The organism is Morganella psychrotolerans, from assembly GCF_001676155.1.
GTDB lineage: Bacteria > Pseudomonadota > Gammaproteobacteria > Enterobacterales > Enterobacteriaceae > Morganella > Morganella psychrotolerans.
Map to the genome: position 1 here is coordinate 859,035 of NZ_LZEW01000001.1, position 57,671 is coordinate 916,705.

Consider the following 57,671-nt stretch of genomic DNA (forward strand, 5'->3'; position numbering starts at 1 on the left):
CATGATGTTCACCGTGTTCGTGGTGATCACCATGACAGCAGCCTTTACTTTGTCCGTGATGTTCGTCGTGACAACTGCCATGCCCGCCGTGACGTTGACGCCCTTCCTGCGCATCGCAGGCGCGATGACGTAATGCATGTAAAAACATAGGGTAATTCCTTTTGTGATAAATAGTTTTAATTCGCGACCGATATTATACCCAACGTCATTCAAGTTGCAGGAAGGCGGCAAGGGAAGATAGATGGGGAGCATAGATAAACTATGTGACCCGGCTAGCTGAGCGAAGCCAACGAACCTGCAGTTTGAATGAATAAGAGTATAGATATATCTGTTTCGCTTTATGGATAACTATAGTCACTCCGCAGGTAAAGGTCAATTTAGATATATCTAAAGTAGCACAATTTGCGCTTAACGGGAATGATAACCACTCTCATATTGTAGCGTACAGGCAGGATGCTCTATCAACAAATAATGCTGATATGCCCGTCATGCTTCAGAATGCCCGGCGGGCGGAGTTTGCCGGGCATCCTGAATGACGTTAGGTATAGTGCAAAAAAGAAGGATCAGAAGTCAGGATTGGTCAGAATGATTTTACCGGTTAAATCCCCTGACTCCATCAGTTGATGGGCTTTTACCACATCCGCCAGATCAAAAGTATGGCTTATCAGCGGTTTTATTTTCCCCGCCCGTAATAATGGCCAGACTTTTTGTGCAAGGTCACGGGCAATAACGGCTTTTTCTTCCGGCGTCCGCGCCCGCAGGGTTGATCCTGTGTGGGTCAGGCGTTTTACCATCAGCGGCATCATGTTCAGATTTTGCGGATTGCCGCGCATCAGCCCTATCTGGATTATCCGCCCCGCTTTTGCGGCAACTTCATAGTTTTTCTGAATATAATCGCCACCGATAATATCCACAACCATATTGACACCCTGCCCGCCGGTCAGGTCAGGAATGACCTGCGCAAAGTCGGCTTCCCGGTAATTAATCACATGATCAGCACCCAGTTGCCGGGCAACATCTGCTTTTTCTGCCGAGCCGACGGTGGTGTACACCGTTGCACCAAATGCTTTCGCCAGCATGATTGCCACACTGCCGATACCGGATGTGCCGCCGTGAATCAGCACACTCTCTTCACTCTGCAACTTACCAATCTGAAAGACATTCGCCCAGACCGTAAAGAAATTTTCAGGAATACCGGCTGCATCCGTATAACTCAGGTTTTCCAGAGGCAGAGCGATACTGTCATGGACGAGGCAGTATTGTGCGTATCCGCCGCCCGCCACAAGTGCGCAAATTTTATCACCCACCTGCCAGCGTTTACAATCTTCACCGACGGCGACCACCTCACCCGCAATTTCAAGCCCCGGCACAGGAGAGGCATCCGGCGGCGGCGGGTAACTGCCCATCCGCTGAAACACATCAGGCCGGTTAACTCCGGCAGCCGCGACTTTAACCAGCAGGTATTCTCCCTGTACCTTAGGCAATGGCGTTTCAATTACCTGTAATACCTCCGGGCCACCGGGCCTGGTAATATCTATTGCCATCATTGATTCGGGTAATGTATGTGAAATCATTACGTTTCCTTAAACAGTCCTGGGATACCCTGATTCATTCAAACTGCAGGTTCGTTGGCTGCATCCTGAATGACGTGAGGTATATAGTAACAAGTCTTTTTATGACTAATTCCGGGCTTCAGATAAATTTACAGCGGTATCATCATACCGCCACTTATAAAAGATAGCATAGCAAGATGACGAAAATGTAATATCGGCGATGTCTTCTTTTATATTCCCATAACAAAAATAAGGGCTATTTTTACGCTCCTGCTAAACGTCATTTCATTGCAAAGCTCCGTTGCAAATATGTGATTGAATTTAATGTATCACACTGTTTTACAACGAATGGTGAACGTCTTATTTACATTTTGGTATATTATTAACATGTTGATCTGTAATAAATTGACCTGAAATTGACTTATTCGTTGTTTCCGGTCGGATTAATGAGACTTTAATCAAAAAAAATCACATTACGACATCACGAAAAAAAGCATATTATGTCAATATTATGCGCCTGTTTTTAGCCGGGTATAATTATATTTAAACTCAGACCACTTACCACTTTTGGTAGTCTGTGATAAAATTGATTCAAATCAATATTATTTCAAGAGCAAGCCTATGATCCCGGAAAAACGTGTTGTACGTAGAATTCAATCAGGCGGCTGTGCGATCCATTGCCAGGATTGCAGCATCAGCCAGCTGTGTATCCCTTTTACGCTTAATGAGCATGAGCTGGATCAGCTTGATAATATCATTGAGCGCAAGAAACCTATCCAGAAAGGCCAGGCGCTGTTCAAAGCCGGAGATGAACTGAAATCTCTGTATGCTATCCGCTCCGGAACCATCAAGAGTTATACCATTACAGAAGAAGGTGATGAGCAAATCACCGGTTTCCATCTGGCCGGTGACCTGGTGGGTTTTGATGCCATTATCAATACTGAACACCCAAGCTTCGCACAGGCACTGGAAACATCCATGGTCTGCGAAATTCCGTATGAAACCTTAGATGACCTCTCAGGAAAAATGCCGAATTTACGCCAGCAGATGATGCGCCTGATGAGCGGCGAAATTAAAGGCGACCAGGAAATGATCCTGTTGTTGTCTAAAAAGAATGCAGAAGAACGCTTAGCGGCATTTATCTATAATTTATCACGCCGTTTTGCGCAGCGTGGTTTTTCTCCGCGTGAATTCCGCCTGACCATGACCCGTGGTGATATCGGTAACTACCTCGGCCTGACTGTCGAAACAATCAGTCGTTTACTGGGGCGTTTCCAGAAAAGCGGCATGCTGGCAGTAAAAGGCAAGTATATTACGATTGAAGATATGGATCAGCTGGCAGCCCTCGCCGGTAAAGTACCTGCTCTGCCGCAGGACTGATTAATAAAGACTCCGGGACTGCATTTCTCTGCGCTTTAATCTGCACCAGACCGAATTATTTCGGTTTGGTGCTAATATTTCCTACATTCCTGCTCCGGTTTGGTTTATCTTTACAGATACGAATCCCGTTCCGCGAGGAGAGATGAATGTCTGACTATCAGAACCTCTTAGTTGCAATAGACCCCAATCAGGATGATCAGCCGGCATTACGGCGTGCGGTATATATCGTGCAACGCAATGGCGGACGAATCAAAGCTTTCTTACCCATCTATGACCTCTCTTATGACATGACAACCCTGCTCTCCCCTGAAGAGCGGGATGCGATGCGCAAAGGTGTTATTGCTCAGCGCAGTGCATGGATTAAACAGCAGGCGCGTTATTATCTGGAAGCCGGCATCGACATTGAAGTAAAAGTCGTGTGGCATAACCGCCCTTATGAAGCCATTATCAAAGAAGTGATCAGCGGCGGGCATGACCTGATGCTGAAAATGGCACATCAGAATGATAAGTTTGAGTCACTGATATTCACCCCGCTTGACTGGCATCTGCTGCGCAAATGTCCGTGTCCGGTCTGGATGGTGAAAGATAAAGTCTGGCCGGAACAAGGTTCTGTGGTGGTCGGCGTGAATCTGTCAAATGAAGAGTCTTATCACGATGCACTGAATCTGAAGCTGGTGGCGCTCACACAAGAACTTGCCAAACGGGTAGTCAAAGATCCCGCTATTCATCTGGTCAGTGCGTATCCGGTTGCCCCTATTAATATCGCAATTGAATTGCCGGACTTTGACCCGAATACCTATAACAACGCTCTGCGCGGACAGCACCTTATCGCGATGAAAGAGCTGCGTCAGAAATTCGCCATCGGCGAGGAATACACGCATGTTTATGAGGGATTGCCGGAGAAAGTCATTCCTGAAGTGACCGCAGAACTGAATGCCGGTGTGGTTGTGTTGGGGATTATCGGGCGGACCGGGATTTCGGCGGCATTCCTCGGTAACACAGCCGAGCACGTCGTTGATCATCTCAAGTGTGACCTTCTGGCAGTAAAACCGGATGGTTTTGTATGCCCGATTGATACTGACGATGATGATTAATCACTGATTGATTTTTCAGCTATATAAAAGCCGCATAAAAAAAGCGGGTGATTATGATTAATCACCCGCTTTTCGCTTTAACAGCTTTAACATCAATTGTTAACAGTTAATGTTAACAACCGGTTTTACAGTGAACGCAAAATTGCTTCACAACTGGCTTTGGCATCGCCAAATAACATCTGGGTATTTTCTTTAAAGAACAGCGGATTCTGAACCCCGGCATAACCGGTATTCATCGAACGTTTGAATACAATCACGTTCTGCGCTTTCCATACTTCCAGAACCGGCATTCCCGCAATCGGACTGTTCGGGTCATCCAGCGCCGCCGGGTTAACCGTATCATTTGCACCGATCACCAGAACCACATCGGTATCTTTGAAATCATCATTGATTTCATCCATTTCCAGCACGATGTCATACGGTACTTTTGCTTCAGCCAGCAACACATTCATGTGACCAGGCAGACGCCCTGCCACCGGATGAATACCAAAACGTACCTTGATGCCTTTATCACGCAGCTTCTGCGTAATATCGTGCACCGGATACTGTGCCTGGGCAACCGCCATACCATAGCCCGGAGTGATGATAACGGATGTGGCATTTTTCAGCATATCCGCTACTTCTTCCGCGTTGACTTCACGGTGCTCGCCGACTTCTTCATCACCGGAGCTTGCCGTTCCGTCTGTTCCGAAGCCGCCTGCAATGACACTGAAGAAGGAGCGGTTCATTGCCTTACACATAATATAAGACAGAATCGCACCGGACGAACCAACCAGCGCACCTGTGACAATCAGCAGGTCGTTGCTCAGCATGAAACCGGCTGCTGCTGCTGCCCATCCTGAATAGGAGTTGAGCATAGACACCACGACCGGCATATCCGCACCGCCGATAGAGGCGACAAGGTGCCAGCCGAATGCCAGGGCAATTACTGCCATCACGATTAAGGTGAGAACCTGTAACCCTGCGCTGTCTGTCTTAACAAAGGTCCATAACAACAGGAAAGAGACAACCAGTGCCGCCAGGTTCAGTTTATGGCGGTTAGGCAGCATCAGCGGTTTTGAGGATAACTTACCGCATAATTTGCCGTACGCAACAATTGAGCCGGTGAATGTTATCGCACCAATGAATATGCCGAGGAACACTTCAGTCAGGTGAATGTTGTTCATCACCGATGACGTCAGCGCCTGGTTGTGATCCATATAACTGTTGAAACCGACCAGAACGGCGGCCAGCCCCACAAAGCTGTGTAAAATAGCAACCAGCTCCGGCATTTCAGTCATTTCGACTTTACGCGCCAGACGAATACCAATCACAGCACCAATCACCATCGCCACAATTATCCAGCCGATATTGGATGAATACGGTCCGAAAATGGTAGCAGCCAGTGCGATAGCCATCCCGATCACACCCAGCAGATTGCCGCGCTGAGAGGTTTCGTGGCGGGATAACCCGGCCAGGCTGAAAATAAACAAGATTGCGGCAACAATATATGCCGCTGTAACGACTCCGCCAGACATATTCATTACCCCTTACGAAACATTTTAAGCATACGCTGAGTGACGGTAAAACCGCCGAAGATATTGATACTGGCAATCAGCACCGCAATAAAGGAGAAAAATGTTACCCAGCCGCCGCTGCCTATTTGCAGAAGTGCGCCGACAACAATAATGCCCGAAATCGCATTGGTTACCGCCATTAATGGCGTGTGCAGTGCATGGCTGACATTCCAGACCACGTAGTAACCAACCACACAGGAGAGCGCAAAAACAGTAAAGTGGGATAAAAACTCCGCCGGAGCGACATTTGCGAGCCAGGCAAACAGAACAAACGCCAGTGCCATCAGTCCGTATTTCAGCCACGGAGACATTGGTTTTGCCGGTTTTTTCTCAGCTTTCACCGCAGCAGGTTTTGCTTGTGGCTGAGCGGAAACCTGAATCGGCGGTGCCGGCCAGGTGATTTCACCGGCTTTTACCACGGTCAGACCACGGATAACCACATCATCAAAATCAATCGTGATTTCGCCGTTTTTCTCTTTGCACATCAGCTTCATCAGGTTCACCAGGTTGGTGCCGTAAAGCTGAGAGGACTGTGTTGCCAGACGCGCGGCGAGATCGGTATAACCGATGATTTTCACCCCGTTTTCGGTGGTGTGAATCTCACCCGGTACTGTCAGTTCACAGTTACCGCCGTTTTGCGCGGCTAAATCGACAATCACACTGCCCGCTTTCATCGACTCAACCATGTCTTTTGTGATGAGTTTTGGTGCAGGACGTCCCGGAATCAGTGCGGTGGTCACAATGATATCAACGTCTTTTGCCTGTTCAGCAAACAGTGCCATTTCTGCCTTAATAAAGGCTTCTGACATTACTTTTGCGTAACCGTCACCGCTGCCTGCATCTTCCTCAAAATGCAGCTCGAGGAAATCAGCGCCCATACTGTTGACCTGTTCTTTTACTTCAGGACGGGTATCGAACGCGCGGACTATCGCCCCCAGGCTGCCTGCGGCACCAATCGCGGCAAGACCGGCAACACCGGCACCGATAACCAGCACTTTCGCAGGCGGAATTTTACCGGCGGCAGTGATTTGCCCGGTGAAAAAACGACCGAATGCATTGGCGGCTTCAACTATCGCGCGGTAACCGGCGATATTGGCCATCGAACTTAGCGCATCCAGTGACTGAGCACGGGAAATACGCGGAACGGAGTCCATTGCAAAGACGTTAACACCCTGTGCAGACAACTTTTCAAGCAGTTGCGGGTTTTGGGCGGGCCAGATAAAGCTGACCAGAGAGCTGCCTGCTTTCATCAGCGGAATTTCGCTGTCCAGCGGCGCATTCACTTTAAAAATAATGTCAGATTGCCAGACATCCTGTGTGCCGGCGATATCTGCACCGGCGTCACGGTAAGCGTTGTCATCAAAACTGGCAAGATGACCGGCTCCTGTTTCAACAACCACATCAAACCCGAGTTTTTTCAGTTGTACAATGGTAGCCGGCGTGGCGGCGACCCGGGTTTCACTGGACTGTCGCTCTTTTGGTACACCAATACGCATAATGTTCCCTTATCTGTACCCTTATTCATTCAACCCGCAGGTTCGTTGACCGCAGTCAGCCAGCCCGCACCTTGAATGACGTTGGGTAATAAGCTCAAGTGTTTACAGGCATGCTGGTCAGACTTGTGCATAAAAAAACAGCCATCTGCACGAAATCAGATCAAACACACCCTTTTATCTGAAATGTCCTAATAACCTACTGAAAAATGTGATATCGATCCATCTAATTCATTCGTAAATTCATACTAAACAGTATTTCCCCGGACAGAAAATTATTTTGCCGATAAATGACTATGATTGCATAAATTTGTGGTAAAAATAGCTGTATGATTAACAGTCTTAAATTCGCACCATAAATTAAAGCGACAACAAGCACAAATACATGTCATAATCGGGCGGCCAGGATATAAAATTACAGGTTCAGCACGTTATGAATATTAATTGCGCAAGGCGGAAGGATTTTGTATGAAGCTGAAAACAACGGTCATCGCATCTGCGATGTTTTTTTTCATTTACGAGTCTGCTGCCGGTTCACGCAGCACAGGAATTAACGCCGGAGCAAGCGGCTCAATACCAACCTTTTGAGCGCATTGCCGTTACAGGCCGTTTCAATGCAATTTACGAAGCTGCTGCCGCCGTTTCCCGTAAAGCAGACAAAATGGGTGCCGATGCTTTCTATATCCAGAGCCTCGATGATCTTAACAGCAACGGAAATATGCGTGTAGTTGCTGATGTCTACCACAAAGATGCTGCACCGGCTGAAAAGAAAAGCTACCGGTCATTCCGCGGTATTAATGAACTACCTGAAAAAGATGCCATTGGTCTCCAGCCTTTCGACACAGTGACAGTAAACGGGTATTTCGCCAACAGTCCTGATCTGAATGATGCTATTGCCAAAGAAGCCATCAAAAAAGGCGCAGCCTCTTTCTTTATCGTCCGTAATATTTTTACCAATGACGGCGGTAATCAGCTGGCAACGGCGTATGTTTATAAAGCCGATGCACCTAAACGTATTCTTCAGACCGATGAAGCCCTGATCCCTGCTGATTCAGATGCCGGACGTGCCGCACTGGCAGCCGGTGGTGAAGCCGCTAAACAGGTTGAAATCCCGGGCGTTGCCTCTTCAACAGATACTGCCGGTAACAGCGTAGGCCGTTTCTTTGAAACCCAGGCATCACGCGGCGGGCGTTACACTGTTACCCTGCCGGACGGTACGAAAGTAGAAGAGCTGAATAAAGCCTCTGCCGCTGTTATGGCTCCGTTTGACAGCGTAACCTTCACCGGTTATTACACGACCTCTCCGGAAGTGTCTTATCAGGTTGCTAAACGTGCAGCAGCCAAAGGTGCTAAATTTTACCACATTACCCGCCAGTGGCAGGCAAGTGGTGGTAACGTGACCATCAGCGCGGATTTATACAAGTAATTCCCTGCCGGTCAGCAAAAAAAAGCGTATCGTCTGATACGCTTTTTTTATACCATTAAATCAGCCCGTTAACCTTAATCCTCATAATCTGCTGCAAATGAATTAATTAACAGCGAATATGCATAATATAATGCAATTAATGCATGATTAAACATTGCATATCCCCCCGAGTCTCCGTACAATCAGCGCCAATTTTTGCGTATTCAGTCAAATTGATTGCATGAATACCCTGTACATATATTACCGTTGCAAACTTACCGGGATGGTACTTTGGATAAAAAACTCAGTTTAACCGCGCTTACGGCATTAGTGCTCAGTTCAATGGTCGGCGCCGGTGTTTTCAGTCTGCCGCAGAATATGGCGGAAGTCGCCAGCCCGGCGGCGCTGATCATCGGTTGGTCAATTACCGGCGTCGGCATTCTCTTTCTCGCTTTTGCATTACTGCTTCTTTCCCGTTTGCGCCCTGATCTCGATGGCGGCATTTTTACGTATGCCAAAGATGGATTCGGCGAACTGATAGGTTTCTGTTCAGCGTGGGGATACTGGCTGTGTGCCGTAATTGCCAACGTGTCTTATCTGGTTATCGTGTTTGCTGCATTCAGTTTTTTTTACTGATACACCTGACCATATTGTTTTTGGTGATGGTAATACCTGGCAGTCACTGATTGGTGAATCTGTTCTGCTGTGGATTGTTCATTGCCTGGTTCTGCGCGGTGTTCAGACTGCTGCCGGTATCAATAAACTTGCCACATTTGCTAAGCTGGTGCCTCTCGGTCTGTTTATTGTGCTTGCGGTGATTGCTTTCCGCTGGGATACGTTCCACCTCGATTTTACCGGTGTTGAGCTGGGTGTCCCGGTCTGGCAACAGGTGAAAGACACGATGCTTATCACATTGTGGGTTTTTATCGGAATTGAAGGTGCGGTTGTTGTCTCTGCCCGCGCGCGGCGGCGTAAAGATGTCGGGCTGGCTACCATGTTTGCCGTGGTGTCGGCATTAAGTATCTATATTTGTGTAACGCTGTTGTCTATGGGGGTTGTTGCACGCCCGGAACTGGCTGAAATGCGCAACCCGTCGATGGCCACACTGATGGTGAATCTGATTGGCGGCAGCGGCGAAATTATTATTGCGGCGGGTTTGATAGTCTCTGTCTGTGGCGCATATCTGAGCTGGACAATTATGGCTGCTGAAGTCCCGTTTATTGCAGCACTTCACGGCTCTTTTCCGTCTCCGTTCAAAAAACAGAATGCGAACAATACGCCATCGACATCATTATGGATGACGAACTGCGCTGTGCAGCTTGCCCTGGTGCTGATCTGGCTGAGTGGCAGCAATTATAATACATTGCTTACTATTGCGTCTGAAATGATTCTGGTGCCCTACTTCCTTGTCGGTGCTTTCCTGGTAAAAACAGCCCTGAGACTAAAAAAACCGGCACTGCTGGGTGTGGGAATGGTCGCGGCACTGTACGGATTATGGCTGATTTATGCCTCAGGTTTGCTCAATCTGCTACTTTCCGTGGTACTTTACGCCCCGGGAATCCTGGTATTTCTGTACGCGCTGCAAAATCGCGAAATAAAAACCACGCTGCACTTTGTTGAGTGGACCATTATAGCCCTTCTGCTTGCAGGCGCGGTTCCTGCGCTCTGGTATTTAGTCAGATAACTGTCTTGAGCTGAACGGGCCACCCGGCCCGCTCAGCTATGTCTGTAAATCCACACGCCACCCCTTTATTCCTGTTACGCGAATAGCATCGCGATAGCTTCCCCTTTCTGTTTTTAAATAAAGATAAATTGTATGTTGTAACTAAATAGGTATCTCAGTAAAAATGTGTGCGATCTATTTTTCCATGATTGTAATCAACACTGAGTTCGGCGGGTATAAGAGATTCATTCAGCCTTTTTTTAAACCCCTGCTTACCCTGACTGGCTCGCCATTCTTTCACTGTTTTCAAAATACCCGCCGGAGAATCATCTTCCCCGTCATTAGGATAATAGATCAGGCCGTTACCACGAGGATGTTCTGATAATTAATACAATGAATTAAACAGAGTTTATTTTTTATTTATCACAAATTTTAAATTTCACGTTATTTTACACAAAAAAAAAACGGGCACTTCTGTGCCCGCTGATGGGTAAAAAATCAATTACTGTACAAAAACACAGTACCCCGTAAAAACGGCACTTTACCCGCTGATTTGTGTCATTGCCTGGATAATTCGTTTATCAGAAACCGGATATGGTGTGCCTAATTGTTGGGCGAACAGACTGATCCGCAACTCTTCAATCATCCAGCGTACCGCTTCGGCTTCCGGTTTACGCTTGTCCACCGGTGATAATTTACCCTGCCACTGCTTCCAAAGGTTTTGAATATGCTCAATTTTATTCATATTGGCTCTGTCGCGGTTCACATCCGCCATCAGTTTTTCAATACGCCGCTCTATCCCCTGCAAATAACGCAGAACATCCGGCAGGCGCTGCCAGCCATGTGATGTCACAAAGCCCGGGAAAACCAGACCGGACATCTGTGCTTTGATGTCAGAGAGCGCAAACGCCATTTGCATATCAATCCGCCCTTTCAGACGCTTGTTAATGGCAAATGTGGTTGTCAGGATTTGCTCCACCAGCCGGGCAATGCCGACCACGGTTTCATTCAGCTCCGCGCGGACAAACTCCTGTAATTGCGCGAATTTTTCTTCCTGCCGGACAACCCCGCCAAACTGAGCAACCAGCTTATCGATACCGCAGGCGATACAGTCATCAATCAGCTCCAGCACCTTACCGTACGGGTTAAAATACAGACCGAGCTTGGCTTTATTCGGTAGTTTTTCATGAAGATATTTAACCGGAGACGGAATATTGAGCAGCAACAGACGCCGCGTTCCCGCCAGCATCGCCAGTTGTTGTTCAAATTCGGTTTCGAACACCTTAATCCCGACACTCTGCTTTTCATCAACCAGCGCAGGATAGGCTTTTACGGCATATCCGCCCCGCTTTTGCTCATAACAATCAGGAATATCGCCGAAACGCCAGATGTGCGCGCCACTTTGTTCGATACCATCATCCACCACATCCGACAGTGTCTGCTGAACTTCCGCTTTCAGGCTGATCTTCAGAGCATCCAGATCATATCCTTCCGCGAGTTTTTTTCTGTTTATCGCCCACAACACGGAAAGTCATTTTCAGGTGAGAAGGAACCTGCTCCGGCTGCCAGGATTCGCGATCAATCGTCACACCTGTCATACGGCGCAATTCGCGCTCCAGTGCATCCAGCAGTCCGCCCTGCGGCTCAGGAACCCGCTCCATGCAAGCGCCTGCATAGTTAGGCGCAGGAACAAAATTACGGCGCACCGGTTTCGGCAGTGATTTTATCCATGCAATGATAAGCTCTTCCCGCAATCCCGGGATCTGCCAGTCAAATCCGTCAGGACTGACCTGATTGAGAACCGGCAACGGAATATGTACGGTCACGCCGTCGGCTTCGGTTCCGGGTTCAAACTGATAACTCAGACGGAATTTTAAATCCCCCTGATACCAGTAATTCGGATAATCCTGCGCTGTTACCTGGTCCGCATCAGAGCGGATAAGCATATTTTTCTCATAACTGAGAAAATCCGGTTTTTGCAGCCGTTCCCGTTTCCACCAGTTATCAAAGTGTTGCGATGAAACGATCTCCGGCGGCAGACGCGTATCATAGAAACTGAACAAGGTTTCGTCATCAACCAGAATATCGCGGCGTCGCGATTTGTGTTCCAGCTCTTCCACTTCATTACGCAACGTCTGATTGTCGCGGAAAAATGTATGCCGCGTCAGCCAGTCGCCTTCGACCAGTGCATTACGGATAAACAACTCACGACACAGCGCCGGGTCAATATTGCCGTAATTGACCGGACGCGCTGCCACAACCGGCAGACCATAAAGAGTGACTTTTTCTGTCGCCATCACCGCACCCTGTGATTTCTCCCAGTGCGGCTCGCTGTAATGATATTTAACCAAGTGCTGCGCTAATGGCTCTATCCAGTCAGGCTCTATCTTCGCGGCAATACGCCCCCATAAGCGGCTGGTTTCCACCAGCTCAGCCACCATTGCCCATTTTGGCGGCTTCTTAAACAGCCCGGAACCAGGGAAGATAGAGAAACGCGCATTACGCGCACCGGTAAATTCCTGCTTCTCAACATCTTTCTGCCCGATATGAGAAAGCAGCCCGCTCAGCAGTGACAGATGAATACTGCGGCTTACCGCCGGTTCGCTGTTCACCGGGATGCCTTGTTCTTTCACAACCTGGCGCAACTGGGTATAAACATCCTGCCATTCGCGGATCCGCAGATAGTTGAGAAACTCCTGGCGACACTGTTTGCGCAGTTGTGAATTGGATAAGACTTTTTGTTGTTCTTTCAGATAGTTCCACAAATTCACAAATGAAATAAAATCAGATTCTTTATCCACAAAGCGCCGGTGTTTTTCATCAGACGCCTGCTGTTTTTCCATCGGTCGTTCACGGGGGTCCTGAATCGACAGTGCCGCCGCAATGATCATCGTTTCACGGACAGCTCCGTGATTACGGGCTTCCAGCACCATTCTCGCCAGGCGCGGGTCAATCGGCAGTTTTGCCAGTTGGCGGCCGGTCTGTGTCAGTTGATAGTGATTTTCCTTCGAGGCATTGGTATCAATTGCGCCAAGTTCTTCCAGCAGTTTTACACCATCCTGAATATTGCGCTTGTCCGGCGCTTCGACAAACGGAAACGCGCCGATATCACCCAGCCCGATAGCCGTCATTTGTAAAATAACGGAAGCCAGATTAGTGCGCAGGATTTCCGGATCGGTAAATTCCGGGCGGGTCAGGAAATCATCTTCTGAATAGAGACGGATACAAATCCCGTCAGAAACGCGCCCGCAGCGTCCTTTGCGCTGATTGGCAGATGCCTGTGAAATCGGCTCTACCGGCAGACGCTGGACTTTTGTGCGGTAACTGTAGCGGCTGATACGGGCGAAACCGGTATCAATGACATATTTGATACCGGGCACCGTCAGGGAGGTTTCTGCTACGTTAGTCGCCAGAACAATCCGCCGGCCGGTATGTGGCTGAAAGATCCGGTTCTGTTCACTGTTGGAGAGCCGCGCAAATAACGGCAGAACTTCCGTAAAGCGCAGATCCGCTTTATTGAGGGCATCGGCAGTTTCGCGGATCTCCCGCTCCCCGCTCATAAAGATAAGGATATCACCGGCACTTTCGCGTCCGAGTTCATGGACTGCATCCAGAATGCCCTGAGTCAGATCGCGATCCGCGTCATTGTCATCCCCCATCACCGGACGGTAACGCACCTCTACCGGATAGGTGCGACCGGAGACTTCAATGATCGGCGCATTACTGAAATGACGTGAAAACCGTTCCGGATCGATCGTCGCGGAGGTGATGATCACTTTCAGATCAGGGCGTCTAGGCAGAAGCTGGCGCAGATAGCCCAGAATGAAGTCAATATTCAGACTGCGTTCGTGTGCTTCATCAATAATGATCGTGTCATATTGCAGCAGAAGTTTATCCTGTTGCAGTTCCGCCAGCAGGATCCCGTCGGTCATCAGTTTAATCAGCGAATTATCACCGACCTGATCACTGAAGCGGACTTTATACCCGACAGCCGCACCCAGCGGTACTTTCAGCTCTTCCGCAATACGGGAGCCGACGGTGCGGGCCGCCAGACGCCGCGGTTGTGTATGGCCGATAAACCCGGTGATACCGCGTCCCAGCTCAAGACAGATTTTCGGGATCTGCGTGGTTTTCCCGGATCCGGTTTCCCCGGCGATGATCACCACCTGATGGTCACGGATCGCGTTATAAATGACATCGCGCATCTGCGATACCGGCAGATTACCCGGATAGGTTATTTCCGGGCGGCTTGCTATCCGCTGCTCTGTCCGGGTAATGCCGTGCAGTATTTCATCCTGCAACGCGCTGAGCACTTTTTTTCTGTGACTCCGGGTTATGGATTTTCGCAACACCGGAAAGCCGTTTGCGGAACTGCCATTGATCCCGCAGCGATAAATGGGGGATCAGTTGTTTTAATTCATTAAGAAGGGAATTCACCTTGCTATCCTTCTGATAGGTAATCTGTGGTTGCCTGTATGGTCCGGCTTTTTATGCAGCGGTTGTTACTATTCGTTATTATCCCGTTTTTGGTGTAACACACGACGCATTATTTTCAGTAAACTGGTGTTTTATGGCGGATGGATCCCTTCTAAGCTGAATCACATATAACAAAGACAAGGTTTACTATGCAAAAAAATTCTCGTGCTCAAATCCAGTATTCTTGCGGGTCACTCTCATACCAACAAAATGGCGGATTATTTTATAGGACAATGGCGGAAAAATCATGCAGATGATGCGATTACGGTCCGTGATCTCAGCGCAAACCCGGTTCCGGTGCTTGATAATGAAATCATTTCCGGCATGAATGTTCCGGCGGGCGGAACCTTAACAGCACATCAGTTATCCGCCAATGCATTACAAGCGGAACTGATAGATGAGCTATTTGCCCATGATGTCATTGTATTCACAGCGCCAATGTATAACTTTACCATACCCACTCAACTGAAAACCTGGCTGGATTTTATCGCCTCTGCCGGTAAAACGTTCCGCTATACCGAAAACGGTGCCGAAGGTTTAGTGCTGGGTAAGCGCGCTATTGTACTGACTGCGCGCGGCGGTTTCCACCGTGATCAGACATCTGACTTAATTGTGCCGTTTATGAAACAGTTCCTGGGCTTTATCGGGATCAATGAAATTGAATTCATTTTTGCCGAAGGTGTGGCAATGGGTGAAGAGTCTGCGGATAAAGCGCAGTGTGATGCCCGCCTGTGTGTTGAACAACTGTGTTGAGCAGTTGTCCGTCTGATGACTGATTAATACCCGAATTAATACAGCAGCGGACTATTTACGAGGTTTTGCTGCTGTATATTATCTATTCTTTCTTCAGCCACTGCCCGTTAATGCCAAGGACATACTCCCCTTTTGGTGCGCGGGTAACCAGTTTTTGTCCGGCAATTTTTGCCACTTCATCGGCTTTCATCCGGTTGCCCTGTGCCAGTTCACTGTATTTTTGTGATCGGGCGGCATTAATCTCTTTTACCAGGTTTTTGACATCATCCCGTGAGGCCGCACGGTCAACCGGCGCAATATAGCCGCTGAAGGTTTCACCCGCCAGTCCCTGTTGCTTTGCGTCATCCAGTGTCAGCGCAAATGCTGAGCTGCTGACCATCAGAGTCAGTGCTGCCGCGCCCGTACGGAATTTCCCTGCTTTAAATAATGTGCTCATTATTCACCTCAAAAAATAGCTGAATTACTCTTCAGCAGATCTTCTACCTGACGGTCAATTTTGACATTAATTTCATGCTCTATTTTGACATTCATATTGATATCAATAGGTTTATCCGGAGTTGCAACTTCGACCCGCAAACATCCGCCCAGTGATATAATCATTAACGGCAATATCGCCCCTGCCATCCAGTTTTTCATTCTTACTCCGTCGGATTTGATTCTTGCTGCTGTGAAATTGTTTTTTCCAGCCAGGCTTCCAGATTGCTGCCAAAACTCAGGCTGCGCCATAACTGAAACACATTTTCTTCATGATTGTAATTAAGATTCACCACACGCCGGGCGTCCAGCACCGGATTGTAGCCGGAGATAACCGAACGCATGGTCAGTACTCCTAAATTTGTCAGGTTAATATCGGTACGCACCCGTTTCATCACCAGATAATCCAGCCAATTGATAGCCGTGCCTGCTGAGAGGTTATTCTCACTGACTGACGAGACAAACTGATTATCCAGATTCAATGTCAGCGGGTCATCATTCTCAACCCAGCCGTTACGGACAATCCACTGCGGGTTATCAATATAAAATGGTAGTTCGCCGCTGATACTGCCTTCCAGAGCAAACTGTGTCACCTTGAGCGTATTAATCAGCGGTCCGGTGGACAGTTTATCCAGGCGTATCACGGCGGCCTCTTTCTGCGGCACAGATAATGATGCCATCGTCACCTGTCCGCCCAGTAAATCCAGACTGATACCTGACAGCACCAGCGGATAACGATCACTGTACGGATAATAGCCCTGTAAATCTGCTTTAATATCGGTGACTTCAAATAAATTATTCACCCGCGCAATACGCAGTGTGACCGGTGTTTTGCTGCCGAGCTGCCAGCGGCTGTCAGCCAGACGCCACGGCAGTACAAAATCCACACCTTCAACTTCACCGTCTTTCAGCCACATGCTGCCTTGTTTTACCACCCAGTGACCACCGGCGACAAATCCCTGATCCGGCGCGGCAGAGAATGCCGCCTGCGCATAAAATTCCCCGTTGCGCAGTGTTATCCCTGAATCAGACGGAATGAGTGTCTGAAAGGCACGCAGATCCTGCTCCGGCCAGCGTGCTTCCCCCCGCAGGCGGGTGCCGTCCCAGCGGGTCCAATACTGTATCGGCCCGACATTTTTTCCGGCTGACAATGTACCTTTGACAGAAAAATTATGCGGATCACGCCCGGTCATCCGCATCACAAAAGTGGCGGATGGCAGATAGCTCTGGTCAATTTTGATTTTTTTTGTCGTCAGCTGAAATTGCCCGCTCAGGTCGGAGTTCTCTGCGTCACGCTGCCAGACAACCGGCGACAATAGTGTCAGCGCGGGGGACTCCATCGACATCATGCCGTAACGGATCCCCTTAAACCCCGTATCCAGCCGCCTTACCCTGATTTCATTATCTATCCAGGATCCGGCACCGGAAAATGTCCAGTCCGCACTCAGCGGTTTGACATTGCCTTTGCCCCAGACCTGCCAGTACCAGTGTCCGTTATCAGGTAAAAATTCCCGCGCCTGACCTTTCATCTGAAAACGGTAGCGTCCCAGTTCAGGGTTATTGATGGTCACAATCGCATCCAGCGGACCGGAAATTCCCACCTGCGAAAGCCGTGTTCCCGCCAGCGGCAGGCGCAGTTCTTCCACCTGCAATGTCGGACTGAGCTGCCCGCGGGCGCGGATCAGGGCACCGGAGCTGATGCGTATCACCGGATCGGACAGCGTGCCGGTCAATACTGCCGGAAGCCGTCCCGCCGCCCACATATCCTGACTGTTGACCTGACCGGCAAGCTCAAACGGGATCTCAAACCCGGTCAGTGACAGCCCGGTCTCCGGTAATTGCAATACAACGGTGCCTTTGCCGCGCTTTCCCTGTGTGACCACAGAAACCCGCGCAGTAAGGCGCATATCCGTTATTGTTTTCTGCCAGTTACTCAGGGTTCCACTCAATGTTCCCCGCAAAGGTTGTTCTGCTTTATCCCAGCGCCATTCTCCATCCGTGATTGTGACGGTTTCCCCTGTAGCCGCCCAGGGAAGGCTCAGTAACAGCGTTTCGCTGTCTGTTTCGCGCAGAGTCAGCGTTCCCTGCTTTCCCTGCCAGTCAAATGTCAGTACCAGCGGTAGTGTCCGGGACGGGCTGACAATACCCGCCTGCAATTGCCCCTGTTCCGGTAGTGTTGCTGTATTGCCCGGCAATGTCAGACTGCCGGTGAGAGACAATTTATCATCACCGGCAGCTATATTTAATTGTGACACCGTCACACTCTGATCAGGGTTAACAGTAAGTTCGGTCTGAATATTCTTTCCCTGATACGACACATGCTGCCCCGCAGCCCCGGACGTGGTCAGGCTCAGGCTGCCCTGATAATCAGGTACAGAGGTAATAAGGACATTGTCTATTGTCAGTGTGGCAGAAGGCAGTTGTGACAGCAGTGCAGCGATATTAACGGGTTCACTGTCCGGCTGATCCGCAGATGCAGGCAGTGTCTGTAGACATTCGGTATCACCGGTCAGCCCGGCGGCATCAATCTGCCAAAGCCCGGCGCGGCTGTAGCGGACAGAAAGGTTATGTCCGCCAGCCAATGTGCAGCGGGTTCCTTTTAGTGCCCAGTCTGTAATCTGTATCCCGCGTCCGCGAAGCTCAGGCTGAGAAAGTGACAACGTCACGCCATCCGGCAGATACGGCTTTACGACTACGGGGAGCCAGCGGGGTAATGTCAGCCAGACAACCGGTATTATCATCAACAACAAGACGGATAATACCACCAGCACTTTCAGTAATTTTTTCATGCGCCTTACCGGGTTAATTATGCGGTTTTCCCGGGCGTCAGCCGGAAAACCGCATTGGCTGCGTACAGTTACGTGAAGTTCGCGTTATACTGTACCGCAACAGATTCAATTATTTCTGAACTAAGGAACCGCCCTATTTTGTCAGGGCTATCCGGTTTAGTGTAGCGATTTATTTTAGCGGAGGAGTCCCGGATGAAAATTGTCAGTTACAGTACCAAACATTACGACCGCAAACACATGGATTTGGTGAATCAGGATCCGCGTTTTCAGTATGATATCGAATATTTTGATTTTCCGCTGACACAACAAACTGCCAAGAATGCCGTGGGTGCCGATGCGGTCTGTATTTTTGTTAATGATGACGCTAACCGGGACGTATTGCAGGAACTGGCTGATCTTGATATCCGTATCCTGGCGCTGCGCTGCGCCGGGTTTAATAATGTTGACCTTGCCGCCGCGCAGGAACTGGGTATACAGGTTGTCCGCGTACCCGCCTATTCACCGGAAGCGGTTGCTGAACATGCGGTTGGTATGATGCTGAGCCTGAACCGCCGCATTCACCGCGCTTACCAGCGCACCAGGGATGCTAATTTCTCACTCGAAGGTCTGACCGGCTTTAATATGCATAACCGCACAGCAGGCGTTATAGGTACAGGTAAGATTGGTCTTGCGCTGCTGCGGATTTTAAAAGGATTCGGGATGAAGCTGCTGGTATCAGATCCTTACCCTAACCAGGCGGCGCTGGATTTGGGCGCGGAGTATGTGGATCTGAATACGTTATTTGCCAACGCTGATGTTATCTCACTCCACTGCCCGCTGACCCCGGAAAATCATCACCTGCTGGATAAGCAGGTCTTTAATAAAATGAAAGATGGCGTGATGATAATCAATACCAGCCGTGGTGCGTTAATTGACTCGGCGGCTGCGATTGATGCCCTCAAGCAACAGAAAATCGGGGCGCTGGGTATGGATGTTTATGAGAATGAGCGTGATTTATTCTTTGAAGATAAGTCAAATGATGTCATTCAGGATGATATTTTCCGCCGCCTCTCCTCCTGCCACAATGTACTGTTTACCGGCCATCAGGCATTTCTGACAGAAGAAGCACTCCTGAGTATCAGTGAAACTACACTGGATAATATTACTCAACTTCATAATAATGAAACATCTTGTAACCTTGTGTTACAAAATCAGTGATGATTATATAGTTTATTACAATTTAACCCGGGGTTTTCATCTCCGTCTCCGGGTCTTTACTTATAAAGTAAATTAATAAACATAAGCTTAGCTTAACTACATAGGTTTTATCTTAATTTTGCCCGTACTCATTTTTGGTGCTAACATTTGTTTCAGTCATCCGATGAGTTTCTGCATATACTCTGTGACGACAACCAAAGCATCTGTATTGCAATGATCACGTTAATCTCTGTTTAATCCGTCAATATGACGGTGGATTTATTTTATATAAAAAAAAAGCCCCGAAACGGGGCGGACAGGATATAGATATTGAGTAATGTATTTTTGTTTTTATGACTGCATTATAAATCACACTTAATAAACCAATCCTAAATAAAACAGTGACAAATAGCAGATTACTTTTTCTGTCGTATCTCTTTATTTGTTATGTTTTCGTTTATATTTATTGATGTATTATCTTCGCCATGAAGTAAGACACAGCAACCGGATATCGTAATTAACTTTAAATACCATTCGTGATGTTATTAAACGAAGAGTATCTCATTAACTAAAAAGAGAACCTTCGTTTAGTATCGAATAATAGAGAGTAAAAAAAATATGTCTAAGTTAACCCGTTTAGTTTTAGTGGCAGGCATTGCACTGTCTTTTGTTGCACACAGCGAAACACAAGGCCAGCAAGGTGGTACTATATCATTCCAGGGCGCACTGGTTGAATCACCTTGTTCTTATAATATTTCAGGTGGCAATATTAATACCGAGTGTCACCGCTCAGGTCAGACTGAACCCTATAATGGTAAAATGCAGGCAGGAAATAATTTCAAAGGCACGTTACTTCCGGACCACATTGGTGAAACCAAGGTAATGCCACTGCCGACAGATCCTGATAAGTACATCGTCACACTAAGCTATCGTTAATACCGGCAAAGATATACACAACAGCAAATACAATAATAAAATAACAACGTTATATTTAATATATGATTACCCCAGCTTTATGCTGATAATAAATAAAGTAATACAGACGCAATCAGGCACCTTCGGGTGTCTTTTTTTTTATTACTGCATGATGTTCCTTTACTGTCTGCCGGATAGTAAAGGAACATATCAGAATGCAATATTTGCTATATCGGAAAGATGATAGCAAATAGTCAGATTTCACCTTATGGTCTGACTACAGGTAAAATGATATCGTTACATATAGTTAAATATATTTAACCATATTAATGAAAACAGGATGTTTACACTAAGGGATTATACCGATAATGACAGATACCACGACGACACTGTTACAGCAGTTACAAACTGCCGCAGAGAAGATGAATATCGGTTTTTCGTCTGTGTCATTTACCCGCGATGAATTAACAGAACTGGCACATGCCCTGTCAGTTGTCTCCGCAAAACCTGCCGCTGCACTAATTATCACAACCTGCGAATCCGGTGCTGTCAGCCATGCCATTAATTATGGCTGGAATGCGGATGATAAACAGATGACAGAGCAACAAGGCGGGAACTATATTGCCCTGTTCCGCCATGATTCGATATCTGACTGATAGTATATTCAGCCGATTTTTTATGAAAATCCCAGCAGAAACAATTTCCTCTGCCGGGAAATAAAGTGGTTTATTATTTACCAGCCAGCGCTCGCGGGAATAGTAAATTATTTTCCAGGCTGATGTGTTCCATTAAATCATCGATAAACGTATTGATCCCGTTATACAGTACCCGCCAGGTCGTGCAGGCATCTTCCGGTGGCGTGACATTTTTAGTGATAAATTTAATCACTTCCACAATATCACCAGCAGCATCATGCTCTGCTTCCATCACCTGAATAGGCCCCGCCGCCTGTTGCCCCATACCATTACAAATCAGCGGAAACAAAATCTGCTCCTCTTTCATCATGTGACTGGTCAGTTCTTCATGCAATGCGGTCAGTTGCCGGGTCAGCCCTTTCGGTACACTGGCTTTCGCAGCATGCACCCGCTCCACTTTTTCTGCCTGTAAAATCAGTTCCGGCAGTTGTGCGCGGTGACGGTCATGATAACGACTGACGATAAACGCAATAATGTCGCTCAGCGGCGCAGTCCGCCAATCCTGAACCAGTGCGTCATCTTTCAGGGCAAGCAGTGCCTGCTCTATTTCATCAATATTTAATGCTTTCTTTTCTGCGGATTTTTCCAGCGTGCGTTTGCCTCCGCAGCAAAAATCCAGGTCATAACGGCGGAAAACGGCTGATGCGCCATTAATAGAGAGTGCGAGTTCGCCTAATGTTTTTTCACGTAATGTCATTTTTTGCCCCGGGATTCAGTTTGTTTTAATTAGTAACGCCATAATTTATGACTGCGGTAACTGGCGCAGCAAGGTAAAAGCATCGCTCAGCCGGGACTCTGTTACCGCAAATGCATGCAGATTTCCGGTGGTATCATGCCCTTTTGCTGTCATTCCTGTGCTGCTGATATCAATCGTCCATTGCAGATCCGGATGATGAAAATTCCCTGCCAGCTGAACCGGCATATCCGGGGTTTTTATCCGGATAAGCATCGGCGGCAGAACCAATGTTCCCTGCTCACCCGTCAGATTTTTTGCCAGCCTGACGGCGCTGAGCATAATGGGTTGCAGAAATTGCAGTACCTGTCCGTCGATTTCGGCACAATCCCCCAGCGCGTAAATATCTGGGTGTGAAGTACGCAATGTCCGGTCAACCACAATACCGCGCCGGGTGTCCAGTCCCGCCATTTTTGCCAGGCTGATATTCGGTTGCAGACCGGTGGCGGCGATCACCACATCTGCACGGGTCACACAGTCATGGTCAAATACGGCACAAATTCCGTCTGCATCTGATGTCAGTGATTGTAATTGTGCCCGGTTCAGTACCCGGACCCCGGCTTGCGCCAGCGAATGCTGCAAACGGCTGCTGAGCTCTGCCGGCATCAGGGAGGATAAAATACTGCCCGCCATATCTGCCAGGGTAACGATTTTACCGGCACGGCAGAAATCCATCGCCAGTTCAGTGCCGACAAGCCCGCTGCCCAAAATCAGCACCCGCTGTGCCTGCCGGATCTGCGCTTCATGAGCCTGATACTCTTCACGGCTGTTCAGAGTCAGCATCAGAGAGGAGCCTTCAACCGGCGGGCGGTAAGGTGTTGCACCGGTCGCCAGCACCAGTTTGTCATAGTTCCATTGCTGATTATGGCTGCTGACACTATGCTGCTGCGCATCAATTCCGCTGATCCGGGTATGCGGAAACAGCCGCACATTAAATTGCTCTGCAAATTCATCCGCTGACTGGCGGGTGAGATCTGCCGCGCTCTGGTTCTGGCTTATCACATGGCTCAAATCAGGTTTGTTATATTCATCAATACTGTCCGCTGAAATAACAGTGAGCGGCACCTGACTGTCAGACTTGCGAATATTTTTCACCAGTTGGCGGGCAGCAAAGCCCCCGCCGATAATCACAATGCCTGCGCTCATGCCGCCTCCGATGCCAGAACATCAAAAACATCTTTACCGAGAGAACATTCAGGACACAGGAAGCCATCCCGCACACAAGACCATGGTGTACCCGGTTCAACACCCTGTAACGGCTCACCTTTCAGCGGATCGTATATCCACTGGCAGACACTGCACTGCATACACGGACCCAAATTTTGCTCCGCAGGTTCAGTAACCGAGTTAGTGACAGTGTCACTTGTGGTTTTATTGCCTGCATTATTATCTGTATCATTTACCGCCGGTGCAGCCGGGGATGTTGCCACAACCGGTGCCGGTTTTGGTGCTGCCGGTCTTGTCACCGCAGGTAATGTATCCGTAGCCCACTGCCGTGCCACATCACGCCCGTACTGACGACAAACTTCCAGCGTATCCATATCCGGGCGCCATTTGGCTTTCAGCGCAATGGAGGTTTCAAACCCGGCATCCATCAGGCGGGTTTGTACGCGGTCAACCGCGCCGCCGTTCCAGCCGTAACTGCCGAATGCCGCCGCTTTTTTGTTACGAAAGCGCAGACCGGTCAATTCTTCCAATATTGCCGCCACTTTCGGCATCATCACATTATTCATGGTGGATGAGCCCGCCAACACACCTTTTGAACGGAACACATTGGTAATAATGTCGTTTTTATCGCTGCGGGCGACATTAAAGATTTTCACCATCACATTCGGGTCAGTTTCATTAATACCCTGTGCGATAGCATCTGCCATCATGCGGGTATTGTTGGACATGGTGTCGTAAAAAATAGTGATGCGGTCTTCCTGATAATCTGCCGCCCATTTCAGATACCACTCCACAATTTGTGTCGGGTTATCACGCCAGACCACACCGTGCGACGTGGCGATCATATCCACCGGCAGATTGAATCCCAGTATTTCAGTGATTTTCGGCGTGACCAGACGGCTGAACGGTGTCAGGATATTGGCATAATAGCGCTGGCATTGATCAAACAGCTCAGTCTGATCCACTTCATCATTAAACAGGCGCTCATCACAATAGTGCTGACCAAAGGCATCATTACTGAATAAAATCGCGTCACCGGTCAGATAAGACATCATGCTGTCCGGCCAGTGCAGCATCGGGGTTTCGACAAAAATCAGCTGCTTGCCATTGCCGATATCCAGAGTGTCTCCGGTTTTTACCACATTGAAATTCCATTCAGGGTGGTGATGATGCCCGTTAATGGAATCAATCGCATTTTCAGTACAGTAAATCGGCGTGTCCGGAATATGACTCATCAGCTCAGTCAGCGCACCGGCGTGATCTTCTTCTGCATGGTTAATTACAATGTAATCAATGTCATTGAGGTCAATTTGTGTTTGCAGATGCTGCACAAACTCCCGGCTGAATTTATGATCGACCGTGTCAATCAGCACATTTTTTTTCTTCACGGATGAGATAGCTGTTATAGCTGCTGCCCAGCAATGTTTTATATTCTGTCCCGTGAAAATCACGCACTTCCCAGTCACGTTGTCCGACCCAGTGAACATTGTTTTTTACATGAATAGCCATTTGATTTTTACCTTCTGTTTTTATGCTTCGTTGTACAGAGATAATCAATTTGCGTGCCAACTTTTATTTTGTTGATTTTAAACGTATTTTAAATTTGATATAAAAAATCAATGTCAAAATGACTGTCCATTTCATTGTCAATATGACATTGTGTTGTCATATTGACAGCGGAGGAAAGCATGGGATTTTCAGTTGAAGTATTAACCGGTATTGCTATTGCATTGCAGCGGGATATTGGTCACAGGGATCGTTTCCAGCGGCTGATCGCCACTCTGCGCCATGTGCTCAAATGTGATGCCGCCGCCCTGTTGCACTATGAGCCGCATCAGTTTATCCCGCTGGCGATAGACGGATTGTCGCAGGATGTTTTGGGTCGCCGCTTTGCCCTGGATGCACATCCCCGCCTGGAAGCCATTGCCCGCGCAGGGGATATTGTCCGTTTCCCGGCGGACAGCCATTTACCCGATCCTTACGACGGGCTTATCCCCGACCATATTCATCTGAAAGTCCATGCCTGTGTCGGGCTGCCGCTGTTTGCCGGGCAAAATCTTATCGGCGCACTGACTCTTGATGGTCTGCTGCCGGATCAGTTTGATGATTTCAGTGACGAAGAATTACGCCTGATCGCCGCCCTTACCGCCGGGGCATTAAATAATGCCTTACTGATTGGTCAGTTAGAGAGCCAGCAACTGGCATTCAGCCCGTCCGCCGGTATCGCCACAGGAACACAGACCGGAAAAACCGATATTATCGGGCTTTCTGACTGCATGTTGCAGTTAAAGAAAGAAATTACCATTGTCGCGGGCGCTGAGATGAATGTCCTGATCAGCGGCGAAACCGGGACCGGGAAAGAACTGGTGGTGCAATCCATCCATGAATTATCTGCCCGACGGGAAAACCCGCTGGTTTATCTCAACTGTGCCGCACTGCCGGAAACGGTCGCGGAAAGTGAACTGTTCGGTCACGTAAAAGGCGCATTTACCGGGGCTATCAGCAACCGCAGCGGAAAATTTGAAATGGCGGATAACGGCACCCTGTTCCTGGATGAAATCGGCGAACTCTCCCCTGCATTGCAGGCAAAATTGCTGCGGGTATTGCAGTACGGTGATATTCAGCGCGTGGGTGACGATCGCCCGCTGCGGGTGAATGTCCGTGTACTGGCAGCAACCAACCGCGATTTGCGGGCAGAAGTTGCCGCCGGGAATTTCCGCGCGGATCTGTTTCACCGGCTGAGTATTTTTCCGCTTCAGGTGCCGCCGCTGCGTGACAGGAAAGAGGATGTTCTGCTGCTGACCGGCTATTTCTGTGAGCGCTACCGCCTGACATTTAATCTGCCGCAGGTCGTGATAAGCCCGGCGCTGCGCTGCGCACTGCTGCATTTGCCGCTGGCCGGGCAATGTGCGGGAGCTGGAGCATGCCATTCACCGCGCGATTGTCCTCGCCCGTGCGACCGGCAACAGTGATGAAATCCTCTTGTTACCTCATCATTTTGAATCGGGAAATGCACCACAAACGCCGGAGCCGGAGACAACGCCTGATATTACAGAGCAGGATCTGCGCAGTGCAACAGATACCTTTCAGACCGGGCTTATCCGCGACACACTTACCCGCTGTGATAACAGCTGGGCGGCAACCGCCCGCGCGCTGGGAATTGATGCCGGAAATCTGCACCGGCTGGCACGCCGCCTGGAACTAAAATAACCCTTATACCCAACGTCATTCAAGATGCAGGCAGGCGGCAAGGGAAGACAGACGGGGAGCATACATTAGTATGTGACCCGGCGGGCGTTGTGCCGCCAACGAACCTGCAGTTTGAATGAATAAGGGTATATCCGCCATTTTTGACAAATGTCATAGGATGACACCCATTCCCTGCACTATGTTATGCCCTCAAATAAAAATGAGAATCATTTCCATAACGAGGTCAGGGATAATGCAGATAATAAAAAACCGCCGCAGGCTGACACACTGTCTTGCGCTTACACTCAGTACCGCCGCACCGGCAGCCGTTGTTCATGCTGCCGCCACAGACACCCCGGCGGATACGCTTATCGTCACCGCCCCGCGCCAGAGTACGACAGCGCCCGGTGTACAACAGGAAAAAGAGAAACTGGAGAGTGTCGCGGGCGGCACCAATCTGGTGATCGTTGAAAAAGATACGCGCCTTGCCACATTGCATGATGCGCTGGATTATCAGCCCGGCGTACTGGTGCAAAACTTTTTCGGCGGTATTGATCAGCCCCGCCTGAATATCCGTGGCTCCGGTGTGCAGAGCGCCCCGCTGGCACGCGGTATTTTACTTATGCAGGACGGACTGCCGGTGACAGATGCGGACGGTAGTTTCCATATCAGCACCCTGGAAATGCGGGATGCCCGGATGATCAGTGTGCGGCGCGGCGCAAACAGTCTTAATCCGCAAAGTAACACCCTGGGCGGCGAGCTGGATCTTATCTCTTATACCGGACGCGATGAACAGGGACGGCTGCGCTATGAGTACGGCTCTTACGGGCGTGAAGGTCTGCAAACTGCCTTTGGCGGTGTTTCTGATGACGGCAAATTCGACGGGCGCATCAATTTCACTTACGACCATTTTGACGGCTACCGCAAGCATTCATCTTCACAGCGCAAAACGGTGCGCACTAATTTCGGTTATGTCGGGGATAATGTTGAAAACCGGACCTGGCTGAGCTGGACTGATCTGCGCTTTGATGTGGCGGGTCCCGTTTCTGAAGCCGTACTGGACAGTGATCCGACTGAAGTCTATCCGATGGTCTGGCTGCGCGACCCACACCGCAATGTTGAACAGCTCCGGGTTGCCAACCGCACAGACTGGCAGATGGATAATCAGCACATCAGTGCCGGGGTCTGGTATATCCGCACACATGATAATTTTACCACCCCGGCTTACTATCGTTTCAGTCAGAGCCACAGCGAAGGTGCGCAACTGACCTGGCAGATGGAAACAGATCCTGTGACCTGGCGCGCAGCACTGGCGGCGGATCATATGGGGCTGGATACAAATCTGATGCAGAACCGGCGCGGTACGCCGATGGATAAAACCCCTATCGGAAAATTTGACGGGCGCGCAGATAATATTTATGCCTCCGCCGGTACCGGTATTCATCTGACCCCGGAACTGACACTGAACCTGGATATAAAATCCACTCACGCCCGCCGGGATGTTGAAAAACGCAGCGGCACCGATACGCTGGATCAAAGCTGGACATTCTGGACACCAAAAGCCGGGGTTATCTGGCATCCGGCTGATAATCAGCGCTGGTTTGCCAACATCAGCGCCAGTCAGGAGCCCGCCACCTTCCATGAAATTATCAATTCATCAGACGGCAAGCTGACAAAACTCGATCCACAGAAAGGCATTACATTTGAAATCGGCGGTGACGGTGACTTCACAGAACAACTGAAATGGAATGTGGCGCTGTACCGCAGCATCATCAAAGATGAATACATCACCACATATGATACCGAAGGCAATATCACCGGCGTCTTTAACTATGCCGCCAAAACCCGCCATCAGGGACTGGAAGCCGGGCTGAACGGCGTTATTGCGGCAGGACCCGGTGATGTGGAATATAAACTCGCCTGGACCTGGAATGATTTCCGCTTTATGGGCGGTGAATACAACGGCAATTATATTGCGGGGATCCCACGTAATATGGTGTCAGCCGAAGTGATGTACCGCACCGGCAACTGGCGTTTCGGTCCGAATATTCACTGGGCACCGACTGATATGGCTGTCGATCACGAAAACCATCTTGATATTCAGAAACGCAAACATTATGCCGTGCTGGGTCTGAGAGGCAGCTATCAGCCTGCGGACAGTTGGTCACTCTATATGTCGCTGGATAACCTGACCAATGAGCACTACGCGACGACATCTGTGGCAAACCGCTCTGTGACTGCCAAAGACAGCACGCTTTTCCCTGGCATGGGCTTTAGTGTGAATGGTGGTGTTACCTATAATTTCTGATTTATACTCGTCATACTTCAGGATGCCCGGGTGTTGACTTCAGGCATCCTGACTTATTTAGAGTATGAATTATTTAGAGTATGAATTATTTAGAGTATGAATTATTTAGAGTATCTGGTTTTTGATTATCCGCGCTTCTGCCAAAAAATATCAGAACGGGCGCTGTGAGGGCGTTGCCAGCTCTGCCAGATAGGATTCATTCGTTATCCGCACCGCATCTTTATCTATCCCGATAAACGCTTTCTGCCGCCAGCCGGAAAATAACCGGCTCAGGGTTTCATAGCGCACCCCCAGTTTTGTCGCCAGCTGCCCGCGCGATAACGGCAAAATAACACAGTCAGATTGCTGACACCGTTTCAGATCCAGCAGATACGCTGCCAACCTCTGCTCTGCCGAACTGGACGTCAGCCAGTCAATATGATTGATATTTTCATACAATTTAAGACTGAAACGGGAGAGTAGCTGCGCCATGATCGCCGGACAGGCGTGACACAGTTGCAAAATGGCGGATTTATCCAGCAACAGCGCCTCCCCGTCTGTCCGCGCCCGCAGACTCATCGGATACCGGTTGTGCGGCATAAATATCGCCGCAATAGCCACCAGCTCACCCGCCGTAAACATGCCGAACACTTTCTCTTCACCGGACCAGGTATGACGGAATACATCTATTTGTCCGGAAATAATAAGCGGGCATGCTTTTACCAACTCACCTTCGTGGTTAATCAATTCCCCTGCCGTAAACGCAAGATAACTGCTGTTTGCCAGCACCAGCGGCAGGGATTCATCCGAAACGGCCTGAAACAGCGGGCACGATCGGAGGATCGCCATTTGCCGCGCAGGGTAAACGGTATTTTTGACAAATGTCATAGGGCTTTCCTCTCAGTGCCGCCTAGAATGGATGCGATTATAAATGATAATAAATCGCATTATCAATTTAATTATTAAAAATAACTCCCGGATAACCTTATGATCATTAATGTTTTTAAGCTGACACCTGCTCTGCTGCTCATCTGCAGCACCGCGTATGCCGCACCTGACGCCGCAGTAAGCTTTACGGATATGTCACAGCAACCGGTTCAGTTAGCCGCACCGGCAGAGCGCATTGTCGTGATCCCTATCCCCGCCGCCTCCATGCTGGCGGGAGTGGATGAAAGCAGTCGCAAACTGGTCGGCATGCATCCGTTTGCCGGTGTTGCCGCCCGCGAGGGCATGCTCGGTGTGATGTTTCCGGATGTCTTGTCTGTGCGCAGTGATATGGTCGGTAATGATTTTGCGCCTAATGTTGAAGCCCTGCTCTCTGTTCAGCCGGATTTAGTCTGGCAATGGGGACACCGGGGTGACGATATTATTGCGCCGATGCGTAACGCCGGTCTGACAGTTGCAACGCTGGATTACGGCAAAGAAGCCTATACACAGGAATGGCTGACGCTGATGGGTAAAACCCTCGGTAAAAATGATAAAGTCGCCGGGCTTATCACCTGGCGCAATGAAGTTATTGCACAGCTGGAAAACAGTGTCGCGGCCATCCCCGAATCAGAACAACCCCGCGTGCTCTATCTCTCTCACTTTAAACAAAGTATTCAGACCTTTGGTGCGGCATCACATAACAATGCGGATTTTGCCCTTGCCGGGGGCATCAGTCTCAACCGCGACCTGACCGGTCCCCGCACCCTGAATATTGAGCAGATCCTGGTATGGGATCCGCAAATCATTCTGCTGGGTAACTTTGAAGCCGGACTTGCACCATCTGATATCTATAACAACCCGATGCTCAGTGACGTCACAGCGGTCAAAAATAAACGCGTCTATAAACTGCCGATCGGCGGGTTTATCTGGGATGCACCCAATCAGGAAACCCCGCTTTACTGGCAATGGCTGGCACAGATATTCCACCCTGAATCTGCCACATTCCCGTTACGTGATGAGATCCGCCTGCGCTATCAGCAGCTTTATAATTACACACTCAGTGAACAAGAGATCGACCGCATTCTGCACCTTGATCTTAACCGATCCGGACACGATTACCTGAGACTGATGGGGAAATCTGATGCGTAATCATTGGATCCTGCTCACCATCCTGTTGCTTGCCACGGTACTTACCGCTCTCTGTGCCGGGCGCTATTATGTCTCTTTCACCACCGTTTTGCAGATATTGTCCGACACCCTGACCGGACGCAACACCACCGGCGATTACAGCCGTACCGCTGAAAATGTGGTGCTGTATGTCCGTCTGCCGCGCATTTTGATCGCCGGATTAGCCGGTGCCGGGCTGGCTGTTGCCGGGGCGGCATTGCAGGGGATCTTCCGTAACCCGCTGGTTGGTCCGCAGATCATCGGCGTATCCTCCGGGGCTGCACTCGGTGGCGCACTGGCTCTGCTGCTCTTTTCATCCCTCTTTATTACGATCAGCTTTGCCTTTCTCGGCGGGCTTCTCGCCATTGTTCTGGTGTTTCTGCTGGGATTAAACCGCCACGGCAGCAGCCTGCTGATGCTGATCCTCGCCGGTGTCATTATCAATGCTTTTTTTGCCGCCCTTATTTCACTTATCACCTATTTCGCTGATCCGAATAATACCCTGCAAACCATTGTCTTCTGGCTGATGGGCAGTTTTGCGACCGCCACGTATCTGAAAGTCAGCGTGTTACTTCCGGTTGTGGTTATCGCGGGAGGGATTATTTTTGCTCTGCGTTTTCGCATCAACGTGCTCTCCCTGGGTGAAGAAAACGCACAGGCACTGGGATTACCGGTCACCGCAACCCGCTGGACAGTGCTGATTTGCGTGACATTAATTACCAGCGCCACTGTTGCGGTTTCCGGCACTATCGGCTGGGTCGGTCTGATTATCCCGCATATTGCGCGGCTGATAAGCGGACACGACCACCGCGTGCTTCTGCCTGCCAGTGCGCTGACAGGGGCGATTTATCTGATCGCCGTCGATACCCTCGCCCGCAGCATGACCAGTGCTGAAATCCCGCTGAGTGTGATAACTGCTCTGATCGGCGCACCTATTTTTGCCCTGCTCATTCACTCCATGAATAAAAAGGTAGCTGATTTATGATCCGCGTTAATCAGCTCAGCTATCACACCGGCCAGCGCCCGCTGTTTGATAAATTAACATTTAGTCAGCCGCAGGGCTCTGTCGCGGCGGTTCTCGGCCCGAACGGGCGCGGAAAAACCACGCTGCTGCGCCTGCTGCTTAATCTGCAAAAAGGGGCGACCGGCAACGTAAAACTGAATGCTCCGGCGGCATATGTCCCGCAACTCAGTGGTGCGCTGTTTAATTACTCCGTCCGTACCATGGTCAGTCTGGGACGTGTGCGCCACCTGCCCTGGTATGCCTCGCCTTCCCGGCATGACCATGACATTACCGATCAGGCGCTCGCCGACCTCGGGTTAACCCAGTTTGCAGACAAATCTTTCAATTTGCTCAGCGGCGGTGAAAAACAGATGGTGATGATTGCCCGCGCGCTGGCAGGAGAGCCGGAAATACTGATCCTCGACGAACCAACTTCCGCCCTCGATTTAGCCAATCAGGACACCGTGCTGTCTGTGCTGAAAATGCTGGCGACTAAGCGCGGAAAAACGATTTTATTCACCAGTCATTACCCGCAACACGCCCTGCATATTGCTGATTACTCATTACTTTTATTCAGCGGCACACAGGCACAGTTCGGGGACAGCAACAGTATGCTTACCGCTGAAAATCTTGAAAAATTGTACCAAATACCTGTGGCAGTCACACAGGTAGCATCTGAGAACCGGCAGACCTGCGGGGTTATCCCGCTGTTCCGCTGACAACAGCAACAACATTTAACTATACCCAACGTCATTCAGAATGCAGGAAGGCGGCAAGCTCCGACCGCCGGGGAGCATAGGTAAACTATGTGACCCGGCGGGCTGAGCGTAGCCAACGAACCTGCAGTTTGAATGAATAAGGGAATATAAGGACACTTATTATGAGCGACAACACTATCACCCCGGCACAAGCTCTGATTATCGCCGATCTCGTGAACTACACTGAACAAGGGATTTCCAGCCGCGTGCTGGCAAAAAACGGCGGCGGTAACATTACTCTGTTTGCCTTTGATAAAGGTCAGGCTCTGTCTGAACACAGCGCACCGTTTGACGCCATTGTTATGGTGGCGGAAGGCAGTCTTACCCTGACTATCGCCGGTGTTCCGGTGACAGCCAAACCCGGTGAAATCATCCGTATGCCTGCCAATATTCCTCATGCGGTTGATGCACCGGAGCAGGCAAAAATGCTGCTGGTGATGTTACGCGAACCGGAAACCAAATAGGATAAACTGATGGAAAGCACACACACAGGTCATGAAGCCGGACACAAATTTCTGGCGCGGCTGGGCAAAAAACGTCTGCGTCCCGGCGGACGGATTGCTACTGAATGGCTGCTGTCGCACAGCGGGCTGCAATCTGACAGCCGCGTACTGGAAATTGCCTGCAATATGGGTACGACAGCCATTGAAATTGCACAGCGCTTTCAGTGTCATATCACCGGTATTGATATGGATAAACAAGCACTTGCCAATGCGCGGAAAAATATTCTGCAAAACGGATTATCGCACCTGGTTACCGTGCAGGAAGCCGATGCCTCAAAACTGCCGTTTCCGGATAACCATTTTGATGTTGTGATTAATGAAGCAATGCTGACCATGTATGCAGATAAAGCCAAAGCACGTCTGGTACAGGAATATTTACGGGTACTGAAACCGGGCGGGCGTCTGCTGACACATGATATCGCCCTGACCACCCCGCGTGAGGAAGAGTGCGTCACACAGGAAATGCAGGCAGCAATCCACGTAAAAGCGCAGCCGATGCTCAGCGACGACTGGCTTGCCTTGTTCCGTGATGCCGGGTTTTGTGATGTGATCCGCTCTGAAGGTGCGATGACACTGATGACCCCGAAAGGCATGCTGCACGACGAAGGTATTACCGGTACACTGAACATAATCCGCAACGCACTGAAAAAAGAGAACCGCCCGCAGTTTTTACAGATGTTCCGCCACTTCCGGGCAAACCGCGACCGGCTGCGGTATATTGCGGTGGTCAGTACGAAGTAAGCCTGTGAAATATCGGGTTGTAAGGTAATATCAAAAAATAACAAATACATCGAATAATTAACGTTTGATGTATTTGTTATCCATAATAATATACCCAACGTCATTCAAGATGCAGGAAGGCGGCAAGGGAAGACAGACGGGGAGCATACATAAGTATGTGACCCGGTAGGCTTCCCTGCGCCAACGAACCTGCTGTTTGAATGAATAAAGAAATACATCGAATAATTAATATTTGATGTATTTGTTATCCGTAATAATAAACATTATTTTCAATATTTGTTTACTCTTCATTAAACATACTCCCGATATAACGTAACTATTCTTTTTTACAATTAACTATATTGGTGAAAAATGCAAATAATATACCCTGGTAACTATTCAAACCCTGCTCTTCCGGATGATATTTTTGAGGAGGAATATTATTTCGCGAAAAAGCAACACATTCCCTGCCTGTTACTTCATCCGGAAAGTACGGTAACGGGAAAATATCAATTTTCCGGTACATTCGAACCTGATATCCCGGTTATCTGGCGCGGGTGGATGTTGAATACTGAAGAGTATCAGCAATTACACCGGGCGATTGCATTGCACGGCGGTACCATGCTGAGCTCCGTTGATGATTACATCAGAAATCATCATATTACCGGCTGGTATGAGCGTTGCCGGGAATTTACACCGGAAACCGTTATTACATCAGCCGATGCAAATTTTGATGAATTAATCTGCGACCTTCAATGGCCGGCATACTTTGTTAAAGATTATGTAAAGTCACTGACAACAAACCGGGGGTCGATCGCTGAAAATGCAGATGAAATACGGGAAATAATTAAACTGATTGCTCATTACCGCGGAGAAATTGAAGGTGGCGTCTGTCTGCGTCATATTGAATATTTTATTGAGAACACTGAGCGCCGGTATTTTATCCTTAACAAAATTGTATATTCAGCGGATAATAACATCCCGCACATTGTCTATGATATTGCTGATAAAATAAACACCCCTTTCTTCTCTGTCGATATCGCAGAAAATACAGAGAGTGAGCTACGACTGATTGAAATTGGTGACGGGCAGGTGTCAGATATTAAAGAATGGGATATGGAGAAATTTATTTCAATGCTAAATCAATAGCAAAAATAATATATTAATATTCAGGTCATGCTGCATTTTATGAAAAACTTCGCTTCCCAACTTACTGTAGTTAGTATGAAATACTACAATAATTATTAATTCTCAAATGGATTTTTATGAAAAAGAAACTATTAGTCTTATTAGGTTTTATTGCTGGCACACTTTTACTATTCTTTTACCTCAATACGGACTCACTTCATGAGAAATTAGTTAAATCATCAAATGAAATCAATGAACTGACTCCAATTAAGCTTGATCGGTTTACTACCCTGGAAAATACCGATATTGAAGGTAAAACCATGATATATAATTATAAAATATCCAAAGTTAACGCCGCGGATATTGATATAACTACTTTCTGTGCCACTGCAACCGATGAATTAATCAAAAGAGACTGTAAAAACGAAGAATTATCAGAATTACTGAATGACGGCATTAAATTTAAACACGCATACCGAGATGAATCAGGTACTCCTATCGCGACAATTAAACTTGATAAAAGTGATTGCTTCGGGAAATAATATGTCAATTACCTAATCTGCGGTTAAGCGCTTCCGGACCGCAGAATGGTCAACTCAGTAACCCCTGTGTTTTTTCTGTCACTTCAGCAGTCATTTCCGGATTAATTGAATGGGGCGCTGACAATAACAGCAGCCAGATGGACATTTTGAATGCATCATTCACGCAAAATGCCCCACCCATGCCCCATGCCGTTAATGACCTATATTGATTAACTTAAAAATCAATAAATTACAACCCACCCTCGGGCTTATTCAGGATATGATCTTCCCAGTTCTGAACCACACTTTCCGGCACGGCAATATGACGCACGGTAATACCGTTTTGGTGCATCAGGGATTTTGATCCGCTGATTAACGGATGCCAGGGTAGTAATGAATTCCCTTCTGAAATCCGGCGGTATGCGCAGGTTAACGGCAACCAGGCGTCAAATGTCAGCAGGTTTTCACGCGTCAGTTTTATGCAATCAGGCTCATAACGGAACCGGTCTTCATAATGGCGGCACTTGCAACTTTTAATATCCAGCTGATTGCAGGCAACATCCGTGAAATAAATTTCATCGGTGTCCGCGTCCATCAGTTTCTGCAAACAACACTGTCCGCAGCCATCACACAGTGATTCCCACTCTTCATCACTCATTTCATCGAGGGTTTTCACCGTCCAGAATGGTTCAGACATTTTATATTTCCTTTTTATATCTTTTATTTTTTATCTTTTACCGCGACAACCATCAGATAACCCGGGTTGTCAGCATATAATCATTAACTGCCATTTTCAGCATATCGCCGGATACCAGTGGTCCGACGCCTTCAGGGGTTCCCGTCAGAATAATATCACCCGGTCGCAGGGTGAAATAACGGGACATATAGCTTATCAGCGGCACAATCGGCGTCAGCATATCGCGGGTATTGCCCTGCTGGCGTAATTCACCATTGACGGTCAGGCTCAGCGTGACATTTTGCGGGTCCGGAAATTCATTAACCGGAATAAAACCGGATACCGGCGCTGAACCATCAAAGGCTTTGCTTTTTTCCCACGGCTGTCCGGCAGCTTTCAGTTTACTCTGAACATCCCGCAGGGTTAAATCAAGCGCGATACCAAACCCGGCAATGGCACGGGCGCAGCGATCTTCATTTGCCTGTTTCAGTGGCGCGCCAATCAGCACCGCCAATTCAGTTTCATGATGCACTTCACCAAACTCTTTCGGGATGGCAACGGGCTGGCGTAAATCACACAGTGCCGTTTCCGGTTTAATAAAAAGAAGGGGTTCTGCGGCTGTCTGAGATTTCATCTCTGCGACATGTTTCGCATAATTAAGCCCCACACAGACCACTTTACCTGCAGGAAAGTCGAGGAGAGCGCCCTGCCAGTCACGATGCTGATACATAGTTTTACCCCTTAATTTTTTATACTGATTATTTTACCGGATCCGTGCCCCGATATTATCCGCCATCAGCGAGACACTGAGCGCAAAGAAATACGAGCGGTTCCAGTGCATAATAGTGATAAAGTTCTGTGTAACCAGATACACCCGCCCCCGGTTATCTTCCGGCACAACCAGCCACAACGGAATGTTATCAGGAAGATTTGCCTGAGCAGGAAGGATCACACCCAATGCTTTCCATTGCGCCAATGTTTTGCTCTGTGTGACCTTTGTACCTTCAATTGTGCGATCGAAATCTGCCGGTAATGTGATTTCATAACCCCACGGCAACCCTTTTACCCAGCCCTCTGTTGCCAGATAATTCGCCGTGGAGGCAAAGACATCGGCTTTATTTGTCCAGATATCAACAATGCCGTCACCGTCACCATCAACCGCATAAGTCAGGTAACTGGTCGGCATAAACTGGTTCTGTCCCATCGCCCCCGCCCAGGAGCCTTTCAGTTGCTGGTCCGCCGGAATATGCCCGTCATCAATAATCTGCAATGCCGCGATAAATTGTTTTACAAACATCTCTTCACGGCGGCCTTCATAAGCCAGTGTCGCCAGCGCAGAAATTACATCCTCTTTACCCTGATAACGCCCGAAGCCGCTTTCCAGCCCCCACAACGCAACAATGTATTCCTGCGGAACACCATAATTCTGACTGATACGATCAAGAATAGCGGTATTCGCATCATATTGTTTCACTGCGGTGCTTATTGCTCCGCTGGTGACACGGCGGTTCAGGTAATCATCGAGTGTAACTTTCTTCTCAGGCTGGTTTTTATCAGACGTTATAACACGTTCAATAAAATGAAAATTCTCAAAAGCACGGGTCAGTGTCGCTTCTTTTATGCCTTCCTGACGCGCCATCGTTTTTAATTGTTCCGCATAGGCCGGAAATTGCTCTGCCGTCCGGGAGTCCGCAGGGAAATCACGCTGTAAATCGCTGACAGCCAGGCGCGGTGCAGCAGGTTTTGCTGCCGGTGCTGATGCAATCAATCCTTTGGACGTCGATACCAGTGGCTGAGATGCGCTGCATGCAGTAAGAGATACAGCAATAATAACGGAAGACAATAATGTCAGGCGCATAACGATATCCTTTCTTTCTGTTTGGCAGACATAATTATTCAGATTTATCCTGAATATCAAATAAATCCCGGTATTCCGTTAATAAATTCTCCACCGGTGGCGGGAATTGAAGATAATAACCGGACCCGGTTAATGCCTGTTTTACTTTCTCAATATCCGCATTTGCCAGTTTGTCGCGATTTGCCAGGTTAATCAGCATGCTGAACGCCGGTGTACCGAAGCTTTTCAGCAATTCTTCAGGCACGCGTGAAAAGTCATCTCTTTTTTCAATATAGAGATAGGTATGATCGCGGTTAGGACTTCTGTAAATTGCACACAACATTGGAATTATCCCGTATAAATCAAATCGTGACTTGCTAGAAAATGGCAGTAACTATAACATGCTATTGTTTTTGATAAAATCGTCACCCGGCATTGTGTCTCAGCCGTATCATTTGTGTATGTCTGAATACCGGGCCGTTTAATTACATTGAGTCGGACAGATGTCATCATCGCCAATTGAGTTAAAAGGCAGTAATTTTACGCTTTCGGTTCTTCATTTAAATAATGAGGATCCTCAGATTATTGAACAGGCAGTCCGCGAGAAAGTCGGGCAGGCGCCCGCTTTTTTCCAAAATGCGCCTGTTGTCCTGAATGTCAGTCAGATTTCATCCGGTGCAAACCTGAAAATTATCTGCCGGGCAGTGGCTGAGGCCGGTCTGTCTGTCGTCGGGATCAGCGGCTGTCAGAATGAAAAAATGCGCAAAGCGGCTATCCGCAGCGGTATTCCGCTTCTCAGTGAAGGGAAAAGTGCCAGACCCGTTACGGCTGAGCCGGATGTGTCAGAGCAGGCAGCCGCACCGGTCACTTCACCGGATACGCAAAAAACCAAACTGATTACCGTCCCTGTCCGTTCCGGGCAACGAATTTATGCGCCTAACAGTGACCTGATTGTGACCGCCAATGTCAGCGCAGGTGCTGAGCTTATCGCAGATGGCAATATTCATATTTATGGCCTGATGCGCGGACGTGTGCTGGCAGGCGCTGCCGGTGATACAGAGTGCCGGATTTTCTGCTCTCACCTGCATGCGGAACTGATTTCTATTGCCGGACAATATTGGCTGAGCGATCAAATCCCGGCGGAATTTACCGGGAAAGCCGTCAATCTCAGTCTGGTTAATAATGAACTCACTATCAACAATCTAATATAGACCTTTAACAAGGAATAATTCCATGGCACGCATTTTAGTTGTTACTTCAGGTAAAGGTGGCGTAGGCAAAACCACTTCCAGCGCGGCCATAGCGACCGGCCTTGCCCAGAAAGGAAATAAAACCGTTGTTATCGATTTTGACATCGGTTTACGTAACCTTGATTTAATCATGGGCTGCGAACGTCGCGTTGTGTATGACTTCGTGAACGTTATTCAGGGCGATGCCACACTGAACCAGGCACTGATTAAAGATAAGCGGACAGATAATTTATTTATTCTGCCCGCGTCACAAACCCGTGACAAAGATGCGCTGACCCGCGAAGGGGTCGAGAAAGTACTGAACGAATTAGGTGAGATGGACTTTGATTTTATTATCTGCGACTCACCGGCAGGGATTGAAAGCGGCGCACTGATGGCGCTTTATTTCGCTGATGAAGCCATTATTACCACCAACCCTGAAGTTTCATCTGTTCGCGACTCTGACCGTATTCTCGGGATTTTATCCTCTAAATCCCGTCGTGCGGAAAGAGGTCAGGATCCGATTAAAGAACACCTGCTGCTGACCCGCTACAATCCGGGTCGCGTCAACCGTGGTGATATGCTGAGTATGGAAGACGTACTGGAAATCCTGTGTATCCCGCTTATCGGGGTTATTCCGGAAGATCAGTCTGTTCTGCGTGCATCCAACCAGGGCGAGCCGGTTATTCTGGATCAGGAATCAGATGCGGGGAAAGCTTATGACGATGCTGTTGCCAGGATTTTGGGTGAGGATCGTCCATTCCGATTTATTGAGGAAGAGAAGAAAAGTTTCTTAAAACGCTTATTCGGGGGGTAAACCATGGCGCTGTTAGACTTCTTCCTGTCGCGAAAAAAACCGACAGCAAATATTGCAAAAGAACGCTTGCAGATAATTGTTGCAGAGCGTCGCCGCGGTGACTCTGAACCGAATTATCTTCCGGAACTGAAACGCGATTTACTGGCTGTTATCTGTAAATATGTTCAGGTGGACCCGGAAATGTTATCCGTGCAGTTTGAGCAGAAAGGTGATGATATTTCAGTTCTTGAACTGAATGTTACCCTGCCTGAAGGCGATGAAATAACTAAAAAAGAGTAGCACTGCCGTCATTACAACGGCATGATACTAACTGAATGCACAGCGGGGTAACTCACTGTGCTTTTTCTGTTTTATGCATCCGGTGCGCGGCCTGATAATGACTGAATTTCATCAACCGTTTCTGCCAGTAGTGCTTCCAGCAGTGGTTTACGCCAGCCGCTGAGCAGCTCCGGCTCGCCCTGCTGTGCTTTACAATCCCATACTTTATTCAGGTATTGATTGATCTGACGACGTGATGCCAGTAACTCCGGACTAAACTGTTCCGTTTCACTCAGCGTTGTAACGCGGGCTTTAATCGCTTTGAATGTTTTACGGTATAACGGATGATCGGACACATTTTCCACCGGTGGCGGACATTCGCTGTCATCCAAATCGCGGCACTCATCCACAATTGCCAGCACCCGTTTGCCGTGGCAGCGGATCTCCTGCCCGGTAAAATCTAACCCGTCCAGCTCACCCAGTGATGTTGGCATATAACGCGCCACTTTCCACAGGTGCTCTTCCCTGACAACAAAATTGACAGCCATATCCCGCTCACGGGCCTGCTCAAGCCGCCACTGCGCCAGTTTCTGTAAACAGGCCAATTGTTGCGGACGCAATAATCCCGCCCCGCTGAACTCTTTATAGACCTCAGTCGGCTCTGCCTGTTTAATCCGCCGTTGTACCATCAGGGCGCACTCTTCCTGTGCTGCCTGCGTACAGCCCGCTTCCTGTACTTTTTTTGTCAGTATTTCTGCCAGCGGCAGCAGATAATACACATCTGCCGCAGCGTATTCACACTGTCTTGCTGTCAGCGGACGCGCCAGCCAGTCCGTGCGGGACTCACTTTTATCCAGTGCTGTACCCAGATAGGTTTCCACCAGTGATGCAAATCCGCAGGACAGCGGATGACCGACAAACGCCGCCAGAATCTGAGTATCCACCATCGGGTGTGGTACACAGTTCAGGCTGTTGAGGAAAACTTCAATATCTTCGCTGCCTGCATGCAGATATTTCACCATATCCGGGGCGGTCAGCAGTTGTTGTAATGGCGCCCAGTCTGTAATGCCCAGCGGATCGACAAGTGCAAGGTGTTCCCCGTCGTAAAGCTGAACCAGACCGAGGTGCGGGTAGTATGTCCGGATACGGATAAATTCGGTATCCAGAGCAAGAAATGGCTTGCCTGCAACCTGTTCACAGAATGCAGCAAGCTGCGTATCGCTGGTAATCAACTGATGATTCAAAACAACTTCTCTTAGTCTTTAACGACGTGATTAATAAATGATTATACTCGTCATACTTCAGGATGCCCGGTCGGAGCTTGTCGCCTGCATGCATACTGAATTATTCAGAGTATAGAAATAGAATAACTCAATAAATTATACTAATTCAATAAAAAGCAATAACACCGGTAAGCACCGGCGTTATTATTTTGCAACCGGACGGGGTGTCATGCAACCGGCTGAGTCTGTGTTTTTTGTTTTTCTTCGTTACGTAATTCGCGGCGTAAAATTTTACCGACATTGGATTTTGGTAACTCATCACGAAATTCAATGATTTTCGGTACTTTATAACCGGTCAGATAACGGCGGCAATGTGAACGCAGCTCATCTTCTGTCAGTGAGGGATCTTTGCGCACAATAAACACTTTGACAGTTTCGCCGGAGCTTTCGCTCTCCACACCAACAGCGGCACATTCCAGTACGCCCGGATGCAATACAACCGCCTCTTCAACTTCATTCGGGTAAACATTAAACCCGGACACCAGGATCATGTCTTTTTTGCGATCAACAATATGCAGAAAACCGTTTTCATCAAACTGTGCGATGTCCCCGGTTGCCACCCAGCCATCTTTTAACACTTCAGCAGTGGCATCCGGCCGGTTCCAGTACCCTTTCATAACCTGCGGGCCACTGACCCACATTTCGCCCGGCTGACCTTCCGGTACGTCGTTACCGTCATCATCAACCAGACGGATATCCGTGGACGGCACAGGAAAGCCGATACTGCCGCTGTAATTTTTCAGATTATGTGGATTACCGGCAACCAGCGGCGAACATTCTGTCAGCCCGTAACCTTCCAGCAAGTGTTTGCCGGTCAGGGCTTCCCAGCGCTCAGCCACGGCTTTTTGCACCGGCATGCCCCCGCCGACAGAAAGGTTCAGCGTGGAAAAATCCAGTTTGCGAAACTCCGGGTCATTTACCCAGACATTGAATAATGTATTTACCCCGGTTATCGCCGTGAACGGGTATTTGCCCAGTTCTTTGATAGTGCCGCTGACATCCCGCGGATTAGTGATTAACAGGTTGCGTCCACCGGTTTCAAGGAATAACAGGCAGTTCACTGTCAGGGCAAAAACATGATACAGCGGCAGCGCCGTCACAATCAGCTCTTTTCCGACACTCAGTTCAGGAATGTACGCAGCACGCGCCTGTTCCAGATTTGCCAGCATATTACGGTGTGTCAGCATCGCCCCTTTGGCAACACCGGTTGTTCCGCCGGTGTATTGCAAAAAAGCGAGGTCTTCCCGGTGAATATCCGGTTTGACATACTGCATGCGGTAGCCCTGATAGATAGCCCGGCGAAAAGAGATAGCATCCGGCAGGTTATATTTCGGTACCAGTCGTTTGATGTATTTGACGACAAAATCCACCAGCGTCGCTTTGGGACGGGAGAGTTGATCACCCATGCGGGTCAAGATAACGTGGCGAATTTGTGTGTTAAATACAATTTTTTCAAGCGTGTGTGCAAAATTGGATACAATGACGATTGCGGCACAACCGCTGTCATTTAACTGATGTTCTAACTCTCTTGGTGTATAGAGCGGGTTCACATTGACGACAACCATCCCTGCCCGCAGAACCCCGAACATCGCGATAGGGTATTGCAGTAAGTTCGGCATCATCAGGGCAACCCTGTCCCCTTTTTTCAGCCCCAATCCGTTTTGCAGATAGGCGGCAAAAGCACGGCTGCGCTCTTCCAGTTTCCGGTACGTCATCACCTCGCCCATATTAATGAACGCAGGTTGGTCCGCAAAGCGGGATACCGCATTTTCCAGCATCTCTGCCATAGAGGCGTAGGTGTCAGGATTGATATCCGCCGGGACGTCTTCCGGATAGTGTTTAAGCCAGACTCTTTCCAAGATTTTACTCCTAATGATTGCTGCTTATCTCAGACCCTGCCGGTATTAACAAAGTATTTACATAACCGGCGGTTTCAGACAATTAATCTGTTTCAGGTTGAGAGACACATCACTAATTTATTTTACAAATACAGATAATAATTGAGGCGGCAAATGCCGCCTCTTAATTTATTCATATTAAACAGACAATAATGATAACGTCTGCTTATAAAAACGTATGTGATTGTACACCCAAATCCGCATTTATGCTGAATTTTAAGGTGTTACCATCCGTAAATCACCCTGATTATGGTACCAGGTAATCCTGTACCACAGCAGGTCCCGGCGGATAATACCAGCCGCCGCCATAATAGCCGCCACCGTAATAGCCGTTTTGCCAGCGCCATGGATCAGGTCCGTAAACCGGCGGCGGCATCATCACCTGCTGTGATCTATGCCAGCGCTGATAACCGGTGACATCGATCACCGGGAACGTGTATGCCACTTCCCCGATATTCCCCTGTTTTGTGCCGTTCAATGTGCCGATAACCGTAACGTACTGGTCAAGGAAATTGCTTGGCTCGAGGAAACCGTTAATCCGTGCGTACATTCTGCCGGTTGTGACTGACCCGAGGAATGGCGCACCTGAGCTGTTAAGCGGCATAACGGCAATCTCTAACTGAGTGGTATCCGGCTGATTCAGTACATTCAGAACACGCCCGCCGAAACGCGCTTCCATGCCTTTATAGGCCTGCGGGGCTTTTTGCGCCGCAGAAAAATCCGTAACCAGAGACGGACCGGTACCTTTGATAGCATCCGGCACCGTAGCGCAGCCCGTCAGCGCCAGCGTGGTAATCACAACACAATATTTCAGGCTACTCTTCAGGCGACTATGTAAGCGATTCATCATAACAGTGACCTCTTGTGACAGACCCGATACTCTTATTGTGGCTTATGTCCGGCGATTCAACAATTGACGCCGTCAATATTTTTGCACTATTCCCTGCCCGGCAATTTTTTCCAGGTCACTTCATTACGCAGATAGACCGGTTCCGCTGATTCTGCCGCAACCGTTTCGCCCTGCTGCAGAGCAATGACCGCCAGCGGCAGCATATCCTGAGCATGGGGCAGTGTAATGTCCGTCATCTGTGTTGGTGCGCTGATGGCACCCTGCATATCCGGATACGCCGCCCAGCCTGTACCGGCAAGTCCCCATTCGCCGGAAAGTCCGGCACAGCGGGCAATGAAATCTGCCGGTTTCAGTACCGCTTCTGCTGATTGTGCATGAAATACGCCCTGCTCATCACGTATATAGACGGCGCAGTAGATTTCATCCATGCGGGCATCAATGGCAATCAGCGCCCGGGTAAGTCCGGTGGTGCGGAAAACCCCTTCAGCCATGGTTTTCAGCGACGAAATACCAATCATCGGCAGCTCTGCGCCAAGCGCCAGCCCCTGAGCGGTGCCGACACCAATACGCACGCCTGTAAAACTCCCGGGTCCCTGACCAAACGCCAGTGCATCGAGATCCTGTAGCCTGACATTCTGCTGCGCCAGCACTGCCTGCACCATCGGCAGAATACGCTGCGTATGCTCACGCGGGGTCACAGCAAAATCAGCGGTGATTTCGCCGTTATTATAAAGCGCAACAGAACAGGCTTCGGTTGCGGTGTCTAACGCTAAAATTCGGGTGGACATGCCATAACTCCGGCAAAGAAAAGTAAGGTTTATGGTAGCAAAAAAAATCATCATGACAGAATATTTACCCTGATAAGTGATCATTCTTGCGATTATTCGTCAGATATCTGCCCGCGCTGCGCATGCCGGGCGGCCAGAAATTCAGCGGCTTTCACCAGTGAACGTGTGCGGGGTGAAGGCGGCAGGCTTTTCAGGAAGATTTCACCATAAGGGCGCATAACGATCCTGCTGTCACAGATAACAATCACGCCATAATCCTGCGTATCACGTATCAGCCGCCCGACGCCCTGTTTAAGGCTTATTACCGCATCAGGGATTTGCACATCACGAAACGGATCACCGCCCCGCACTGCGCAATCTTCCATCCGGGCTTTCAGCAGCGGATCGTCCGGGGCCGTAAACGGCAGTTTGTCGATAATGACACAGGTCAGTGCATCACCACGCACATCCACACCTTCCCAGAAACTGCTGGTTGCAACCAGCAATGCATTTCCGGATGAGACAAAATCACTGAGTAACTGACTCTTACTGGTTTCGCCCTGAACAAGTACCGGCAATGTCAGTGACTGACGAAATTCTGATGCGAGGTCGCGCATCATCTGATGTGAGGTACATAAAAAGAAGCAGCGCCCGCGATTCTGGTTGATAAGCGGTCTGAGTTGTTCCGCCAGTTGCTTTGCCGCGCCGTACTGATTCGGCACCGGCAGAAAACGCGGGACACACAGTAACGTTTGTTCCTGAAAATTAAACGGACTCGGCAGAATAAGGGTTTCCGCGCTGTCCAGCCCCAGACGGCGGGTAAAATGATGAAGATCGTCATTGACGGACAGTGTCGCGGACGTAAACACCCAGGCGATATTCGCACTACTCATCATTTCACGGAATTTATCTTCCACCGTGAGCGGTGTCAGTGCCAGCAGGAAGTGACGTCCGTAACTTTCAAACCAGTAACTGTATCCCGGAATGGAAACGTCTTTCAGGCGTTTCAGCCGGTTACGGTAAACCGTTGCCCGCTCAAAAGCCGCATCCAGCATTGCGGAGCGCCCGAGAGACAGTTTCATCACGTCATAACAGAGTTCCAGCGTATCATCGAGGCGGGTTATCGCCTGCTGAATATGCGGCTTTGCCAGTAATTCGCGCAGATTACCACGATAACCGGTATCCCCCAGCGCCAGACGGAAATCCTGTGTGCACATAGTCAGGCGATCTGCACATTTTTGCAGTTGCGCCTGGTCGCGCAGCTCTGTCCGGTAAGCCATAATGATATCGCGCGTGAGATCAAATAACTGGCGGCTGCTGAGTTGCTGACCGAAATACTGGCTGGCGATATCCGGAATCTGATGCGCTTCATCGAAAATAATCACTTCCGCTTCCGGGATTAATTCCCCGAACCCGGTATCTTTCACCACCCGATCAGCCATAAACAGATGATGGTTTACCACCACCACGTCCGCATCCAGCGCCTTGCGCCTGGCTTTCAGAACAAAACAGTCTTTATATTGCGGACAGTCACTGCCGAGGCAATTATCATTGGTGCTGGTAATCAGCGGCCAGACCGGACTGTCTTCCGGAATATCATGGCAGGTGCTGATGTCACCCAGTTCAGTCACGCTTGCCCAGCGCCGCGCTGAGACTATCCGGCTCAGCGTTTCATTATCCATATTGACATCACCGAGCGCCTGCTGATCCAGCCGCTCCAGACAAAGGTAATTCGAGCGTCCTTTCAGCAGCGCGACTTTGCCGTTATAGTCCAGCGCCTGAATAATGGTCGGGAGATCACGGTTATAGAGCTGATCCTGCAACGCTTTCGAGCCGGTGGAGATAATCGTCTTCTTTCCGGCGCGCAACGCGGGCACCAGATAGGCGTAGGTTTTCCCGGTCCCGGTGCCGGCTTCTGCCACCAACTGACCTTGTGTTTCAATCGCCCGGCTGATGGCGGCGGACATGGTCACCTGCGCTTCCCGCGGTTGGAAACCGGGGATCACCTGAGCTAACCTGCCATTTTTTGCAAAATCGTCTGACACGCGCGTTCTCTTCTGACAAAATAGACCGCAATTATGCCAAGGGTTGAGCGATAGCACCACCTTGCTGTGTAAGAAACTGGATATATTTACAGGAGAGAGAATGACAATTCAGCGAATTGACCCGGAAGACCGCTGGTCTGAAGCCGTTGTGCACAATAACACTATTTATTACACCAGTGTCCCGGAAGACCTGAGCGGCGATATTACCGCGCAGACAACCAGTGCGCTGCACGCGATTGATAAAATACTTGCCCGCGCCGGTTCAGATAAAACAAAAATCCTGGATGCCACGATTTTCCTGGCGGATAAAGCAAATTTTGCCGGAATGAATGCCGCATGGGATGCCTGGGTTGCTCACGGCAGTGCACCGGTGCGCTGTACTGTTGAAGCAGCACTGATGAATCCTGATTATAAAGTTGAAATCAAGATTATTGCTGCGGTGTAGGTTTTGAGGAAAGCAGAGGTTTGCTGAAAAACAGTGTTTTCTGTGAATATATAGTGCCTCTGCTGATGACGGGCAAAAACGAAAAGTCGCTGTAAACACATCCGTGTGCGCTCAGGCGCGTCATCCATGACGCGCATGCTTTTCGTTTCCCTGCCCGTCATCGCAGGTTTACCCGGACATCCGGTATCTCTGTTTTTTATTGATACAGGGATTATTTAAGTCCCGGCGCCTTCCACATTGATGTGGTCAGACCGGAGTCCACCAGCGTCAGTTGATCCGCATAGACTTTTTGCCAGTTTTGTTTCGCTTTGTCATAGACGTCGCGATGTTCCGGATTTGGCTGGTATTCCTGCTGCCATTGCACCAGGCGCTCCCCGGCGGACGCCATATCATCATATAACCCGACACCTGTACCGGCGGCAATCGCACAGCCCAGTGCCGTTGCTTCTTTCACAACCGGCACACGAACCGGCACACCGGTAACATCGGCCAGAATCTGGCTCCAGAGCTTGCCTTTCGAGCCTCCGCCTGCAAATACCAGAGAATCAGCTTTCACGCCGCTGAACCGGGCAATTAAATCCAGATTCAGTGAGGAAACAATCGCGGCGTTCTCTTCCAGTGCGCGGAACAGAGACGCTTTGTTACTCTTTTCTGCATCAATCGACAGATTGATAAAAGAGGGTGCGGCGTGATACCAGGATTTAAAGCGCATCACATCAGAAAAAATCGGCATGATACCGTGAGAGCCTGCCGGAACGCGGGCTGCCATATCTTCCAGCAATGAATAGGCATCCACACCAAGCCGTTCGGCGACCAGTTTTTCTTCCGCGCAGAACGCATCACGGAACCAACGCATGGTAAGCCCGGTAAAGAAACTGATCGATTCCGCCTGAACCATGCCCGGGATAACATGCGGGTTAATACGGGTATTCATGTCAGGATCAGTGACCGGCTGCGGCAGGTTAACCACCTGCTGCCAGAACGTTCCGCCGAGCACCGCTGTTTGTCCCGGTTTAACAACGCCGAGGCCCAGGCAGCCAAGCTGAACATCCCCGCCGCCCATAACAACCGGCGTACCTTTTGCCAGCCCGGATTCTTCAGCGGCTTTCGCCGTAATATATCCCAGTACCGTACCGGTTTCTTTTACCGGCGAGAGAATATCTGCCCGCAATCCCGCCATTTCCAGCAGACCCGGACGCCAGTCGCGGGTGACTAAATCGAGCATACCGGTAGTTCCTGCATTGGAAGGATCGACTGCCAGTTCGCCGCTCAGTTTGCAGGCGAGCCAGTCGCTGATCATCGTCAGTGTTCCCGCCTGCCGGTAGATATCCGGGCGGTGATGTGCCAGCCATAACAAGCGCGGCATTGCACCCAGCGCCAGGGTCTGCCCGGAGCACTGATAAACATCATATTCAAAGGTATTGTTGTACAGCTCTTTTAATTCGCTGACTTCGCGGCTTGAGCGGGCATCCACATTGGCACATGCCCAGATAGGCTCCCCGCTGCGATCATAGAGAACAATGCCCTCACGCATAGAGCAGGCAGACACACCCGCAATCGCGGAGGCCGGTAATCCGGCGTTTTTCAGTGCCAGTTTAATGCAGTGACATGCCAGCTGCCAGTTGGTGTGCAGGTCAAATTCCATTGAGCCCGGAACATCCGGCAGTTCATTGTGACGCCACTCCGCCTGTCCGGCGGCAATCTGGTTGCCGTGAAGATCAAAAATTACGGCTCTGATACTGCCTGTTCCCGCATCCAGTGCCATCAGGTACTTTGATGACTGGCTGCCTGTGCTCTGATCCATGTCGCCATCCTCACAAAATTAATTGGATTGATACCGGTACATCATGAAATACAGTGTATTTTCAGCGGCGGCTGTCAGCCACAGAGCACAGACAGTCAGCGCATCAGGTTAATAATGTCAGCATCACCCGTGCCGTTTGTTCATCCGTGACCAGCGCATTGATATACCCGCCCAGCAGCGCTGCCACTATCACCTCAGCTTTCTCTTCTCCGCCCGCCACACCCACAACAGTCGGAATGCTTTTCAGCTCCGCCGGGGTGATACCGATAAGTTCGCGGTGCATTTCCACATCATCAGTCATTTCACCTTCGCGGCCGATAAAATAGCCGAGAATGTCACCGACTGCGCCGCGCCGTCCCAGCATCAGTTGCTCGCCGCTGCTGATGTAGCCGGAGCGCATAATGGTCGCATCCTGTTTCTGATTAACCGCGCCCAGCCCGACCACCGCTATATCTGCCGCAGAGGCTGCCATAAGGACATCCTGCACACTGCGCTCGCGGCGGAATGTCGCGGCAACCGTGGCGTTGGATGCCCGTAACGGCGCGGGAATAATACTGACCGGGCAATTAGCATCGAGTTGCCCGATGCCGGTCATGTATTGCCCGACCCCGCCGGACAATGTCACCAGCCTAATCTGTTGTGAAGACACAAACCCGCTCAGGTGCTGCAATGTCGCCATCGCCGCTTCACCAAAGCCGACCGCCAGCAATTGCCCGGGGGTAAGCTGAGACATCAGAAGATGTGCACCGGCAACACCGAGCCGGCTGTGAAGCTCAGGTCCGTTCAGTGAAGGCAGGATGCGAATTTGTTTTAACGAGAATCTTTTTTTCAGAATATCTTCAAGTTCCAGACATCCTTCAAACCGGGAATTTATCTGCACCCGGATAACACCGGACTGACGTCCTTTTTCGAGTAAACGCGACACTTTCAGTCGTGTCAGGCCGAGCAGATCCCCGATGTCTCCCTGTGTGAGGCCATCATGGTAATAAAACCAGGCAATACGGGCCAATAACTCTTCTTCATTCATACTCAGTCCTGAGGCGTCATAGTCCATCGAAGAAACGGGGCTTACCGGGGCTGCTTTTGTATTTTTAGAGACTGTCGACATGTGAACTTTTGTTTTCCGTTTTTACAGATAAGCACCTTTTTGCGGATTTCGCCAGAGGTGCAAGCCAAAATTTTGAACAGATTCTAACGCAGATCTAATTTTTTCACAAAATGTGGTGAAATTATTGTCATATTTCATTTTTATGGATTACATTTATGAACAAATGTGTTTATAAATTATAAATGTTCATTTTTGATGTTTTCTTCATCACATAACATCCGAGCACAATACCCATAACACCAGAGGTGCCGTTATGTCCGGAAAGCAACACCCTGTTCAGCCACTGCTGACTGCCCGCGGAATAGCCAAACAATTTTCCGGCGTGGTGGTGCTGAAACACATCGACTTCACACTGTTACCGGGACAGGTTCATGCCCTGCTCGGCGGAAACGGCGCGGGTAAATCCACGCTGATGAAAATCATTGCAGGGATTGAGCAGCCGGATAGCGGCACACTGACACTTGAAGGTCAGGACATTTCGCACCTGACACCGGCAAAAGCACACCAGCTCGGGCTGTATCTGGTTCCGCAGGAGCCGCTGCTGTTTCCCAATCTGACCGTGCAGGAAAATATTCTCTTTCGTCTGCCGAAACATCAGGCGGGTAAAGCCAAATTACAGCAGATGCTCAGTGCGCTGCGCTGTAATTTTGACCTTGCTGCCCGCGCGGGCAGCCTGAATGTGGCTGACCAGCAGTTAGTTGAGATTATGCGCGGGCTGATGCGGGACTCACGAATTCTTATCCTGGATGAACCTACCGCCTCACTGACACCGGCTGAAACACACCGCCTGTTTGAGCGCATCCGGGAATTACAGCAAAAAGGGGTCGGGATTGTCTTTATCTCCCATAAAATTCCGGAAATTCATGCCATTGCTGATTATCTGAGTGTAATGCGTGACGGCAATATTGCCCTGACCGGACCGGCTAAACAGTTTTCAACCGATGAAATCATTCAGGCGATCACGCCGGAAGCCAAGAAAAAACCGTTATCTGACACCCAAAAATTATGGCTGGATCTCGCTTCTGCCCGCAATAATCCGCAATCCGGTGAACCGGTGCTGGATGTCCGTAATGCCTGTGGCGAAGGATTCCGCCACATCAGTTTTGTTGTCAACCCAGGGGAAGTGGTCGGGCTGGCCGGCGTCGTTGGCGCCGGCCGGACTGAACTCGCGGAGACATTATATGGTCTGCGCCCGCTGATCGCCGGGGATATTCACCTCAACGGTGAGAATTTACGCGGCGTCAGTACAGAAAAACGCCTGACCCGAGGGCTGGTCTGTTTACCGGAAGATCGCCAGGCATCCGGGCTTTTCCTTGACGCGCCGCTGACCTGGAATATCGGCGCGCTGGTGCATAACCACCGGGGGCTGCTGGTTCGTCGCGCCTATGATGATGCGGTGCTGGAACGCTACCGCCGCGCACTGAATATCAAATTCAATGACGGTCAGCAACTGGTGCGCACCCTTTCCGGCGGAAACCAGCAAAAAATCCTGATAGCAAAATGCCTGGAAGCCAATCCATCCCTGCTGATTGTTGATGAGCCGACGCGTGGCGTGGATGTCGGGGCGCGAAATGATATTTATCAGCTTATACAAAGTATTGCACAGCAAAACGTGGCGATTTTACTTATTTCATCTGATCTGGATGAAGTTGTGGCACTGGCTGACCGCGTGCTGGTTATGCATCAGGGCGAATTTGTCGGTGAACTGCAACAGGATGAAATGAATGTCGATACCATTATGCACATGGCATTTGGTGAGCAGCGCCGCAGCACTGACACAAAAAGGTCCGAAACAGAAAGCGGCCCATCACAGGAGGCGGCATCATGCTGAAATATATACAAAATAACCGTGAAGTGACCGCGCTGCTCGCGATCCTCTGCCTGTTCGTATTACTGGGCGGAATGGAAACCCGCTATTTCAGTTTTCAGACTGTCACCATGATTTTCGGCAGTGCGCAAATCCAGATGCTGCTGGCGATTGGTGCCACCCTGGTGATGCTGACGCGCAATATTGATGTCTCTGTCGGCTCCACCACCGGGCTGTGTGCGGTGATTATCGGCATTTCACTGAACGCCGGGCTGCCTCTGACAGTCGCCATTCTGCTGACAGTTGCCACTGGTCTGCTCGCCGGATTATTTAACGGCATTCTGGTGACCTGGTTCAAAATACCGGCGATTGTTGCCACCCTCGGTACGCTCGGGCTGTATCGCGGCATTATGTTATTACTGACCGGCGGCAAATGGATTGAAGGTTTACCGGCAGAACTGAAAGCCCTGTCACAGCCGGTATTCCTCGGACTATCACCAATTGGCTGGTTCATTATCCTGCTGATTATTCTGATGACACTGTTTCTGTCCCGCACAACTGCCGGACGCGGCTTTTATGCCACCGGCGATAACTTACAGGGCGCGCGCCAGTTAGGTGTTCCGGTTGACAGAACACGTATTATTGCCTTTTCAGTCAATGGCATGATGGCAGCACTTGCCGGTATCGTCTTTGCCTCACAAATCGGCTTTATCCCTAATCAGACCGGCAACGGATTGGAAATGAAAGCGATCGCAGCCTGCGTTTTAGGCGGAATAAGCCTGCTGGGCGGCACAGGGACTATTGCCGGGGCGATTCTTGGCGCTTACTTTATGACTCAGATTGACAGTGTGCTGGTGCTGCTGAAATTACCGGCCTGGTGGAATGATTTTATCGCCGGTTTTGTCTTACTCGCCGTCTTAGTCTTTGATGGTCGTCTGCGTGTGGCTCTGGAAAAAAACCTCCGCGCCCAGCGTTATGCACGGTTCCTCACTCCGTCCCCGCAGCAGGAGACAAAAAAATGACTGGTATCAAGCGTTACGGCTGGGAAATTTCACTGTTGCTGCTGCTGGTGGCAGAGATCCTGTTATTCGGGATGGGCAACCCGCGCATGCTGGATGCTAATGTGCTGCTGTTCAGTACCAGTGACTTTATCTGTATCGGGCTGGTGGCTCTGCCGCTCACCCTGGTGATAGTCAGCGGCGGAATGGATATCTCATTCGGTGCCACTATCGGATTGTCCTCTATTGTGCTCGGTATTCTGAACCAGGCGGGCGTGCCGATGATTGCCGCCATTCCGCTGACATTGCTGACCGGCGCATTATGCGGGCTGGTTAATGCCCTGCTTATCTTATTTACCGGTATAAACCCGCTGGTTATTACCCTCGGTACTATGTATCTGTTCGGCGGCTGCGCCCTGCTGCTCTCCGGGCTTTCCGGTGCCAGCGGCTTTGAGGGGATCGGCGGCTTCCCGATGGCCTTTACCGATTTTGCCAATCAGGATCTGTACGGCATTCCGCTTCCGCTGATTATTTTTGCCCTCTGTGTGATTGTGTTCTGGTTTTATCTGCACCGCACACATCCCGGGCGTAATGTCTTTCTGATCGGACAAAATGCCCGTGTCGCACGTTACAGCGCCTTTCCGGTGACGCGCACGATTTGTCTGCTTTATGCGATGGTGGGTGTATCCGCCGCTCTCGCTGCCATTATTTTAGTCTCCTATTTCGGCTCTGCCCGTGCCGATCTTGGTGCGTCATTCCTGATGCCGGCAATCACGGCGGTTGTATTAGGCGGCGCAAATATTTACGGCGGTTCCGGCTCTGTTTTAGGAACGGCACTCGCTGTACTGCTGGTTGGTTTCTTACAGCAGGGGCTGCAAATGATTGGTGTACCCAATCAGGTCTCCAGTGCGCTCTCGGGTGCGCTGCTTATTGTTGCCGTTGTTGGTCGTTCTGTATCTTTACACCGACATCACATCCTCGGATGGTGGGCGCGTAAACGCAACAGGCAATTCGTATCAGAGTAAAACACGTCTTTTATCACAGATTTGACGAAATGGAGAAAACCATGAAACCCATCATGAAAAAACTGGCGCTCGCCACTGCATTAAGTCTCGCATGTGTTTCCTGGGCGAATGCAGCACAAAAAGTCGCCTTTATTCCTAAACTTGTCGGTGTCGGATTCTTTACCAGCGGCGGTCAGGGTGCAGTCGAAGCCGGGAAAAAACTCGGTATCGATGTCACGTATGACGGACCGACTGAGCCGAGTGTTTCCGGTCAGGTTCAGCTTATCAATAACTTTGTTAATCGTGGTTATGACGCGGTTATTGTCTCTGCTGTATCACCGGACGGTTTATGCCCTGCCCTTAAACGCGCCATGCAGCGCGGTGTGAAAGTGCTGACATGGGACTCGGATACCAACCCGGAATGCCGCTCCATTTATATCGACCAGGGTACGCCGAAACAGCTCGGCGGAATACTTGTGGATATGGCAGCGGATCAGGTGAAAAAAGAGAAAGCAAAAGTCGCATTCTTCTATTCCAGCCCGACTGTTACCGACCAGAACCAATGGGTAAAAGAGGCGAAAGCAAAAATCGCGGCTGAACATCCGGGCTGGGAAGTGGTTACCACACAGTATGGTTATAACGATGCGACAAAATCATTACAGACAGCCGAAGGTATCATGAATGCCTGGAGTGACCTGGATTTGATTATTGCACCGGATGCCAATGCCTTACCGGCAGCGGCTCAGGCGAAAGAAAACCTGAAACGTAATGATGTTGCGGTCGTCGGTTTCAGTACCCCGAATGTCATGCGCCCGTATGTGGAGCGCGGCACTGTTAACCAATTCGCGTTATGGGATGTGGTGAAACAGGGTGAAATATCGGTTGCTGTGGCAGATGCACTGATGAAAAAAGGCGAATTGAATGTCGGCGACAAAATTATGGTTGACGGCGTGGGTGAAGTCGAAGTTTCCCCGAACAGTATCCAGGGGTATGACTACGAAGCAAAAGGCAACGGCGTTGTTGTGCTGCCTGAGCGCGTGATTTTCACCAAAAAGAACATTAATGACTACAACTTTTAACCACCACAATTTACGGGGAGAACTCCATGGCTGATTTAGATGATATCCGTGACGGTAAAGATTTCGGGCTGACCACCCCGCAGAAAAACACCCTTTATACCCTTAAAGGCTGTGGCTCGCTGGACTGGGGAATGCAATCGCGCCTTGCCCGCATTTTTAATCCGCAAGATAACAGAACCGTGATGCTGGCCTTTGACCACGGCTATTTCCAGGGACCGACCACCGGTCTTGAGCGCATTGATATTAATATCGCTCCGCTCTTTGAACACACCGATGTTCTGATGTGTACGCGCGGGATCCTGCGCTCACAAGTGCCGGTTGCCACCAACAAACCGGTTGTCCTGCGTGCATCCGGCGCTAACTCAATTCTGACCGAGCTTTCCAATGAAGCTGTCGCGGTGGCAATGGATGATGCGGTACGCCTGAATGTGGCAGCAGTTGCGGCACAGGTGTATATCGGGACAGAGCATGAGCATCAGTCCATCAAAAACATCATCAGTATGGTGGATGCGGGAATGCGTGTGGGTATGCCGGTGATGGCGGTAACGGGTGTGGGTAAAGATATGGCGCGTGATCAGCGTTATTTCTCACTCGCCAGCCGCATTGCCGCCGAAATGGGCGCGCAGATAATCAAAACCTATTTTGTTGAAGAAGGTTTCGAACGCATTACTGCCGGGTGTCCGGTGCCGATTGTTATCGCCGGCGGGAAAAAACTGCCGGAAGATGAAGCACTCGATATGTGTTTCCGTGCCATAGACCAGGGCGCCTCCGGTGTGGACATGGGACGCAATATCTTCCAGTCCGAAGACCCGGTTGCCATGATGAAAGCCGTTCATGCCGTTGTCCATGGTGGCGAGAGCGCAAAACAGGCTCATGCATTGTTCCTGAGCGAAAAGAATAAGGGGTAAATTTTGAACGTAACATTAGTCGAAATTAATGTAAAAGCAGACAAAGTGGATGAATTTATTGCGGTATTCCGTGAAAATCATCTGGGATCAGTAAAAGAACCCGGTAACCTGCGTTTTGATGTGTTGCAGGATCCGGACGTTCAGACCCGTTTTTATATCTATGAAGCCTATACGGATGATGCCGCCGTTGCCGCACATAAGAAAACATCGCACTATTTACAGTGTGTTGAAAAACTGGAAGCCCTGATGACCGGCCCGCGTAAGAAAACCGCGTTTATCGGGTTAATGCCTGAAATCAAATAAGTATACCGTATCTGCTCCGTTAAGTGACCGCATATAGAGGCGGTCACTTTTTTTATATTTATTTTTCATTATTCCGTTATTTCCGTTAGTTATTTATCTTGGTACGCATGCTCACAATTGCATTCAAAATAATAAATATATATTAGCTTTAATCTATCTCATATTTCCCTTCCGACATAAAATCAGGTTCAATCCATTTTGGCCCTTTCATATAAAGGCCACCTTTTTCTCCTCCGCACATTACTTTTTCTTCATTCAGAAGCCTGTGCGTTTCACGGAGAATCATAATATTACACGATTCATATTTATCCGGACCATTATGAAGATAAAAAAAAACGATCTATCGCCGGATAAATAAGACCTCGTTCATATCTGGCGACCAGAAATAAGATAACATTTTCCATCGATTCATTTTTTATCATTTCATTGTAATCAATCACTTTACACCTCAATCATCATATATTGAAAACAGCACATATTCTGATTAGCAATCAGTCTATTATATACTTTCCTTCCGACATAAAATCAGGTTCAATCCATTTTGGCCCTTTCATATAAAAGTCGCCTTTTTCTCCTCCGCACATTATTTTTTCTTCATTCAGAAGTCTGTGCGTTTCACGGAGAATCATAATATTACACGATTCATATTTATCCGGACCATTATGTCGATAAAAAAAAACGGTCTATCTCCTGATAAATCATCCCTTTCTCACGCCTGGCAACCAGATATAAAATAACATCTTCCATTGATTCATTTTTTACCATTTCATTATAATTAATCACGTTATACCTCAATCATCATATGTTGAAAACAGAGCATCTTCTGTATAAAGTAATGCTTCATCCGAACTCAATTGATAATCTTCTAATGTAGCCGTATGTGTATTATTCCACACTTCCCCTCCATTCTCAGGTCGTACTCCGTCTTTTATGCCCAGATTCCGGTAACGCTCCAATTCACGGATTTCATGAGTATAAAACCGCTTATCTGTATCTGTCGCCGGAAACGTTCCGGTAAGAATATATTCCA

Annotated in this window: 48 protein-coding genes and 6 pseudogenes (2 of these 54 cut by a window edge); 27 read left to right on the top strand and 27 right to left on the bottom strand. The window is 49.3% G+C overall.

Going from position 1 to position 57,671, the window contains the following annotated elements; all coding sequences use genetic code 11:
- Nucleotides 1-148, bottom strand: partial view of a PadR family transcriptional regulator gene (locus AYY16_RS19535; RefSeq protein ID WP_082970581.1) — the 5' portion only. The gene continues 602 nt to the left of window position 1, outside the view; 148 of the gene's 750 nt are visible here — the first part of the coding sequence; its start codon is at nt 146-148; its stop codon lies off the left edge, out of view.
- 415 nt (nt 149-563) lie between these two features.
- Nucleotides 564-1,574 (bottom strand): NAD(P)H-quinone oxidoreductase, encoded by a 1,011-nt coding sequence (locus AYY16_RS04250; RefSeq protein WP_067362488.1) that lies wholly within the window; start codon nt 1,572-1,574, stop codon nt 564-566.
- Nucleotides 1,575-2,174: 600 nt separating this feature from the next.
- Here AYY16_RS04250 and fnr point away from each other — a divergent pair.
- Both fnr and uspE read left to right on the top strand, forming a co-directional pair.
- Complete coding sequence (gene fnr, locus AYY16_RS04255; RefSeq protein ID WP_067362491.1) at nt 2,175-2,933, top strand: fumarate/nitrate reduction transcriptional regulator Fnr; 759 nt, start codon at nt 2,175-2,177, stop codon at nt 2,931-2,933.
- 146 nt (nt 2,934-3,079) lie between these two features.
- A complete protein-coding gene (uspE, locus tag AYY16_RS04260) occupies nt 3,080-4,027 on the top strand; it encodes a universal stress protein UspE (protein ID WP_067362494.1) in 948 nt (315 codons plus the stop codon).
- A 125-nt stretch (nt 4,028-4,152) separates the two neighbouring features.
- Here the strand turns inward: uspE and pntB are convergent, their stop codons facing one another.
- The gene (gene pntB / locus AYY16_RS04265; protein ID WP_067364679.1) at nt 4,153-5,544 is read right to left on the bottom strand and encodes a Re/Si-specific NAD(P)(+) transhydrogenase subunit beta; all 1,392 of its coding nucleotides are present in this window, start codon (nt 5,542-5,544) and stop codon (nt 4,153-4,155) included.
- Between the two features lie 5 nt (nt 5,545-5,549).
- Nucleotides 5,550-7,079 (bottom strand): Re/Si-specific NAD(P)(+) transhydrogenase subunit alpha, encoded by a 1,530-nt coding sequence (gene pntA / locus AYY16_RS04270; RefSeq protein WP_067362497.1) that lies wholly within the window; start codon nt 7,077-7,079, stop codon nt 5,550-5,552.
- A gap of 465 nt (nt 7,080-7,544) precedes the next feature.
- Between pntA and ydgH the strand changes: the two are divergent.
- Nucleotides 7,545-8,502 (top strand): annotated as a pseudogene (gene ydgH, locus AYY16_RS04275) (DUF1471 family protein YdgH).
- A 270-nt stretch (nt 8,503-8,772) separates the two neighbouring features.
- Nucleotides 8,773-10,165 (top strand): annotated as a pseudogene (locus tag AYY16_RS04280) (basic amino acid/polyamine antiporter).
- Between the two features lie 154 nt (nt 10,166-10,319).
- Here the strand turns inward: AYY16_RS04280 and AYY16_RS21645 are convergent.
- The 3 genes and pseudogenes from AYY16_RS21645 to AYY16_RS21650 form a co-directional block, all read right to left on the bottom strand.
- Nucleotides 10,320-10,517 (bottom strand): annotated as a pseudogene (locus AYY16_RS21645) (bacteriocin immunity protein); the annotation flags it as partial.
- A gap of 168 nt (nt 10,518-10,685) precedes the next feature.
- A pseudogene (hrpA, locus tag AYY16_RS04285) lies at nt 10,686-14,445 on the bottom strand (ATP-dependent RNA helicase HrpA).
- Entirely contained in the window at nt 14,435-14,581 is a 147-nt protein-coding gene (locus AYY16_RS21650; RefSeq protein WP_412778949.1) for a hypothetical protein, read from the bottom strand. The pseudogene hrpA and the gene AYY16_RS21650 overlap by 11 nt, the downstream one beginning before the upstream one ends.
- A 204-nt stretch (nt 14,582-14,785) precedes the next feature.
- On the opposite strand from AYY16_RS21650, the gene AYY16_RS04290 reads away from it, so the two are divergent.
- The gene (locus AYY16_RS04290) at nt 14,786-15,373 is read left to right on the top strand and encodes an FMN-dependent NADH-azoreductase (RefSeq protein WP_328585661.1); all 588 of its coding nucleotides are present in this window, start codon (nt 14,786-14,788) and stop codon (nt 15,371-15,373) included.
- A gap of 82 nt (nt 15,374-15,455) precedes the next feature.
- Here the strand turns inward: AYY16_RS04290 and AYY16_RS04295 are convergent, their stop codons facing one another.
- Genes AYY16_RS04295 through AYY16_RS04305 form a run of 3 tightly spaced genes read right to left on the bottom strand, consistent with a single transcriptional unit; the run spans nt 15,456 to nt 18,636 of the window.
- Entirely contained in the window at nt 15,456-15,809 is a 354-nt protein-coding gene (locus AYY16_RS04295; RefSeq protein WP_067362500.1) for a YdbL family probable chaperone protein, read from the bottom strand.
- A gap of 8 nt (nt 15,810-15,817) precedes the next feature.
- On the bottom strand, nt 15,818-16,009 hold the full coding sequence (locus AYY16_RS04300) for a YnbE family lipoprotein (RefSeq protein WP_067362503.1): 192 nt from the start codon (nt 16,007-16,009) through the stop codon (nt 15,818-15,820).
- Between the two features lie 2 nt (nt 16,010-16,011).
- The gene (locus AYY16_RS04305; protein ID WP_067362505.1) at nt 16,012-18,636 is read right to left on the bottom strand and encodes a YdbH family protein; all 2,625 of its coding nucleotides are present in this window, start codon (nt 18,634-18,636) and stop codon (nt 16,012-16,014) included.
- A gap of 192 nt (nt 18,637-18,828) precedes the next feature.
- On the opposite strand from AYY16_RS04305, the gene AYY16_RS04310 reads away from it, so the two are divergent.
- From AYY16_RS04310 to AYY16_RS04320, 3 genes are all read left to right on the top strand, one after another.
- The gene (locus AYY16_RS04310; RefSeq protein ID WP_067362507.1) at nt 18,829-19,833 is read left to right on the top strand and encodes a 2-hydroxyacid dehydrogenase; all 1,005 of its coding nucleotides are present in this window, start codon (nt 18,829-18,831) and stop codon (nt 19,831-19,833) included.
- Between the two features lie 597 nt (nt 19,834-20,430).
- Nucleotides 20,431-20,748, top strand: coding sequence for a type 1 fimbrial protein (locus AYY16_RS04315; protein WP_067362509.1), 318 nt, complete (start codon nt 20,431-20,433; stop codon nt 20,746-20,748).
- Between the two features lie 347 nt (nt 20,749-21,095).
- Complete coding sequence (locus AYY16_RS04320) at nt 21,096-21,383, top strand: hypothetical protein (protein ID WP_067362512.1); 288 nt, start codon at nt 21,096-21,098, stop codon at nt 21,381-21,383.
- Nucleotides 21,384-21,456: 73 nt separating this feature from the next.
- Here AYY16_RS04320 and ytfE read toward each other — a convergent pair whose 3' ends face one another.
- The 3 genes and pseudogenes from ytfE to norV form a co-directional block, all read right to left on the bottom strand.
- Nucleotides 21,457-22,119 (bottom strand): iron-sulfur cluster repair protein YtfE, encoded by a 663-nt coding sequence (gene ytfE / locus AYY16_RS04325; RefSeq protein WP_067362515.1) that lies wholly within the window; start codon nt 22,117-22,119, stop codon nt 21,457-21,459.
- A 45-nt stretch (nt 22,120-22,164) separates the two neighbouring features.
- A complete protein-coding gene (gene norW, locus AYY16_RS04330) occupies nt 22,165-23,301 on the bottom strand; it encodes an NADH:flavorubredoxin reductase NorW (protein WP_067362518.1) in 1,137 nt (378 codons plus the stop codon).
- A pseudogene (norV, locus tag AYY16_RS04335) lies at nt 23,298-24,831 on the bottom strand (anaerobic nitric oxide reductase flavorubredoxin). Before norV ends, norW begins: the two are co-directional and overlap by 4 nt.
- A gap of 179 nt (nt 24,832-25,010) precedes the next feature.
- On the opposite strand from norV, the pseudogene norR reads away from it, so the two are divergent.
- Together norR and AYY16_RS04350 are read left to right on the top strand one after the other, a co-directional pair.
- Nucleotides 25,011-26,532 (top strand): annotated as a pseudogene (norR, locus tag AYY16_RS04345) (nitric oxide reductase transcriptional regulator NorR).
- Nucleotides 26,533-26,764: 232 nt separating this feature from the next.
- Complete coding sequence (locus AYY16_RS04350; RefSeq protein ID WP_067362527.1) at nt 26,765-28,819, top strand: TonB-dependent receptor family protein; 2,055 nt, start codon at nt 26,765-26,767, stop codon at nt 28,817-28,819.
- A 150-nt stretch (nt 28,820-28,969) separates the two neighbouring features.
- On the opposite strand, the gene AYY16_RS04355 is transcribed toward AYY16_RS04350, so the two are convergent.
- Nucleotides 28,970-29,686 (bottom strand): Crp/Fnr family transcriptional regulator, encoded by a 717-nt coding sequence (locus tag AYY16_RS04355; RefSeq protein WP_067362530.1) that lies wholly within the window; start codon nt 29,684-29,686, stop codon nt 28,970-28,972.
- Between the two features lie 99 nt (nt 29,687-29,785).
- Here AYY16_RS04355 and AYY16_RS04360 point away from each other — a divergent pair, with 99 nt between their 5' ends.
- The 7 genes from AYY16_RS04360 to AYY16_RS04390 all read left to right on the top strand — a co-directional run bounded on the left by AYY16_RS04360 (nt 29,786) and on the right by AYY16_RS04390 (nt 35,546).
- A complete protein-coding gene (locus AYY16_RS04360; protein ID WP_067362533.1) occupies nt 29,786-30,874 on the top strand; it encodes an ABC transporter substrate-binding protein in 1,089 nt (362 codons plus the stop codon).
- Entirely contained in the window at nt 30,867-31,877 is a 1,011-nt protein-coding gene (locus AYY16_RS04365; RefSeq protein ID WP_067362536.1) for a FecCD family ABC transporter permease, read from the top strand. Before AYY16_RS04360 ends, AYY16_RS04365 begins: the two co-directional genes overlap by 8 nt.
- A complete protein-coding gene (locus AYY16_RS04370) occupies nt 31,874-32,614 on the top strand; it encodes an ABC transporter ATP-binding protein (RefSeq protein ID WP_067362539.1) in 741 nt (246 codons plus the stop codon). Before AYY16_RS04365 ends, AYY16_RS04370 begins: the two co-directional genes overlap by 4 nt.
- A 161-nt stretch (nt 32,615-32,775) precedes the next feature.
- On the top strand, nt 32,776-33,117 hold the full coding sequence (locus AYY16_RS04375; RefSeq protein ID WP_067362542.1) for a cupin domain-containing protein: 342 nt from the start codon (nt 32,776-32,778) through the stop codon (nt 33,115-33,117).
- A 9-nt stretch (nt 33,118-33,126) separates the two neighbouring features.
- Nucleotides 33,127-33,897: a class I SAM-dependent methyltransferase gene (locus AYY16_RS04380; protein WP_067362545.1), complete on the top strand. Its 771-nt coding sequence runs from the start codon at nt 33,127-33,129 to the stop codon at nt 33,895-33,897.
- Nucleotides 33,898-34,248: 351 nt separating this feature from the next.
- A complete protein-coding gene (locus AYY16_RS04385) occupies nt 34,249-35,025 on the top strand; it encodes an ATP-grasp domain-containing protein (protein ID WP_067362548.1) in 777 nt (258 codons plus the stop codon).
- Nucleotides 35,026-35,141: 116 nt separating this feature from the next.
- Nucleotides 35,142-35,546, top strand: a complete 405-nt coding sequence (locus tag AYY16_RS04390) for a hypothetical protein (protein WP_067362551.1) — start codon at nt 35,142-35,144, stop codon at nt 35,544-35,546.
- A gap of 49 nt (nt 35,547-35,595) precedes the next feature.
- Here the strand turns inward: AYY16_RS04390 and AYY16_RS21390 are convergent, their stop codons facing one another.
- Genes AYY16_RS21390 through AYY16_RS04410 form a run of 5 tightly spaced genes read right to left on the bottom strand, consistent with a single transcriptional unit; the run spans nt 35,596 to nt 38,381 of the window.
- Nucleotides 35,596-35,727, bottom strand: a complete 132-nt coding sequence (locus tag AYY16_RS21390; protein ID WP_150384680.1) for a replication initiation negative regulator SeqA — start codon at nt 35,725-35,727, stop codon at nt 35,596-35,598.
- 48 nt (nt 35,728-35,775) lie between these two features.
- Nucleotides 35,776-36,222, bottom strand: a complete 447-nt coding sequence (locus AYY16_RS04395; RefSeq protein WP_067362554.1) for a YcgN family cysteine cluster protein — start codon at nt 36,220-36,222, stop codon at nt 35,776-35,778.
- A gap of 52 nt (nt 36,223-36,274) precedes the next feature.
- Nucleotides 36,275-36,931 carry a fumarylacetoacetate hydrolase family protein gene (locus AYY16_RS04400; protein WP_067362557.1) on the bottom strand — a complete coding sequence of 219 codons (657 nt, stop codon included), beginning with the start codon at nt 36,929-36,931 and terminating at the stop codon, nt 36,275-36,277.
- Nucleotides 36,932-36,964: 33 nt separating this feature from the next.
- Nucleotides 36,965-38,059: a lytic murein transglycosylase gene (locus tag AYY16_RS04405; RefSeq protein ID WP_067362560.1), complete on the bottom strand. Its 1,095-nt coding sequence runs from the start codon at nt 38,057-38,059 to the stop codon at nt 36,965-36,967.
- A 34-nt stretch (nt 38,060-38,093) separates the two neighbouring features.
- Nucleotides 38,094-38,381: a YcgL domain-containing protein gene (locus tag AYY16_RS04410; protein ID WP_067362563.1), complete on the bottom strand. Its 288-nt coding sequence runs from the start codon at nt 38,379-38,381 to the stop codon at nt 38,094-38,096.
- Nucleotides 38,382-38,541: 160 nt separating this feature from the next.
- Between AYY16_RS04410 and minC the strand changes: the two genes are divergently transcribed.
- Genes minC through minE form a run of 3 tightly spaced genes read left to right on the top strand, consistent with a single transcriptional unit; the run spans nt 38,542 to nt 40,363 of the window.
- Nucleotides 38,542-39,249: a septum site-determining protein MinC gene (minC, locus tag AYY16_RS04415; protein ID WP_067362566.1), complete on the top strand. Its 708-nt coding sequence runs from the start codon at nt 38,542-38,544 to the stop codon at nt 39,247-39,249.
- A 22-nt stretch (nt 39,250-39,271) separates the two neighbouring features.
- Complete coding sequence (gene minD, locus AYY16_RS04420) at nt 39,272-40,084, top strand: septum site-determining protein MinD (protein WP_067362569.1); 813 nt, start codon at nt 39,272-39,274, stop codon at nt 40,082-40,084.
- 3 nt (nt 40,085-40,087) lie between these two features.
- Nucleotides 40,088-40,363: a cell division topological specificity factor MinE gene (gene minE, locus AYY16_RS04425; RefSeq protein ID WP_067362572.1), complete on the top strand. Its 276-nt coding sequence runs from the start codon at nt 40,088-40,090 to the stop codon at nt 40,361-40,363.
- A 71-nt stretch (nt 40,364-40,434) separates the two neighbouring features.
- Here minE and rnd read toward each other — a convergent pair whose 3' ends face one another.
- From rnd to AYY16_RS04450, 5 genes are all read right to left on the bottom strand, one after another.
- Entirely contained in the window at nt 40,435-41,586 is a 1,152-nt protein-coding gene (rnd, locus tag AYY16_RS04430; protein ID WP_067362575.1) for a ribonuclease D, read from the bottom strand.
- 206 nt (nt 41,587-41,792) lie between these two features.
- Complete coding sequence (gene fadD / locus AYY16_RS04435; RefSeq protein WP_067362579.1) at nt 41,793-43,484, bottom strand: long-chain-fatty-acid--CoA ligase FadD; 1,692 nt, start codon at nt 43,482-43,484, stop codon at nt 41,793-41,795.
- A 286-nt stretch (nt 43,485-43,770) separates the two neighbouring features.
- Nucleotides 43,771-44,370: a Slp family lipoprotein gene (locus AYY16_RS04440; protein WP_223861198.1), complete on the bottom strand. Its 600-nt coding sequence runs from the start codon at nt 44,368-44,370 to the stop codon at nt 43,771-43,773.
- 89 nt (nt 44,371-44,459) lie between these two features.
- Complete coding sequence (gene tsaB, locus AYY16_RS04445; RefSeq protein WP_067362586.1) at nt 44,460-45,161, bottom strand: tRNA (adenosine(37)-N6)-threonylcarbamoyltransferase complex dimerization subunit type 1 TsaB; 702 nt, start codon at nt 45,159-45,161, stop codon at nt 44,460-44,462.
- Nucleotides 45,162-45,253: 92 nt separating this feature from the next.
- Nucleotides 45,254-47,185, bottom strand: a complete 1,932-nt coding sequence (locus AYY16_RS04450; RefSeq protein WP_067362589.1) for an ATP-dependent DNA helicase — start codon at nt 47,183-47,185, stop codon at nt 45,254-45,256.
- Between the two features lie 100 nt (nt 47,186-47,285).
- Between AYY16_RS04450 and AYY16_RS04455 the strand changes: the two genes are divergently transcribed.
- The gene (locus AYY16_RS04455; RefSeq protein WP_067362592.1) at nt 47,286-47,630 is read left to right on the top strand and encodes a RidA family protein; all 345 of its coding nucleotides are present in this window, start codon (nt 47,286-47,288) and stop codon (nt 47,628-47,630) included.
- A 211-nt stretch (nt 47,631-47,841) separates the two neighbouring features.
- Here AYY16_RS04455 and lsrK read toward each other — a convergent pair whose 3' ends face one another.
- On the bottom strand, nt 47,842-49,434 hold the full coding sequence (gene lsrK / locus AYY16_RS04460) for an autoinducer-2 kinase (RefSeq protein WP_067362595.1): 1,593 nt from the start codon (nt 49,432-49,434) through the stop codon (nt 47,842-47,844).
- 103 nt (nt 49,435-49,537) lie between these two features.
- Nucleotides 49,538-50,488: a transcriptional regulator LsrR gene (lsrR, locus tag AYY16_RS04465; protein ID WP_067362598.1), complete on the bottom strand. Its 951-nt coding sequence runs from the start codon at nt 50,486-50,488 to the stop codon at nt 49,538-49,540.
- Nucleotides 50,489-50,795: 307 nt separating this feature from the next.
- Here lsrR and lsrA point away from each other — a divergent pair, with 307 nt between their 5' ends.
- The 6 genes from lsrA to lsrG are packed head-to-tail and all read left to right on the top strand — an operon-like array spanning nt 50,796 to nt 56,641.
- Entirely contained in the window at nt 50,796-52,373 is a 1,578-nt protein-coding gene (lsrA, locus tag AYY16_RS04470) for an autoinducer 2 ABC transporter ATP-binding protein LsrA (protein WP_067362601.1), read from the top strand.
- Nucleotides 52,367-53,371: an autoinducer 2 ABC transporter permease LsrC gene (lsrC, locus tag AYY16_RS04475; protein WP_067362604.1), complete on the top strand. Its 1,005-nt coding sequence runs from the start codon at nt 52,367-52,369 to the stop codon at nt 53,369-53,371. Before lsrA ends, lsrC begins: the two co-directional genes overlap by 7 nt.
- Complete coding sequence (lsrD, locus tag AYY16_RS04480) at nt 53,368-54,372, top strand: autoinducer 2 ABC transporter permease LsrD (RefSeq protein WP_067362607.1); 1,005 nt, start codon at nt 53,368-53,370, stop codon at nt 54,370-54,372. Before lsrC ends, lsrD begins: the two co-directional genes overlap by 4 nt.
- A 41-nt stretch (nt 54,373-54,413) precedes the next feature.
- Nucleotides 54,414-55,430: an autoinducer 2 ABC transporter substrate-binding protein LsrB gene (gene lsrB / locus AYY16_RS04485; protein WP_150384679.1), complete on the top strand. Its 1,017-nt coding sequence runs from the start codon at nt 54,414-54,416 to the stop codon at nt 55,428-55,430.
- A gap of 26 nt (nt 55,431-55,456) precedes the next feature.
- The gene (gene lsrF / locus AYY16_RS04490) at nt 55,457-56,338 is read left to right on the top strand and encodes a 3-hydroxy-5-phosphonooxypentane-2,4-dione thiolase (protein WP_067362613.1); all 882 of its coding nucleotides are present in this window, start codon (nt 55,457-55,459) and stop codon (nt 56,336-56,338) included.
- Nucleotides 56,339-56,341: 3 nt separating this feature from the next.
- A complete protein-coding gene (lsrG, locus tag AYY16_RS04495) occupies nt 56,342-56,641 on the top strand; it encodes a (4S)-4-hydroxy-5-phosphonooxypentane-2,3-dione isomerase (RefSeq protein ID WP_067362616.1) in 300 nt (99 codons plus the stop codon).
- A gap of 791 nt (nt 56,642-57,432) precedes the next feature.
- On the opposite strand, the gene AYY16_RS19545 is transcribed toward lsrG, so the two are convergent.
- Nucleotides 57,433-57,671, bottom strand: the final stretch of a protein-coding gene (locus AYY16_RS19545) for a colicin-like bacteriocin tRNase domain-containing protein (RefSeq protein WP_162271038.1). It continues 2,254 nt past the right edge of the window; 239 of the gene's 2,493 nt are visible here — the last part of the coding sequence; its start codon lies off the right edge, out of view — the gene reads right to left on this strand; it ends in the stop codon at nt 57,433-57,435.

Bases quoted from the DNA above. Each gene is read 5' to 3' on its own strand.
- AYY16_RS04320 (WP_067362512.1), top strand. From the start codon at position 21,096: ATGACAGATACCACGACGACACTGTTACAGCAGTTACAAACTGCCGCA.
- AYY16_RS04385 (WP_067362548.1), top strand. From the start codon at position 34,249: ATGCAAATAATATACCCTGGTAACTATTCAAACCCTGCTCTTCCGGAT.
- AYY16_RS04310 (WP_067362507.1), top strand. From the start codon at position 18,829: ATGAAAATTGTCAGTTACAGTACCAAACATTACGACCGCAAACACATG.
- AYY16_RS04315 (WP_067362509.1), top strand. From the start codon at position 20,431: ATGTCTAAGTTAACCCGTTTAGTTTTAGTGGCAGGCATTGCACTGTCT.
- minD (WP_067362569.1), top strand. From the start codon at position 39,272: ATGGCACGCATTTTAGTTGTTACTTCAGGTAAAGGTGGCGTAGGCAAA.
- AYY16_RS04410 (WP_067362563.1), bottom strand. From the start codon at position 38,381: ATGTTGTGTGCAATTTACAGAAGTCCTAACCGCGATCATACCTATCTC.
- AYY16_RS04405 (WP_067362560.1), bottom strand. From the start codon at position 38,059: ATGCGCCTGACATTATTGTCTTCCGTTATTATTGCTGTATCTCTTACT.
- AYY16_RS04360 (WP_067362533.1), top strand. From the start codon at position 29,786: ATGATCATTAATGTTTTTAAGCTGACACCTGCTCTGCTGCTCATCTGC.
- norW (WP_067362518.1), bottom strand. From the start codon at position 23,301: ATGAGCGCAGGCATTGTGATTATCGGCGGGGGCTTTGCTGCCCGCCAA.
- AYY16_RS04380 (WP_067362545.1), top strand. From the start codon at position 33,127: ATGGAAAGCACACACACAGGTCATGAAGCCGGACACAAATTTCTGGCG.
- minE (WP_067362572.1), top strand. From the start codon at position 40,088: ATGGCGCTGTTAGACTTCTTCCTGTCGCGAAAAAAACCGACAGCAAAT.
- AYY16_RS04370 (WP_067362539.1), top strand. From the start codon at position 31,874: ATGATCCGCGTTAATCAGCTCAGCTATCACACCGGCCAGCGCCCGCTG.
- AYY16_RS04395 (WP_067362554.1), bottom strand. From the start codon at position 36,222: ATGTCTGAACCATTCTGGACGGTGAAAACCCTCGATGAAATGAGTGAT.
- lsrC (WP_067362604.1), top strand. From the start codon at position 52,367: ATGCTGAAATATATACAAAATAACCGTGAAGTGACCGCGCTGCTCGCG.
- pntB (WP_067364679.1), bottom strand. From the start codon at position 5,544: ATGTCTGGCGGAGTCGTTACAGCGGCATATATTGTTGCCGCAATCTTG.
- lsrR (WP_067362598.1), bottom strand. From the start codon at position 50,488: ATGGACTATGACGCCTCAGGACTGAGTATGAATGAAGAAGAGTTATTG.
- AYY16_RS21390 (WP_150384680.1), bottom strand. From the start codon at position 35,727: ATGGGTGGGGCATTTTGCGTGAATGATGCATTCAAAATGTCCATCTGG.
- AYY16_RS04300 (WP_067362503.1), bottom strand. From the start codon at position 16,009: ATGAAAAACTGGATGGCAGGGGCGATATTGCCGTTAATGATTATATCA.
- AYY16_RS04390 (WP_067362551.1), top strand. From the start codon at position 35,142: ATGAAAAAGAAACTATTAGTCTTATTAGGTTTTATTGCTGGCACACTT.
- lsrA (WP_067362601.1), top strand. From the start codon at position 50,796: ATGTCCGGAAAGCAACACCCTGTTCAGCCACTGCTGACTGCCCGCGGA.
- lsrF (WP_067362613.1), top strand. From the start codon at position 55,457: ATGGCTGATTTAGATGATATCCGTGACGGTAAAGATTTCGGGCTGACC.
- AYY16_RS04375 (WP_067362542.1), top strand. From the start codon at position 32,776: ATGAGCGACAACACTATCACCCCGGCACAAGCTCTGATTATCGCCGAT.
- minC (WP_067362566.1), top strand. From the start codon at position 38,542: ATGTCATCATCGCCAATTGAGTTAAAAGGCAGTAATTTTACGCTTTCG.
- lsrK (WP_067362595.1), bottom strand. From the start codon at position 49,434: ATGGATCAGAGCACAGGCAGCCAGTCATCAAAGTACCTGATGGCACTG.
- AYY16_RS04365 (WP_067362536.1), top strand. From the start codon at position 30,867: ATGCGTAATCATTGGATCCTGCTCACCATCCTGTTGCTTGCCACGGTA.
- AYY16_RS04295 (WP_067362500.1), bottom strand. From the start codon at position 15,809: ATGAGCACATTATTTAAAGCAGGGAAATTCCGTACGGGCGCGGCAGCA.
- uspE (WP_067362494.1), top strand. From the start codon at position 3,080: ATGTCTGACTATCAGAACCTCTTAGTTGCAATAGACCCCAATCAGGAT.
- ytfE (WP_067362515.1), bottom strand. From the start codon at position 22,119: ATGACATTACGTGAAAAAACATTAGGCGAACTCGCACTCTCTATTAAT.
- AYY16_RS04440 (WP_223861198.1), bottom strand. From the start codon at position 44,370: ATGAATCGCTTACATAGTCGCCTGAAGAGTAGCCTGAAATATTGTGTT.
- AYY16_RS04305 (WP_067362505.1), bottom strand. From the start codon at position 18,636: ATGAAAAAATTACTGAAAGTGCTGGTGGTATTATCCGTCTTGTTGTTG.
- AYY16_RS04455 (WP_067362592.1), top strand. From the start codon at position 47,286: ATGACAATTCAGCGAATTGACCCGGAAGACCGCTGGTCTGAAGCCGTT.
- pntA (WP_067362497.1), bottom strand. From the start codon at position 7,079: ATGCGTATTGGTGTACCAAAAGAGCGACAGTCCAGTGAAACCCGGGTC.
- AYY16_RS04250 (WP_067362488.1), bottom strand. From the start codon at position 1,574: ATGATTTCACATACATTACCCGAATCAATGATGGCAATAGATATTACC.
- AYY16_RS04350 (WP_067362527.1), top strand. From the start codon at position 26,765: ATGCAGATAATAAAAAACCGCCGCAGGCTGACACACTGTCTTGCGCTT.
- tsaB (WP_067362586.1), bottom strand. From the start codon at position 45,161: ATGTCCACCCGAATTTTAGCGTTAGACACCGCAACCGAAGCCTGTTCT.
- AYY16_RS04355 (WP_067362530.1), bottom strand. From the start codon at position 29,686: ATGACATTTGTCAAAAATACCGTTTACCCTGCGCGGCAAATGGCGATC.
- lsrD (WP_067362607.1), top strand. From the start codon at position 53,368: ATGACTGGTATCAAGCGTTACGGCTGGGAAATTTCACTGTTGCTGCTG.
- fnr (WP_067362491.1), top strand. From the start codon at position 2,175: ATGATCCCGGAAAAACGTGTTGTACGTAGAATTCAATCAGGCGGCTGT.
- AYY16_RS04400 (WP_067362557.1), bottom strand. From the start codon at position 36,931: ATGTATCAGCATCGTGACTGGCAGGGCGCTCTCCTCGACTTTCCTGCA.
- lsrB (WP_150384679.1), top strand. From the start codon at position 54,414: ATGAAACCCATCATGAAAAAACTGGCGCTCGCCACTGCATTAAGTCTC.